General features: G+C 43.0%; 55 protein-coding genes (1 of these 55 running past the window's edge). 53 read left to right on the top strand and 2 right to left on the bottom strand.

The window, feature by feature from the left end:
- The 11 genes from der to BUA83_RS05095 all read left to right on the top strand — a co-directional run.
- Positions 1-190: the 3' end of a ribosome biogenesis GTPase Der gene (gene der / locus BUA83_RS05145; protein WP_072935145.1), read on the top strand. Its footprint begins 1,142 nt before the window's first position; 190 of the gene's 1,332 nt are visible here — the last part of the coding sequence; its start codon lies off the left edge, out of view; the stop codon is at positions 188-190.
- Position 191: 1 nt separating this feature from the next.
- Positions 192-788 (top strand): glycerol-3-phosphate 1-O-acyltransferase PlsY, encoded by a 597-nt coding sequence (gene plsY / locus BUA83_RS05140; protein ID WP_407695185.1) that lies wholly within the window; start codon positions 192-194, stop codon positions 786-788.
- 255 nt (positions 789-1,043) lie between these two features.
- Positions 1,044-1,490 carry an ACT domain-containing protein gene (locus BUA83_RS05135; protein WP_200795989.1) on the top strand — a complete coding sequence of 149 codons (447 nt, stop codon included), beginning with the start codon at positions 1,044-1,046 and terminating at the stop codon, positions 1,488-1,490.
- Positions 1,491-1,495: 5 nt separating this feature from the next.
- Entirely contained in the window at positions 1,496-2,794 is a 1,299-nt protein-coding gene (locus tag BUA83_RS05130; RefSeq protein ID WP_072935142.1) for a homoserine dehydrogenase, read from the top strand.
- Complete coding sequence (gene thrB / locus BUA83_RS05125; RefSeq protein WP_072935141.1) at positions 2,794-3,720, top strand: homoserine kinase; 927 nt, start codon at positions 2,794-2,796, stop codon at positions 3,718-3,720. Before BUA83_RS05130 ends, thrB begins: the two co-directional genes overlap by 1 nt.
- 187 nt (positions 3,721-3,907) lie before the next feature.
- Positions 3,908-5,236: an ATP-binding protein gene (locus BUA83_RS05120; RefSeq protein WP_072935140.1), complete on the top strand. Its 1,329-nt coding sequence runs from the start codon at positions 3,908-3,910 to the stop codon at positions 5,234-5,236.
- Between the two features lie 365 nt (positions 5,237-5,601).
- Entirely contained in the window at positions 5,602-8,262 is a 2,661-nt protein-coding gene (locus BUA83_RS05115; RefSeq protein ID WP_072935139.1) for a type I restriction-modification system subunit M, read from the top strand.
- A gap of 44 nt (positions 8,263-8,306) precedes the next feature.
- Complete coding sequence (locus BUA83_RS05110; RefSeq protein ID WP_144340505.1) at positions 8,307-9,710, top strand: restriction endonuclease subunit S; 1,404 nt, start codon at positions 8,307-8,309, stop codon at positions 9,708-9,710.
- Between the two features lie 172 nt (positions 9,711-9,882).
- On the top strand, positions 9,883-10,395 hold the full coding sequence (locus BUA83_RS05105) for a gamma carbonic anhydrase family protein (RefSeq protein ID WP_072935137.1): 513 nt from the start codon (positions 9,883-9,885) through the stop codon (positions 10,393-10,395).
- Between the two features lie 35 nt (positions 10,396-10,430).
- Positions 10,431-10,847: a nucleoside-diphosphate kinase gene (ndk, locus tag BUA83_RS05100; protein ID WP_072935136.1), complete on the top strand. Its 417-nt coding sequence runs from the start codon at positions 10,431-10,433 to the stop codon at positions 10,845-10,847.
- A gap of 11 nt (positions 10,848-10,858) precedes the next feature.
- Positions 10,859-11,362 carry a cob(I)yrinic acid a,c-diamide adenosyltransferase gene (locus BUA83_RS05095; protein ID WP_072935135.1) on the top strand — a complete coding sequence of 168 codons (504 nt, stop codon included), beginning with the start codon at positions 10,859-10,861 and terminating at the stop codon, positions 11,360-11,362.
- 63 nt (positions 11,363-11,425) lie between these two features.
- On the opposite strand, the gene BUA83_RS05090 is transcribed toward BUA83_RS05095, so the two are convergent.
- Both BUA83_RS05090 and BUA83_RS05085 read right to left on the bottom strand, forming a co-directional pair.
- Positions 11,426-12,718: an aspartate aminotransferase family protein gene (locus BUA83_RS05090; RefSeq protein WP_072935134.1), complete on the bottom strand. Its 1,293-nt coding sequence runs from the start codon at positions 12,716-12,718 to the stop codon at positions 11,426-11,428.
- Positions 12,719-12,738: 20 nt separating this feature from the next.
- On the bottom strand, positions 12,739-14,670 hold the full coding sequence (locus BUA83_RS05085; RefSeq protein WP_072935133.1) for a peptidase U32 family protein: 1,932 nt from the start codon (positions 14,668-14,670) through the stop codon (positions 12,739-12,741).
- Between the two features lie 205 nt (positions 14,671-14,875).
- Here BUA83_RS05085 and BUA83_RS05080 point away from each other — a divergent pair, with 205 nt between their 5' ends.
- The 42 genes from BUA83_RS05080 to tnpA form a co-directional block, all read left to right on the top strand.
- Entirely contained in the window at positions 14,876-15,187 is a 312-nt protein-coding gene (locus BUA83_RS05080) for a YerC/YecD family TrpR-related protein (RefSeq protein ID WP_072935132.1), read from the top strand.
- A gap of 7 nt (positions 15,188-15,194) precedes the next feature.
- Positions 15,195-16,382, top strand: coding sequence for an ATP phosphoribosyltransferase regulatory subunit (gene hisZ / locus BUA83_RS05075; protein ID WP_407695184.1), 1,188 nt, complete (start codon positions 15,195-15,197; stop codon positions 16,380-16,382).
- Positions 16,382-16,891: an HD domain-containing protein gene (locus tag BUA83_RS05070; protein ID WP_072935131.1), complete on the top strand. Its 510-nt coding sequence runs from the start codon at positions 16,382-16,384 to the stop codon at positions 16,889-16,891. The genes hisZ and BUA83_RS05070 overlap by 1 nt, the downstream gene beginning before the upstream one ends.
- Positions 16,892-16,997: 106 nt before the next feature.
- Complete coding sequence (gene hisG / locus BUA83_RS05065; protein ID WP_072935130.1) at positions 16,998-17,669, top strand: ATP phosphoribosyltransferase; 672 nt, start codon at positions 16,998-17,000, stop codon at positions 17,667-17,669.
- Positions 17,666-19,006 carry a histidinol dehydrogenase gene (gene hisD / locus BUA83_RS05060; protein WP_072935129.1) on the top strand — a complete coding sequence of 447 codons (1,341 nt, stop codon included), beginning with the start codon at positions 17,666-17,668 and terminating at the stop codon, positions 19,004-19,006. Before hisG ends, hisD begins: the two co-directional genes overlap by 4 nt.
- Before the next feature lie 3 nt (positions 19,007-19,009).
- Complete coding sequence (gene hisC / locus BUA83_RS05055) at positions 19,010-20,074, top strand: histidinol-phosphate transaminase (RefSeq protein WP_072935128.1); 1,065 nt, start codon at positions 19,010-19,012, stop codon at positions 20,072-20,074.
- Between the two features lie 5 nt (positions 20,075-20,079).
- Positions 20,080-20,664, top strand: coding sequence for an imidazoleglycerol-phosphate dehydratase HisB (gene hisB, locus BUA83_RS05050; protein WP_072935127.1), 585 nt, complete (start codon positions 20,080-20,082; stop codon positions 20,662-20,664).
- A gap of 21 nt (positions 20,665-20,685) precedes the next feature.
- Complete coding sequence (hisH, locus tag BUA83_RS05045; protein ID WP_072935126.1) at positions 20,686-21,294, top strand: imidazole glycerol phosphate synthase subunit HisH; 609 nt, start codon at positions 20,686-20,688, stop codon at positions 21,292-21,294.
- Between the two features lie 13 nt (positions 21,295-21,307).
- Positions 21,308-22,036 carry a 1-(5-phosphoribosyl)-5-[(5-phosphoribosylamino)methylideneamino]imidazole-4-carboxamide isomerase gene (hisA, locus tag BUA83_RS05040; protein WP_072935125.1) on the top strand — a complete coding sequence of 243 codons (729 nt, stop codon included), beginning with the start codon at positions 21,308-21,310 and terminating at the stop codon, positions 22,034-22,036.
- Positions 22,036-22,794 carry an imidazole glycerol phosphate synthase subunit HisF gene (gene hisF / locus BUA83_RS05035; RefSeq protein ID WP_072935124.1) on the top strand — a complete coding sequence of 253 codons (759 nt, stop codon included), beginning with the start codon at positions 22,036-22,038 and terminating at the stop codon, positions 22,792-22,794. The genes hisA and hisF overlap by 1 nt, the downstream gene beginning before the upstream one ends.
- A complete protein-coding gene (gene hisIE, locus BUA83_RS05030; protein WP_072935123.1) occupies positions 22,788-23,489 on the top strand; it encodes a bifunctional phosphoribosyl-AMP cyclohydrolase/phosphoribosyl-ATP diphosphatase HisIE in 702 nt (233 codons plus the stop codon). The genes hisF and hisIE overlap by 7 nt, the downstream gene beginning before the upstream one ends.
- A gap of 14 nt (positions 23,490-23,503) precedes the next feature.
- Positions 23,504-24,235, top strand: coding sequence for a SagB/ThcOx family dehydrogenase (locus tag BUA83_RS05025; RefSeq protein WP_072935122.1), 732 nt, complete (start codon positions 23,504-23,506; stop codon positions 24,233-24,235).
- A gap of 151 nt (positions 24,236-24,386) precedes the next feature.
- Positions 24,387-25,703 carry an amidohydrolase gene (locus BUA83_RS05020; protein ID WP_094756480.1) on the top strand — a complete coding sequence of 439 codons (1,317 nt, stop codon included), beginning with the start codon at positions 24,387-24,389 and terminating at the stop codon, positions 25,701-25,703.
- A gap of 86 nt (positions 25,704-25,789) precedes the next feature.
- A complete protein-coding gene (locus BUA83_RS05015) occupies positions 25,790-26,617 on the top strand; it encodes an undecaprenyl-diphosphate phosphatase (protein ID WP_072935400.1) in 828 nt (275 codons plus the stop codon).
- A gap of 105 nt (positions 26,618-26,722) precedes the next feature.
- The gene (gene pth, locus BUA83_RS05010) at positions 26,723-27,310 is read left to right on the top strand and encodes an aminoacyl-tRNA hydrolase (protein WP_072935121.1); all 588 of its coding nucleotides are present in this window, start codon (positions 26,723-26,725) and stop codon (positions 27,308-27,310) included.
- Positions 27,303-28,583: a radical SAM family protein gene (locus tag BUA83_RS05005; RefSeq protein ID WP_094756479.1), complete on the top strand. Its 1,281-nt coding sequence runs from the start codon at positions 27,303-27,305 to the stop codon at positions 28,581-28,583. The genes pth and BUA83_RS05005 overlap by 8 nt, the downstream gene beginning before the upstream one ends.
- Before the next feature lie 96 nt (positions 28,584-28,679).
- The gene (locus tag BUA83_RS05000) at positions 28,680-29,465 is read left to right on the top strand and encodes a CheR family methyltransferase (RefSeq protein ID WP_072935399.1); all 786 of its coding nucleotides are present in this window, start codon (positions 28,680-28,682) and stop codon (positions 29,463-29,465) included.
- A 256-nt stretch (positions 29,466-29,721) separates the two neighbouring features.
- Positions 29,722-30,474, top strand: coding sequence for a phenylacetate--CoA ligase family protein (locus BUA83_RS04995; protein ID WP_159430478.1), 753 nt, complete (start codon positions 29,722-29,724; stop codon positions 30,472-30,474).
- Between the two features lie 156 nt (positions 30,475-30,630).
- On the top strand, positions 30,631-32,283 hold the full coding sequence (ilvD, locus tag BUA83_RS04990; protein ID WP_072935398.1) for a dihydroxy-acid dehydratase: 1,653 nt from the start codon (positions 30,631-30,633) through the stop codon (positions 32,281-32,283).
- A 198-nt stretch (positions 32,284-32,481) separates the two neighbouring features.
- Positions 32,482-32,961 carry a tRNA (uridine(34)/cytosine(34)/5-carboxymethylaminomethyluridine(34)-2'-O)-methyltransferase TrmL gene (gene trmL / locus BUA83_RS04985; protein WP_072935118.1) on the top strand — a complete coding sequence of 160 codons (480 nt, stop codon included), beginning with the start codon at positions 32,482-32,484 and terminating at the stop codon, positions 32,959-32,961.
- A 15-nt stretch (positions 32,962-32,976) separates the two neighbouring features.
- Entirely contained in the window at positions 32,977-33,897 is a 921-nt protein-coding gene (murB, locus tag BUA83_RS04980) for a UDP-N-acetylmuramate dehydrogenase (protein WP_072935117.1), read from the top strand.
- 32 nt (positions 33,898-33,929) lie between these two features.
- A complete protein-coding gene (locus tag BUA83_RS04975) occupies positions 33,930-35,543 on the top strand; it encodes an MBL fold metallo-hydrolase RNA specificity domain-containing protein (protein WP_072935116.1) in 1,614 nt (537 codons plus the stop codon).
- A 241-nt stretch (positions 35,544-35,784) separates the two neighbouring features.
- Positions 35,785-36,714 (top strand): aspartate carbamoyltransferase catalytic subunit, encoded by a 930-nt coding sequence (locus tag BUA83_RS04970; protein WP_072935397.1) that lies wholly within the window; start codon positions 35,785-35,787, stop codon positions 36,712-36,714.
- Positions 36,711-38,000, top strand: coding sequence for a dihydroorotase (locus BUA83_RS04965; protein ID WP_072935115.1), 1,290 nt, complete (start codon positions 36,711-36,713; stop codon positions 37,998-38,000). Before BUA83_RS04970 ends, BUA83_RS04965 begins: the two co-directional genes overlap by 4 nt.
- Before the next feature lie 15 nt (positions 38,001-38,015).
- Positions 38,016-39,080 carry a glutamine-hydrolyzing carbamoyl-phosphate synthase small subunit gene (carA, locus tag BUA83_RS04960; RefSeq protein ID WP_072935114.1) on the top strand — a complete coding sequence of 355 codons (1,065 nt, stop codon included), beginning with the start codon at positions 38,016-38,018 and terminating at the stop codon, positions 39,078-39,080.
- Positions 39,081-39,083: 3 nt separating this feature from the next.
- Complete coding sequence (gene carB / locus BUA83_RS04955) at positions 39,084-42,311, top strand: carbamoyl-phosphate synthase large subunit (RefSeq protein WP_072935113.1); 3,228 nt, start codon at positions 39,084-39,086, stop codon at positions 42,309-42,311.
- Positions 42,298-43,059 carry a dihydroorotate dehydrogenase electron transfer subunit gene (locus tag BUA83_RS04950; RefSeq protein WP_094756478.1) on the top strand — a complete coding sequence of 254 codons (762 nt, stop codon included), beginning with the start codon at positions 42,298-42,300 and terminating at the stop codon, positions 43,057-43,059. Before carB ends, BUA83_RS04950 begins: the two co-directional genes overlap by 14 nt.
- Positions 43,056-43,976 carry a dihydroorotate dehydrogenase gene (locus BUA83_RS04945; protein WP_072935111.1) on the top strand — a complete coding sequence of 307 codons (921 nt, stop codon included), beginning with the start codon at positions 43,056-43,058 and terminating at the stop codon, positions 43,974-43,976. Before BUA83_RS04950 ends, BUA83_RS04945 begins: the two co-directional genes overlap by 4 nt.
- Before the next feature lie 11 nt (positions 43,977-43,987).
- Positions 43,988-44,707: an orotidine-5'-phosphate decarboxylase gene (gene pyrF, locus BUA83_RS04940; RefSeq protein ID WP_072935110.1), complete on the top strand. Its 720-nt coding sequence runs from the start codon at positions 43,988-43,990 to the stop codon at positions 44,705-44,707.
- Positions 44,707-45,282, top strand: a complete 576-nt coding sequence (pyrE, locus tag BUA83_RS04935) for an orotate phosphoribosyltransferase (RefSeq protein ID WP_072935396.1) — start codon at positions 44,707-44,709, stop codon at positions 45,280-45,282. The genes pyrF and pyrE overlap by 1 nt, the downstream gene beginning before the upstream one ends.
- A gap of 148 nt (positions 45,283-45,430) precedes the next feature.
- Positions 45,431-46,420: a helix-turn-helix transcriptional regulator gene (locus BUA83_RS04930; RefSeq protein WP_072935109.1), complete on the top strand. Its 990-nt coding sequence runs from the start codon at positions 45,431-45,433 to the stop codon at positions 46,418-46,420.
- Between the two features lie 4 nt (positions 46,421-46,424).
- Positions 46,425-47,117 (top strand): hypothetical protein, encoded by a 693-nt coding sequence (locus BUA83_RS04925; RefSeq protein WP_072935108.1) that lies wholly within the window; start codon positions 46,425-46,427, stop codon positions 47,115-47,117.
- A 29-nt stretch (positions 47,118-47,146) separates the two neighbouring features.
- Positions 47,147-48,415: an AAA family ATPase gene (locus tag BUA83_RS04920; protein ID WP_072935107.1), complete on the top strand. Its 1,269-nt coding sequence runs from the start codon at positions 47,147-47,149 to the stop codon at positions 48,413-48,415.
- 17 nt (positions 48,416-48,432) lie between these two features.
- Positions 48,433-48,984 carry an HD domain-containing protein gene (locus BUA83_RS04915; protein WP_072935106.1) on the top strand — a complete coding sequence of 184 codons (552 nt, stop codon included), beginning with the start codon at positions 48,433-48,435 and terminating at the stop codon, positions 48,982-48,984.
- 32 nt (positions 48,985-49,016) lie between these two features.
- Positions 49,017-49,253 carry a hypothetical protein gene (locus tag BUA83_RS04910; protein ID WP_072935105.1) on the top strand — a complete coding sequence of 79 codons (237 nt, stop codon included), beginning with the start codon at positions 49,017-49,019 and terminating at the stop codon, positions 49,251-49,253.
- 35 nt (positions 49,254-49,288) lie between these two features.
- Positions 49,289-50,224: an FtsZ/tubulin family protein gene (locus BUA83_RS04905; RefSeq protein ID WP_072935104.1), complete on the top strand. Its 936-nt coding sequence runs from the start codon at positions 49,289-49,291 to the stop codon at positions 50,222-50,224.
- A gap of 12 nt (positions 50,225-50,236) precedes the next feature.
- Positions 50,237-52,927, top strand: coding sequence for a PolC-type DNA polymerase III (locus tag BUA83_RS04900; RefSeq protein WP_072935103.1), 2,691 nt, complete (start codon positions 50,237-50,239; stop codon positions 52,925-52,927).
- 42 nt (positions 52,928-52,969) lie between these two features.
- Complete coding sequence (locus BUA83_RS04895; protein ID WP_072935102.1) at positions 52,970-54,172, top strand: PDDEXK-like family protein; 1,203 nt, start codon at positions 52,970-52,972, stop codon at positions 54,170-54,172.
- Positions 54,173-54,351: 179 nt separating this feature from the next.
- Positions 54,352-55,035: a hypothetical protein gene (locus BUA83_RS04890; protein WP_072935101.1), complete on the top strand. Its 684-nt coding sequence runs from the start codon at positions 54,352-54,354 to the stop codon at positions 55,033-55,035.
- 4 nt (positions 55,036-55,039) lie between these two features.
- Positions 55,040-56,053, top strand: a complete 1,014-nt coding sequence (locus tag BUA83_RS04885) for a nucleoid-associated protein (RefSeq protein WP_072935100.1) — start codon at positions 55,040-55,042, stop codon at positions 56,051-56,053.
- Positions 56,054-56,089: 36 nt separating this feature from the next.
- Positions 56,090-57,325: a methionine gamma-lyase family protein gene (locus tag BUA83_RS04880; RefSeq protein ID WP_072935099.1), complete on the top strand. Its 1,236-nt coding sequence runs from the start codon at positions 56,090-56,092 to the stop codon at positions 57,323-57,325.
- A gap of 177 nt (positions 57,326-57,502) precedes the next feature.
- Positions 57,503-57,671: IS200/IS605 family transposase (gene tnpA / locus BUA83_RS04875; RefSeq protein WP_144340504.1), on the top strand; the 169-nt coding region annotated here is incomplete at its 3' end.

The following is a 57,671-nucleotide window of genomic DNA, read 5'->3' as shown; positions in this document are numbered from 1 at the left end:
GTTGAAGGTTCTGTTCATGACACAGGCCGGAATAAAACCGCCTAAGTTCATCATTTTCGTAAATGATCCTGAATTGATGCATTTTTCGTATCTGCGTTTCCTTGAGAACAAGATACGTGAAACCTTTGGCTTCGAAGGCGCGCCTTTGAAGCTTATCGTTCGTGGACGAAAAGAGGAGGATGATGATTGACATGTCAGCAATCCTTGGATGCCTTTTGAGCTATCTTATCGGCTCCATTCCGACAGGGCTTATTCTTGGCAAGCTGCTGTGGGGAGTCGATCTTCGTGAACATGGAAGTCATAACATAGGTGCAACAAACGCATGGCGCACATTGGGAAAAGGCCCGGGAATTATAATTTTCCTGCTTGATTTCCTTAAGGGCGTTATCGGTGTAGCTTTGGGAATGTATTTTGCAGGTACTCCGCTAATGATGGTACTGGGTGGAATCATGGCCATCGTCGGACATTCCTGGTCAATATTGCTGAAGTTCAAAGGCGGCAAGGGTGTCGCCACAGGGCTTGGCGTAATCGTTATGCTCATGCCGTCCACGGCACTCATGGTATTCTTGATCTGGTTTGTTATTGTACTGATTACAAAATACGTTTCGCTGGGGTCTATAGTGGCTGCAGCCTGCGTTCCGCTTTTCGCATGGTTATTTAACCAGCCGTGTGAATATATCGTCTTCAGTGTTTTGGCAGCAGTATTTGTCATATATCGTCATAAGACCAATATAGGACGTCTGCTTAACGGTACAGAAAGTAAAATCAAAGCCGGACACAGAACGTAAACACAAACATCCTGATGTATCAAGGAAAATCGTCCTTTTAGAAATTCTAAAAGGACGATTTTTTTACAAGTTAACACTCTTTCCGCCACCAGTGGATTAAGTTTATATGTAAAGGAAAAGTGTCCAAAGCAGAAAGATATTTTACAAAAAATATATCATTTTTCAACAAAGTGTGGTATTATTGTTTATGTGTTCGCGAAAAGTATTAGCGGATATTCAATATTTGTTACATAACAAAGTATGGAGGCGTTTACTTTGAAAGATGAAAAAAGCGGATTTTTTTTAGTAAGAGAAGAGATTTTACCGGAAGCAATCAAGAAAACAATCCGTGTAAAAGAAATGCTTAAACGCGGAGATGCACGTACCATCAACGAAGCTGTTGAAAAAATGGACCTGAGCCGCAGTGCATACTACAAATATAAGGATTATGTTTTCCCGTTTTATGAAGCAAGCAGAAATAAAATCGTAACATTGACGTTCCTTCTGGAACATAAAAGAGGAGTGCTTTCCAGCGTTCTCAACACGATTTCCGGTGACTCGGGAAGCGTATTGACAATCAATCAGGGAATTCCTCTTCAGGGCGTAGCAAATGCGACGATTTCCATTGAGACAGTCAACCTTTCTGTTGATTTGGAAGCACTTCTCGACAAGCTGCGTATGGTAGACGGCGTAAAACGATTGGAAGTTCTTGGTCAGGAATAAATATTATGGGCAAAACTATCAAGATTGGATTATTGGGCTCCGGAACAGTTGGAAGCGGCGTTGTAGAAGTACTGAAAAAAAACGTCGATGAGATTTCACAAAAATCTGGAACCGAAATCGAAATAAAGAAAATCCTGGTCAGAGACCTGAAAAAGAAAAGGCCTCACCTCGAAGGCATGGAGTTGACCGATGATATCAATGATATCCTTAAAGATGAGGATATAGATATCATTGTTGAGCTTATGGGTGGACTTCATCCCGCGCGTGAGTACATGCTTCGGGCAATGAAAGCAGGGAAGCATGTCGTCACAGCCAATAAAGATGTTGTTGCGCAATTTGGCAAGGATATGTTCGGCGCGGCAAAAGAAAACCGCGTGGAGTTCCTTTTTGAAGCCAGCGTGGGCGGCGGTATTCCTATCATTACTCCGCTCAAGGAAAGTCTTACCGCCAACCGCATTACCGAAGTAATGGGTATTGTAAACGGCACGACGAACTACATGCTGACACAGATGACCAATTGCGGCAATGACTACGAAACCGCGCTTCGTGAAGCACAGGAGCTTGGCTATGCAGAAGCAAACCCTGCTGCTGATGTTGAGGGCTATGACGCTGCCCGCAAGGTTGCGATTCTTGCATCACTCGCATTCAATACGCGTGTGACATTGGATGATGTCTCTGTGGAAGGAATTACACATATCACTCCGCAGGATATTGAGTATGCCAAAGAGCTCGGATACGTCATAAAGCTTCTGGCTATCGCAAATGACTCCGAAAAGGGTGTCGATGTCAGAGTGCATCCGGCTTTCCTGAAAAAAGCCCATCCTCTTGCATCGGTAAATGATGTGTTTAACGCTATCTTTATAAAAGGAAATGCCATCGGGGAAGCAATGTTTTACGGTCAGGGAGCGGGCTCGCTTCCGACAGCTTCCGCTGTTGTGGCAGACATCATTACCGTAGCCAGAGAGATTGTAAAAGGAATCTACGCTGCGGTTGACTGCTCGGCATTTCAGGTCAAACCCTTCTGTCCGTTGGAAGAAACGGAATCCTCATATTACATCAGGCTGCTTGTTGCAGACCAGCCGGGTGTTCTGGGAACAATCGCAACAGTATTCGGCGACCAGGGAGTCAGTCTGAAATCCGTTATACAGACACAGCGTGTAAAAGACCAGGCCGAAATTGTTGTGGTTACACATCATGTCTATCATAAACAACTGCTCAAAGCAGAGCAGGTACTCTTAAATCTGCCCGTTGTCACTACGATTTCTAACGTCATCCGGGTCGAAACCAAGAAAGGTGAAGTGTAATGGAACGTTCGATAACGATTCGTGTTCCGGGCACAAGCGCAAACTGCGGCCCCGGCTTTGACACGCTGGGGGTAGCGTGTACAATCTATAATGATATTACACTTTCGCTTTTGCATGAGCCTGACCTGTCAATTGAACTTGAGGGCGAGGGTGCCGAAAATATTCCCTGTGACAGCCGTAATATGGTATGGCGTTCCATACAGACACTTTTGACTCGGGCACACAAAGATAAAGAATATCAGGGCGCGAGGATTCACATGGTCAACAGAGTCCCACTTTCACGGGGACTGGGAAGCAGTGCTTCTGCCATTGTTTCGGGCATAAAGGCAGCGAACGTTCTGATTGACAATTATTTCAGCAGAGCAGAGCTTTTGCAGATTGCAACGGATATAGAAGGACATCCCGACAATGTAGCTCCTGCGATATACGGTGGATTTACCGTAAGTATTGTAGAAAACCACAAGGCGGAAAGCTTTTCCTTTGTACCGCGGATTCCGCTTCAGATGGTTGTAGCAGTTCCGGATTTTTTCTTGTCCACAAAGGCGGCAAGAAAAGTACTGCCAGAAAAGGTTCCGATGCAGGATGCAATCTTTAACATCGGAAGGTCATCAATGCTCGTGGCTGCGCTTATCAAGGGAAATATCCGTTTCCTGCGGCACGCATTTGAAGATGCGCTTCACCAGCCCTACAGAGAGTCACTGATTCCGGGGATGGCAGACGTAATAAAAGCAGCAAAGAGAGAGGGCGCGCTGGGAGCATGCATCAGCGGCGCAGGCCCATGCATAATAGCATATACAGTTGAGCATCCACACGAAGTCGCTTCTGCTATGGAGCAGGCCTTTGCAAAGAATAGTGTCAAAGCAAAGGCTCTGATTCTCGATGTTGACCGCAGAGGGGCCCACATACTGAAGCAGGATGAAATCTGAAATTCATAACTAGAGTTTTCCGGTCCGTATTAACGTACGGACTTTTTTTATGTCCAAATTTAACGATTTTGCGGGAAAATGGCAAAATAAAATTGACGATTTTGCAGAAAAACCGCGAAATAAAATTGACGATTTTGCAGGAAATAGCTAAAATAAAATTAACGATTTTGAGGTTGGAGGTGTTTGAATGTTTAAGCGCAAGATATACAATCAGCTGTTACATTGGAAAAATTCATCAAATGGAAAGACAGCTGTACTTGTTGAGGGGCCGCGTCGTGTTGGGAAATCTACGTTGGTGAAAGAATTTGCAAAGAACGAATACGAAACATATATTTTTCTTGATTTCTATAGAGCGTCTCCTGAAACAAAGGAATTATTTGATGACCTGTCAGATTTAAATTACATTTTTCTCCAGCTGCAGTTGACATACAATACCAGTCTGAAAGAACGCAAATCGTGTATCGTATTTGATGAAGTTCAGTTATGCCCTAAAGCACGGCAGGCAATAAAAGCACTTGTCGCAGATGGACGGTATGATTATATAGAGACAGGTTCGCTTATATCTATACGTAAGAATGTTAAAGATATTCTGATACCAAGTGAAGAAAGAAAACTTCACATGTATCCCATGGATTATGAAGAATTTCGCTGGGCATTAGAAGATAATGTATCTGTGCCTATTTTAAAGCAACTCTATGATGCAAAAAAACAGATTGGACAGGCTGCAAACCGTAAGCTGTTAAGAGACTTTCGGCTATATATGCTTGTCGGTGGAATGCCGCAGGCAGTTGAAAAATACATAATAACAAATGATTTGAGTGAAGTCGATCTCGTAAAACGAGACATATTGACATTATATGAAGATGATTTTCGGAAGATTGATTCGAGCGGAAAGCTCTCTATTTTATTTGATGCCATTCCCTCACAGCTAATGTCGAATGCTTCACGCTATAAGGTATCAAGCGTTTTGGAAGGAAGCAGGGGCAAAGATATTATTGAACAAATAGCAGAGCTGAAGGATTCAGGGACTGTGTTAGTATCATATCACGTAAACAATCCGGAAGCAGGACTGGCGCAAAACAAAGACTTATCAAGATTCAAGCTCTTTGTTGCGGATACAGGCTTGTTTGTTACACTAGCATTTAAAGATAAGAGCTTTACGGAAAACGATATATATTCAAAGCTGCTTAATGGAAAGCTGCATGCTAATCTTGGCTATATCTACGAAAATATAGTTGCACAAACATTGGCAGCAAATGGACATGAACTCTACTACCATACCTTTCTTAATGAAAAATCAAGGCATAACTATGAGATTGATTTTTTGATTTCATCAAAAAACAAAGTATGTCCTATAGAAGTGAAAAGCTCAGGGTATAAGAGCCATTCGTCACTAGATGCATTCACCGAAAAATATTCCTCAAGAATAGACCATGGAATTTTGATTTATACAAAAGATTACATGAGGGATGGTACATTGGAATACATTCCTGTGCAAATGGCGCAGTTTATATAGCTAGAGAGGTTTTACACTAGAAAAGAGAATAACTCGAATGAAAAGCCGTAATCCAGAGCAAAGGATTACGGCTTTTTGCTTTTATAGGCAAAAAATTATTCTGACGTTGTATTTTGGTTTCTTCACGGCATGTATATATACGAATAGATGAAATAGAAAAAGCATCTTTTGTCTGCTGAAATTTTGGCAGGTAAGAGATGCTTTTTTAGTGGGATAAATTTTTTGAAAAGTATACGTTTCTAAATGAAATTTTGAATCTCTTGAATCTTCAACGGTTTCAAGGGTTCATTTAGAAATTATTATAGCATAATCCCACGTTTCTAAACGTATACGTTTTCGAAATTTAGAAACTAGGGGAGAATAAGATGATATCTATTAAGGATATTCTGAAGAAAGATGAATATGAACATATTTCGCAGTTTACGAAGGAAGATAAAAAGTGGATCAATGATCGTATAAAAATTAGGAAGGATGGAGAGCCTGGCATTGAGTGCATTAAACGTGGTAAAAATAACGACGGAGATTATTTTAAACTTACGCCAGAAGAGATTATTCGTCAGTATTATACTTATATTTTAACAACTAATTATGGGTATAAGATAGACCAGATATCTTTTGAAGAACCAGTTATTTTTGCGGGCAAACAAACAATCAATGATAAAAGGATTGATATTGCCGTATTTGATGAAAATCATAAGCACATTAGGATGATTATTGAAGTTAAACGCCCTGGGATAGACGATTATAAAAAAAGCTGGGATGGTGAGTCAACGACTCCTTTTCAACAGATGCAAACATATTGTAATCAAAAACATCCGTGTGTTGGTGTTCTTGTAAATGGAAATAAAGCGCCCGAGTTTTATGATTCTCCAGACTATGAAACACAAATAGTGTTAGATAAATTTCCACGCTCAGATGAGGATATTGATGCGTGGAAGGAGAATCGGCGATTTACATTAAAACAACTTATTCAATGTGATAGGCTTAAAACAGAAACATTAAAAGATATTATTCTTAGTGTTGAACAGAGATTTGGAGCAAATGATTCTAGTGATAAGGCGTTTGAAGAGATATTTAAGTTGATTTTTATAAAATTGTACGATGAAGTGTTATCAAGTCAGGATGCAGATGAAATAGCAATCGTAACAACAAAATATAAAATTCCATTTAAGGATATTGATGATTCTGGATTTAGGGTAATGCAATTTAGAGTTAAGGAAACAGAGTCTCTTGATGATATTTATCGCAATATGAGTGATTTGTTTTCTGAAGCAAAGAATAAATGGCCCGGTGTATTTGCTCCAGAAGATGTTCTTGATATGCATGCCGAAACAATTAAATCATGTGTAAAAGAGCTACAGAATGTTAAGTTGTTTAATTCTAACCTTGAAGTTGTTGATGATGCATTTGAACATTTAGTAAATAAAAATCAAAAGAGTGATATGGGACAATTTTTTACGCCTAGATATGTTATAGATATGTGCGTAAAGATGTTAAATCCTAAGCCTAAAGAAAAAATGATTGATACTGCTGCAGGAAGCTGTGGGTTTCCTATGCACACAATATTTCATGTTTGGAAGCAAATTAATCCACAAGCGATCAATTTGTTTACCACTAGAGCCAGAAAGCCGGAGGAATTAGCTTATGTCCAAAACAACGTATTTGGTATAGATTATAGTGAAAAATCAGTAAGAGTAGGGCGTATGTTGAACATCATAGCAGGTGATGGACATACAAATGTTATTTATCTTAATACACTTGATTTCTATAACTGGAAGAAGAATTTCCTTGATGATGATAAGTGGCAGAGTAAATATCACGAAGGCTTTGTAAAGTTGGCGCAGTTAAGCGCTGATCCGATTGCAAATTCAGATAGAAAGAAGTACAAGGCATTTAACTTTGATATTTTGATGGCAAATCCACCTTTTGCTGGAGCATTAGATAATACTGAGCAGATTTCTCAGTATGATTTAGGACATAAAGGAGGGATTTGTTCCGCGAAATTGCAGAATGCAGTTGATAGAGACATTCTGTTTATTGAGCGAAATCTTAATTTCCTTAAACCGGGTGGAAGAATGGCTGTTGTTTTACCCCAAGGAACATTCAATAATTCTTCAGCTCAATATATTCGTGAGTATATTTTAAAGCAGTGTAGGCTTCTAGCGGTTGTTGGTTTGCATGGTAATACATTTAAAAACGGTAAGTCCGGAACTGGAACAAAAACCAGTGTACTATTTGTCCAAAAATGGACAGATGAAAATTGTGGGTTTCCTAATATTTGTCCCAAACCGGAATTGAATCAAAAAGGAGAGTTGGATTATTCTGTTTTTTTTGCGACTATGCAAGAGCCTAGTAAAGATAGTTCAGGAGATAAAATATATGTTACTGAAACCTACGTGAATTGGAACACATATAAGTATATTACAGAACGCCATTATTTTCGAAAATCGGATAAACAGGAGGTTACTGAGGCTGAATATAATGCAGGAAAAGCATCAGAATATATTATTAAGGACGTTTCAATTACAGAAGTAGAAGAGCATAAGAATAGTAGTGGAAGTACAGATTTTATTAAGGATTTATTTATTGAAGAATATGGAGAACTTGATACACATAAGAAATGGATATTGAAGAATGCGACCTTTGTGTTAAAAAATAAAAAGAAAGATGCAGAATGCTATGAGGAATCTTTAAATATTGAGGATTACTTACAGTTATCGGAGTTTGATAAAAAGCATTACAAAGAAGTTGCTACTATTGGAGAAAATACTAAAGGCGTTATTTCGCAGGCAGAGTACGAGGCATTAGATAAATCTGTACAAAAATTCTATCTTGTTGCAGAAGAGGTTTTTGAAAGGACGGAACGTGTAAAAGATACTCATGGACACATATTTGTGAAGCATGATTTATTTAATCACGATCCGGATTTAGCTAATCCAAATCCTAATAATATATATAGTCAAGATGGTATTGCAGAAGCATTTATAGAGTTTGCTAAACGAGAAGGTTTAAGTTTTTTTCAATAAGCCCATCCACTGAGCCTTTCGACGAAGCAAAGTTTAAGGCATTGATGGATGGGCATGAGTGCAGCGAAGTATTACTTAGCGAAATATTAAGAATAAAAAGGATGGATGCTGAATATTATTCCAAAGAGTATGTTTATGAAACTGAACAGTTATTAAAGAGAAAGCATTTCAATATTGGTAAGTATTATAAGGTTACAGATGGTGAACATGGGTCAGTTGATTACTTAGATTGTGGTGTTAAGTACTTAACTGCAGAAAACATTAGAAAAGGATATATTGATCTTTCAAAGATTAGATATGTTAGTGAGGATGTTGACAAGAAGAATGCCCGTGCAAGAGTACAGGAAGGAGATATTCTCATATCAATTAAAGGCACCTTGGGGCAAATTGCTGTGGCAACAGCAGATTTGGCGCCTTGTAATATGAATCGTGATGTGGCGATAATAAAACCTTTATACTCTACGACTAATTCAAATTATTTCATGGCGTTATTCATGATGGGAAAGTATGGAGCACTACAATCTCAAAGAGGTGGCTCGGGTGGAGTTCAACAGATGATTACTCTTGGACGATTGAGAGAATTTATCATCCCGGAGTTTAGTGAAATTTTTTATGATAAGCTGAAAAAAGCGTATGAACAGTTTTTGAAGTTAATGAATCATTCTAAAGAAAGCTTTGAGGAGGCAGAAGAATATCTGTTAGACAAGTTGGAAGTCAAAATAGATAAACTTTCTACTAATTCAATTGCAATCAAATCACTAGGTGAAAGTTTCAGTAGTGTTGGAAGGATAGATGCTGAATATTACCAGCAAAAGAATTATGATATGATTGGACAGATTAGGTCAATTGGTACTATTGGAAACCTTTGCAACATTTACGATAAAACATTTACCCCGGTTGCTGGAGAGCGTTATCAATATATAGAGTTGGCTAATATCGGAAAAGTTGGTGATATTGATGATGTAGAAGAAGTTAAAGGTGAAGACCTGCCTGCCAGAGCGAGACGTCTCGTTAAAAAAGGATATGTGATAGTTTCGTCTGTTGAGGGTTCACTTGAAAGTTGTGCGTTAGTTACAGAAAAATATGACAATGCATTATGTTCAACAGGTTTTTACGTGATAGATTCGGATAATTACAATAGTGAAACATTATTAGTTTTGCTAAAATCCAAGCCAATACAGATGTTGTTGAAGAGGGGATGCTCGGGGACTATTCTTACTAATATTACAAAAGATGAATTTATGAAAATTCCGTTGCCTAAAATTACAAATGAAACTCAAGATGAACTAAAAAAGATAGTTAGAAACGCCTACGATTTGAGAAAAAAGAGCAGAGATTTATTGAACTATTCAAAGAGGGCTGTAGAGATGGCGATTGAAGAAAATGAGGTAACTGCAACAAAATGGCTTGAAAAAAGAATTAGTACAATTTGCAGAGTAGGTTTTTAAAGTCTATTAAAAGGATTATTCTCGATAAGAGAATAATCCTTTTTTTCGAAGAGATTGGTTCTAGGATAACCGTTTGTCATGTATATAAGCAACGAAGTCGGGATTTTTTCGTATGGAAAAATTTGAATAAATGCGTTAAAATAAAAGAGTATGGCGGATAGGAGGAGAGTGCATGGGACAGATTATTCCTTATAAAGATAAAAATCCTGTAATTGCGCCTGATGTTTTCGTCGCTGACGGAGCAAGGATTATTGGTGATGTCACTTTGGGTGAGGGTTCCAATGTCTGGTTCAACACGGTTGTCAGAGGAGACATACAGAAGGTAGTAGTAGGGAAGTTTACTAATATTCAGGATAACTGTACTGTTCATGTCATGGCCAGTGAGCCGACTATTATCGGTGATTATGTTACCATAGGGCATAATGCTATAATCCATTGCTCCAAGGTTGGAAACAACTGCCTTATCGGTATGGGAGCGGTGCTTCTCGGTCATGCTGTAATAGAGGATAACTGCGTTATTGGCGCGGGTACGATTATTACACAGGGAAAAGTCATTCCTGCCAACAGTCTTGTCTACGGAAATCCTGCGCGTATCGTCCGTGATTTGCGCGATGATGAAATCGAGGCTATAAAGCAGTCTGCCGTAGACTACAATGATATTGCCAGTCACTATTTACAAAAGTAAATAGTAATACATAACAAAAGGAGAAATGATTTAACATGGAAAAAACATTAGTATTGGTAAAGCCGGATGCTTTTAAGGCTCATCACACAGGTGACATTGTAAAGCGTTATGAGGATGAGGGACTTCAGCTTCTCGCTATGCGCATGATGAAGATGACGAAGGAAGTTGCTGCAAAGCATTATGAAGAGCATATCGGCCGTCCGTACTATGGTGAGCTTGAGACTTTCATGACTTCCGGACCTATCGTTGCTATGGTTCTGGCAGGCGAAGGCGCTATTGCAAAGGTTCGTGAAATCAACGGCAAGACTGACCCTGCAGAGGCTGCAGAGGGCACAATCCGCAAGCTTTATGCTGCAAGCAAAGGCGAGAATGCAGTTCATGCATCCGACAGCCCGGAGAGCGCAGCTCGCGAAATTCATATTTTCTTCAACGAAACTGAAATTTTTGACTGAGGTGATCGAAGATGGGCGTTTATACGAAAACAGGCGATAAAGGGCAGACCAGTCTTTTTACAGGAGAACGTGTAGATAAGGATTCCCTTCGGGTTGAAACGTATGGTACCATCGACGAAATGAACTCAGCTTTGGGTATGGCCCGGGCTTTTTGCGAGAATGAAGACGTAAAAACCCGCATATACCTTTTACAGAAAAATGTTTCTCTTTTCATGGCTGATTTAGCAAGCCTCGGAAGTGAGCCGTATATCAAGGAATTTAACATCCAGGAGCTTGAGAGTGAGATTGACGAGATCGAGGGGATTGTCGGTCCGTTGGCATGCTTCCTTGTCCCGGGTGATTCCAAAGGCGGAGCAATGCTTGATTTGGCGCGTACTATCGCACGCCGTGCAGAGCGTCAGATTCTGCGCCTCTCCAAACAGGAGGAAGTGCATGATACAGACAGACTGTATATAAACCGTCTTTCCGATTATTGCTTCATGCTCATGCGTCTTGAGGAGCATAAGGAAGAGTGATTAGAGTAAACAAATGAGAAATCCCCGGCCGATTGGTCGGGGATTTTTTGCTGCGTTTTTCCGTTAAAGTTTTTTGTTAGTCAGAACATCATCAAGGTTGTTCAGTACATCATTTATATTTTCTTCCGTTATTACAAGTGGAGGCTGGAACGCCATAACGTTTCTTGAGATTCCGTTTTTGCCAATGATAAAGCCGCGGTTCTTCATTTCTTCCAGAACTTCATCCAGCTCATTAAAGGCAGGAGATTTATCCGCATGGACAAATTCTGCGCCGTTCATCAGTCCGAGACCGCGAATGTCTCCGATGATAGGGTGCTTTTTAGCCAGTTCAGCCAATCCTTCACGGAGCTGTACGCCTCTGTCGTACGCGTTCTGCAGAAGATTGTGCTCTTCGATGTACGAAAGTACAGCAAGTCCTGCTGCTGAGGATACCGGGTTGCCGCCCAATGTGGACGCTCCGGGGCGGGTATATGTATCCGCAATTTTTGCGGAGGCAATGAATGCGCTGATAGGCGCGCCGTTGCCCAGTGCTTTTGCCATTGTCATGATGTCGGGTTCTACGTCAAAGTTTTCAATGGCAAACATTTTCCCTGTGCGTGCAAAGCCTGTCTGAACTTCATCAATTATAAGAAGCGTGTTGTATTTTTCCAGTATTTCTTTTACACGCTTGAAATATCCCTTTGGAGGAACCACGATTCCTGCATTACCCTGAATTGATTCTGCGATAAAAGCAGCAGGATTACCGGAGGTTGCTGTTTTGATGATGTCCTCAATCTGATTTGCGCATTCAAGGTCGCATTCAGGATATTTTTTCCCGAGAGGGCATCGGTAGCAGTAGGGGTTTGGTGCAAAGCTGATTCCACCGCATGGATTGGGGTCAGTGCGCCACATTCCGATGCCTGTAACACTCATACCCAGTTTTGTGCGGCCGTGAAGTCCGTTGCGAAGCGCGATAAATTCACTGCTTTTGGTATAGATTGTGGCGAGCAGCAACGCACCTTCATTTGCTTCCGAGCCTGTGGAGCAGAAGAAGGATTTCTGCAGCTTGCCCGGTGTAACCTCTGCCAGCTTTTCGGCAAGGTTTACGAAGTTTTCCGTCAGATAGATGTTGCAGACGTGCTGCAGGCTCTGTACCTGTTCAACGACCTTTTGTGTGATTTCAGGGTTGCAGTGTCCGCAGTTTATAACAGATACACCTGCAAAGCAGTCCAGGTATTTTTTTCCTTCGGTGTCAAAAAGGTATTGCATGGAACCTTTGACAAATTCCGGAGGATCCTGAAAAAAATGTGCCAGACACGGCATGATGTATTTCTTTTTCTTTTCAAGAATAGCTTTTGGTCCGATATAAGATTTCATGCAGTATGTCATCTCCTGATTTATTTTGATTCAGCAAAGCGGTATGCTCCGATTCCGAAGGGACGTTTGTTTTCCTTTTCGAGATTGTCTATAACGCTCAGGTCAAGCTCAACTGCTCTGTTATCCAGCTTATTAAGAGCTTCCTTATACAATGCGGTTGTTTTCTTTACAAGCTCCGGCTCCATGTCCTGTGCCTCAATCCGGAAATTAGATACTGCAGCATGAAGCTGCGGCAGATACGGATACAGACAGAGGTCGTTGGTGAACAAGATATGCGTTCTTCCGTACTGGTCTCTGCGCAGGGAGTGAATTGCTCCTGTTTCGTCCTTCAACGCGTACCGGTGTTTATCCGATTCTTCGCTGAAGGAATCCTGCGGATTGGACAGCGACGGGAAATCATGGTCGCAAATCATTGACTCGTATGCACCGTGGACTATAACCTCCAATGGAGCATCTGCTTTCTTAGCCATATCCGTCAGCTGATGAAGCGAAAGCTCGTAGGAAACGGTGGAAAGGGATACACGGTGCCGCTTGAAGAATTCTGCCGCTGTATGGTTAAAGAGGTTAAGCGAGAAATCTGTCTGAAGCGGAAGCGAGGTGATTTTTTCAGCAAGATACATGCTTCCGGGATTGCCAAGCAGAATTCCGTCCGGCTTTAATGCTTCAACTGCTTCAAGCTGAAGCTCCAGCTCCTGTACCTCACGCATGGTTGTAGTGCGCGGGGTATCCAAAATGAAACGGACATTGTGCTTATGCGCGTAGTCGATTGCATCCTTCAATGCTGAAAGAGTCCATGGCTTGGCAGGCGCATATACTTCTCCGCCTGCATAAACTGCGTCAGCGCCGCCATCAATAGCGGCTTTTAAGCCTTCCATGTCCCGGACACGTACAGCGAGAGAGGATTTCTTTTCAACAGACGCTGCTGCTTCCTGAGTAGTTTTTTCATCACCGTATTTAGCTTCGGGAATAGCCTTGCTGAAAAAGCGCGGTTCGCGTGTTCCGTCAAATCCGATTGCGTTTTTGTCAGGGTGCCCCATGGCAAAGCATGTGGAAAAATCACGGGCACGGTTGTTGTAGAGGGCCTTCCAGTCGTCTTCGTTAATCTGATATCCGGTCGGGTCAGCGATATATGCGTCGATTGCACGGCGGTAAATGCTGACAATCTCGTGAACGAAAGGAGCAGGGCGCATACGTCCCTCAATCTTGAAGGAAGCGACTCCTGCCTGAATCAGATCCGGAAGGTTGCGGTACATGCACATGTCCTTTAATGCCAGCTTATACGGTCCGTCAGACGTATCCGGGGCTTTTTCCAGCGTGTCCTCATAGAGAAGCTCATACGGCCATCTGCAGGGTTTCAGGCATCGGCCGCGGTTTCCGCTCTGTCCGAAGAGTACACCGGAGTGGATGCACTGGCCGCTCTCGGAAATGCACATATCGCCGTGAACGAAGTATTCGACCTCGATGCCTGTGCGTTCACGAAGAATGGAAAGCTCAGTAAGAGACATTTCTCGGCTGGCAACAACACGTGTGATTCCATACTGCTGCAGAAGCTTTACAGCGTGCTCGTTATGTGTGTTCATCATAATAGATGCATGGAGAGGAATCTTGATTCCGAGGCGTTTTACAAGCTCGATAACGGCAAAATCCTGTACAAGAATAGCATCAGGCTTAATCGTATCAAGGTATTGCAGGAACTTTTCCAAATCAGGAAGCTCTTCTTCGCTGATGAGGTTGTTTATGGTGATATAAAGGCGTACGCCATGCTCGTGCGTATATTTAATAGCTTCTTTGAGTTCTTCATCACTGAAATTCATATCCTGACGGTGCAGGCGCATATTAAAATGCTTGCCGCCGAGGTATACGGCATCGGCTCCTGCGTCTACAGCAGCTTTAAGAACTTCAAAGTTTCCTGCCGGTGCCAGAAGCTCGACAGATTCGCGTGTCAAAGTCATAAGTATTTTTCTCCTTTATTGAATTCTTTCATTATTATAACTCATTCATTACGGTTTTGCCAAAGGCAATCCTGCTAATTAGGCATTCTGTAAATTTTTATTATCCTTTTACTTGTTTCTATACTAAAGTGTGCTATAATTATTTTATATTATTTTCACGGAGTAAAGGAATAAAGAGAAAAAATATTATTGTGGTGGTGTTAGTATGATAAATCCAAAAATCAAAGATGAACTTACCGACCAGCTTTGTGATGCTTTGCTGGTCCTGAAGACACAGGAGGAATGCTACGAGTTCCTGGAGGATATATGTACTATAGGCGAGCTGAAGGCATTGGCACAGCGTCTTGAGGTTGCGCGTATGCTTTCTGTGGGTAATACCTATGATGCTATTGTTGAACGTACAGGAGCAAGCACGGCTACAATCAGCCGCGTGAAGAAGTGCCTTAATTACGGTGCCGATGGCTACAATGTTATATTGCAGCGTTTCAAGGAAAAGGAAAGCAGGAAGGTGGAATAAATATATTATGAAACCGATGTTGAAGAATTCACTCAAGATTCCGTATGGAACGCGGGATTTTTTGCCTTTGGAAGCAGCATGCAAACGCTCTATAGAATCAAGCCTCATGAATCTGTTTACGAAATGGGGCTATGATGAGATTGTTACGCCATCTATAGAGTATCTTGATACTCTCACCATAGGAAACGGTCAGGCTATAGAGCCTCACATGTTCAAGTTTTTTGACCGCCAAAACAGAACTCTGGCGCTGCGTCATGAAATGACTACGCCTATTGCACGTGTGGTAGCAAGCCGTATGAGAGACGCGGTACGTCCGCTTAAATTTTCATATGTAAGCAATGTTTTTCGCTATGAGCAGGCACAGGCAGGCAGACAGTGTGAGTTTTATCAGGCCGGCGTCGAATTCATGGGACCCAGTACGGCAGAGGCTGATGCTGAAATAATCGCTTTGGCGATACAGGGACTCAAACAATGCGGTCTTGAAAATTTTACCGTGTGCATAGGACAGATTGAGTTCATTAACGGTCTTATGAGTGAGTTCAATTTTTCGGACGAGACACAGATAAACATACGGGAAGCACTGGAAAAAAGAAATTTGGTAAAACTGCATGAAATAATCGAACAGACGCAGCTTCCTGAGCGCAGCAAGAAAATCCTTTCATCACTTCCACTCCTGCACGGCGACAAGGAAATATTGAAGAAGGCATGGGATATTGCGTGCAATGAGCAGAGCAGAAGGGCATTGGACAATCTGTCTGCTATATATCAGCTTTTGGAGTCCTACGGAGTTGCCGAGTTCGTCAAGTTTGATTTGGGCGTAATACGTGATTTTGATTACTATACGGGAATGGTATTTGAAATTTATACTCCGGAGATGGGATTCCCTCTCTGCGGAGGCGGAAGATACGACCGAATGCTTTCGGATTTCGGCGCCGCGTGCCCGTCAACAGGCTTTGCGCTGGGGATTGAACGTATCATGCTGGCTGTCGAACGTGAGGGAGCGTCTTCGGAGACACTGAAAAAAGACTGCTTTGTTGCGTATACACCTGGCAAGATAAAGACTGCAATCGAATCAGCTCAGAGGAAAAGGAACGAGGGGCTGGTCGTTGAACTTGCCCCATATGCTATGACAAAGGAAGAAGCGGAAGCATATCAAAAAGAGAAAAAGTATGCTTCGCTTCTGTATGTTGAATAATGGCAGGGCGGTTATATCAGTTTTACCGTGCAGTTACCGCGTCGCTGACAGAAGCGGACAGGCAGTATGTAGAAATGTATCTGCCGGCTGAGGCACAAAAGCTGTTTTGGAACATGTCAACAGCCGATCAGTATCATGCGCTCCATGTTGCGTATACTGCGCTTGAAATTGCCAAGTCAGAGGAATGCGATTCCGATTTGCTGCGGCGGTCAGCCCTGCTGCACGATGTAGGACGTGTCAACGGAAGCATGAACGTATGGGAAAAGTCGATTGCTGTTATCATTGCAGGTTGTTTTCCTGATTTTGCACGTAGGCAGGCAGGGAAAAACAACGGCTGGCTGTCAGGACTGTTTCATGTTTACTTCTTCCATCCTCAAATTGGAGAAAAAATGCTGAGGGAAATTGGCATGGATAAAGAAGCGGATATGATTTCCCGCCATCATGACCGGAATTTATCGGAGCGCAGTATCGAGCTCAAAATTCTTCAGCTTGCCGATTCTAAAAATTGATTATTTTAAATAAAAACGCTTAAATGGATTGACAATGTTACAATCACATGTTAGCATATCATCATATTAGTACTTTAATATAGTAAAGACATTAATGGAGGACATAATGCAGAGTAGTGAAAATGAGTATTTAACAATTGCACTTCCCAAAGGAAAGCTTTTTCCACTGGCTGTTGATTTGTTCAGGGAAGCCGGTATTTCTGCCGATGGCCTTACTGATTCATCCCGAAAGCTTGTTATCACCAATGAAGCTCAGAAGGTAAAATTTATCATATCAAAAACTGCAGATGTTCCGACTTATGTCGAATATGGTGCAGCGGATATAGGAATCATCGGCAAGGATGTGCTTGTGGAATCAGGGCAGGATGTTTATGAGCTTTTGGATCTGGGCTTTGGTAAATGTCATTTAATGATGGCCGTGCCGAAGGATAAAAAGCGTGATAAGCTGACTGATTACACACATACGAGAGTTGCGACAAAATTCCCGCATATTGCTGAAAAATTTTTTAATGAGCACGGTATGCAGATGGAATACATAAAGCTTAACGGGTCAATTGAGCTTGGACCTATAGTGGGGCTTTCCGAGAGTATCGTTGATATTGTCGAGACAGGAACCACATTGAAGGAAAATAATCTCGAAGAGATTGTCCATATTATGGATGCTTCTGCGAGACTTGTTGCAAACCGTGTAAGCTTCCGTTTGAAGTTTGACCGTATATACAGCTTGACTGAAAAAATGAAACAGATTCTAACTGAAAGGGCTGAAGGGAATAAATGAAAATCTTAAACGTAAAGGAACTCGGTGTTGAGAAGGTAGAAAAGTATTTGGAGAAGGCTCCTTTTGACCAGGTGGAGCTTAATCCCAAAATCCGTGAAGGAAACATAAAGCTGTTCGGACGTGATATGACGGCTGCCGAAATTGTAGACATGATTGTTTCGGATGTGCGCCGCGACGGTGACAAGGCTGTTATGAAATATACTAAGCTCATTGACCGTGCAGAGTTCACACCGGATCAGTTTTTGGTAAGCGAAGATGAGTTCGCTGCGGCAGAAGCACAGGCAGACCCGAAGGTCATTGAATCCTTGAAGAAATCCATCGAAAATGTACGCAGATACCACGAGGAGCAGAAACCGACCTCCTGGATGACATACAGGGAGAAAGGCTCTCTTCTTGGTCAGTCGGTTATTCCTCTTGACCGTGTAGGAATCTATGTTCCGGGAGGCACGGCTGCATATCCGTCCTCTGTTGTAATGAATGCGGTTCCGGCTGCTGTGGCAGGAGTTAAGGAAATCATTATGATGTGCCCGCCGCGTGACGGTAAAATCAATCCATATGTTCTTTTGGCAGCAAAATACATTGGTGTAAAAAAGATTTATAAAATCGGCGGAGCACAGGCTATAGCTGCTGTTGCGTTCGGTACTGAAACAATCCCCCGTGTTGATAAAATTACAGGCCCGGGAAACATCTTCGTTACTCTTGCCAAAAAGGCTGTCTACGGACATGTTGATATTGATATGCTGGCAGGTCCAAGCGAGATTCTTATCGTAGCTGATGAAAAGGCGGACCCTGTCTATACGGCTGCAGATATGCTCAGCCAGGCAGAGCATGACCCGCTGGCATCAAGCATAGTAATAACCAACAGCGCTGAGCTCGCAGAAAAGGTTGCGGCTGAGGTAGAAAAGCAGCTTGCGCAGCTTCCGCGAAAGGAGATTGCCGGCGCGTCTATCGAAAGGAACGGAATGATTATCATAGCCGAGGATATGATGCAGGCTATGGATTTTGCAAATCTGTCCGCACCTGAGCATTTGGAGCTTCTCACGGAAAATCCGTTCGAGCTTCTTCCGTATGTACGCCATGCAGGCGCTGTTTTCCTTGGTGCATATTCGCCGGAGCCGCTGGGTGATTATTTTGCAGGCCCTGACCATATTCTTCCTACAGGTGGAACAGCAAGGTATTATTCAGTACTCAACGTAGAAACATTTATGAAACGTACAAGCTTTATTTCCTATACACAGCCGGCACTTAGTGATGTGTCCGAGGACATTATCCGCCTTGCCGAGACGGAGGGGCTTCAGGCACATGCCAATGCTATCCGCCTGAGAAGGGAGAAGTAAGGTATGCTTGATTACCGAAAGGATATAGACAACCTCCCGGTCTACGATGTTGTCGAACGTGACTGGAATATCAAAGTAAACGCCAATGAATCAGGATGGAATCTGCCTCCTTTGGTTGAAGAGCGTGTCTTGAGCAGCTTGTCACGGATTGCTTTTAACCGTTATCCAAACACGGAGCCGGAGGATTTGTCCGAAATAATTGCAAAGCGTTTCGGGCTGCAGAAGGAAAATGTATGGCTGGGAAACGGCTCCAGCGAGATAATAGACAAGATTTTTTACGCTTTTGGCGGTGAAGGTCACAAAATTGTATATATGCAGCCGTCCTTTTCAATGTACCCGATATGCGTAAAATCCGCGGATGCAGAGGGCATTGCAGTTCCGCTGGATGACGATTATAAATTTAACGCGGAAAAATTTATTGAGGCAGTTAAAAGCCAAAAGGCATCTTTGGCAGTTGTATGCAATCCCAATAACCCGACTGGCGGTTTGATTCCTGTTGAGGATATTGAAAAAATCGCCAAGGAAATTGACTGCGCGTTTTTGGTTGATGAAGCGTACGTTGAATTTGCAGGTAAAAAGGCAAGCGCGGTTTCCCTTATGTCCAAATATCCGCATTTGATGGTAGCGCGTACTTTTTCAAAAGCATTTGGCCTGGCAGCAATAAGAGTGGGCTATCTTTTGGCAGATAAGGACATAATTTCAACAGTAGGCAAGGTTTTTAAGCCATACTATTTGAATGTACTTTCTACGGTTGTTGCTTCTGTTGTCATGCAGATGTATGATGAATTTGATCCCCGTATTGAAATGGTAATCAGTGAGCGTGACCGTATGTATGAGGAATTCCTGTCACTTCCGGGCGTCAAAGTATATCCTTCCGATACGAACTTCCTGCTTTTGCGGTACGATAAGGCGAAGGAGCTAAATGAACGTCTGTTGAACTACGGAATAGGTGTAAGAAGCTTTGGAAACGCTCCGATGCTGGATAACTGCCTGCGTATTTCAATCGGAACCCCTGAAGAAAATAATGCTGTTATGAAAGCAATTCGTAATTTTGCAGAAGGGCGGTAGCTACAATGCGTAAAGCTGAAATCAGCCGCAAAACGTTTGAAACATCCGTAAAGATTCATCTGAATATAGATGGAAGCGGAAAAAGCTCCATAAACAGCGGAATCGGATTTTTTGACCACATGCTGACATTGTTCGCAAGGCACGGGTCATTCGATATTGATGTTTCATGCAACGGCGACCTGAATGTTGACGGACATCATTCTGTTGAAGATATCGGAATCACTTTGGGTGATGCATTTTGTAAGGCTCTTGGAAAGAAGGAGAGCATTACACGATACGGTTCGTTCTATGTGCCTATGGATGAAGCTCTTGCATTCGCGGCAGTTGATATCAGCGGACGTCCGTTTATAGTATATGATTCAGGTGCTGTTGCACCGATGATTGGCGAATATGATACCGAGCTTACCGAGGAATTTTTACGTGCCTTTGCATTTCATGCAGGCATAACTCTTCATGCAAAGGTTCTTTACGGGACAAATTCCCATCATAAAATAGAGGCGGTTTTCAAGGCGCTGGGACATGCAATGAAAATTGCCTGCCAAGAGGACAAAACAATCAAGGGTGTTTTATCTACTAAAGGAACTCTTTAATATGAAAGGTGTCACAATCCTATGATAGCGATTTTGGATTATGGTGTCGGAAATCTTTTTAGTGTGGAAAAGGCGTTTCATTCATTGGGAGCGGATGCTGTCGTTACATCTGATCCGTCCGTAGTCATGAAAGCTGATAAGCTCGTTTTGCCGGGAGTTGGAGCATTCGGTGACTGTATGAAAAATTTTGAAGCCAGCGGCCTCAAGGAAGCGCTTAAAGAACGCATAGAAGCAGGAACGCCTATGCTGGGAATATGCGTTGGTCTTCAGATTTTATTCGAAAGCAGTGAGGAATCTCCGGGGGTTCCGGGACTTGGCATTTTAAAGGGTAAAGTGTGCAAAATCCGGGATACAGGACTAAAAATTCCGCACATGGGCTGGAATTCATTAAGTATTGTAGATAATCATGACAATGGGCTGTTCAAAGGTTTATCCGGGCAGCCTTATGTCTATTTTGTACACAGTTTTCATGCTGTACCGGATAAAAGTGATATAATTACATCTGTAACCGAATACGGTGAGAAGCTTACCGCGTCGGTTGCGTATAAAAATATTATGGCTGCACAGTTTCATCCTGAAAAATCAGGTGATGTTGGGTTGCAAATCTTAAAAAATTTTCTTGATTATTGAAAGGATGACTGGAATGGATATCTTTCCGGCAATTGATTTGCACGAAGGTAAATGTGTCCGCCTGTTCAAGGGCGATTTTAGTCAGAGTACAACCTTTTCGGATACTCCTGAAGCAGTTGCAAAGGAATTTGAGTCCTGTGGAGCACATTATCTGCACTTGGTTGATTTGGACGGTGCTTTATCGGGACATTCCGTTCATGCGGATATAATCCGCCGTATTACAGGGAACACTTCGTTAAAGGTAGAACTTGGCGGTGGAATACGCAGCATGGATAATATAGAAACGGCTTTGAATATTGGGCTGTTTCGTGTAATCCTCGGTTCGGCTGCCGTAAGCAACCCTCAGTTGGTAAAAGAGGCATGCAGAGAGTTTGGTTCCGACAGGATTGTCGTGGGGATTGATGCACGAAACGGGATGGTAGCCACCAACGGCTGGGGGACAGAAAGTACGGTCTCTGCTGTTGACCTTTCAAAGCAGATGGCAGACTTTGGAGTAAAGACTATTATTTATACTGATATTTCAAAGGACGGAACGCTGAACGGAATAAATATTGATGAGACTGTTGCGATTGCAAAGGCATCAGGTGTCTCTGTGGTAGCTTCCGGCGGTGTTTCTTCCATGAAGGATGTGTATGCTGTCAAGGAGCATGAGAAGGACGGCGTTACAGGACTGATTATCGGCAAGGCAATTTATACGCAAAAAATTGATTTGAAGGAAGCTCTTGAGGAGGCACGTGCGTAATGCTGACAAAACGCATAATTCCATGTCTTGATGTAAAAAACGGACGTGTCGTTAAAGGTACAAATTTCGTCGGTCTGCGCGATGCGGGAGACCCGGTGGAGCTGGCATCACGTTACGATACTGAGCGTGCTGACGAGCTTGTATTTCTCGATATCACCGCTTCAAACGAAAACCGTAATACTATGGCTGATGTCGCGGCTTCGTGCGCATCACAGGTCTTTATCCCGTTTACTGTAGGTGGCGGGATTCGTTCTGTTGAGGATATGCGGACAATGCTCAAGGCCGGCGCGGATAAAACCTCGTTGAACAGTGCTGCTGTTCATAATCCCGAACTCCTTAAAATGGGCGCCGAAAAGTTCGGGCGTCAGTGCGTTGTTTTGGCAGTTGATGCCAGAAAATGCGGTGAAGATAAATGGGAAGTTTATATCAATGGCGGACGCACACCTACAGGAATTGACTGCATATCCTGGGTGAAAAAAGCCGTTGCACTGGGCGCAGGAGAAATTCTGCTTACCAGCATGGATGCCGACGGCACCAAGAACGGATATGATATTCCTTTGACCCGTGCTGTCTCGGAGGCAGTAAACGTGCCTGTAATCGCATCAGGCGGCGCGGGCAGATTGGAGCATTTTTACGATGTTCTTACGGAGGGCAAGGCAGATGCAGTCCTTGCCGCTTCTGTTTTTCATTATGGAGAATTTACTGTACGTCAGGTAAAAGAATATCTTAAATCACGTGGAGTGGAGGTAAGATTATGATTGACATTTCAATGGTTAAATTTGATGATAACGGTCTTGTACCGGCAATTATTCAGGAAGAAAACGGCCAGGTTCTCATGCTGGCGTATATGAATAAGGAGTCACTCGAAAAGACCTTGGAAACAGGCTATACGTGGTTTTACAGCCGCAGCAGGAAAAAGCTGTGGAATAAGGGCGAGACTTCTGGAAATACCCAGAAGGTACTGGAAATATCTTACGACTGCGACGGTGATACGCTGCTTGTAAAGGTTCATCAGACCGGTGTGGCATGTCATACTGGTTCATATACATGCTTCAGCGGAAGAAAGCTCGTAGGCAGCGAAAACAGTATTGCCCTTGTGGAGGAAGAGAAGAAACAGCCTCTTGCAACTGTTATAAACGAACTCTACAAGGTAATCCAGGACCGTCAGCTTCACCCGATAGAAGGCTCGTATACGAACTATCTTTTTGACAAGGGACAGGATAAAATCCTGAAAAAAGTCGGTGAAGAGGCTGCTGAGGTTATTATCGCTTCAAAAAATATGAAAAAAGACGAAATAACTTACGAGATGGGAGATTTGTGGTATCATTGTTTAGTGCTGCTGGCATTTCATAACATTTCTCCCGAAACTATTTTCAGGGAGCTTATGAATCGTCGGCAGGGCGGAAGCTACCACAAATTTGAAGGAAAAACAGGTATCAGACCTGAAATGTAATTCGGGGGTTATTTATGACTGAATCAGATTTTACTAAATTTTTTCTGCTTGAGACATCGCTTGAGAATATCGAGCCTCATATCAATGAGCCAAAGCCTGCTGTCGAAAAGCAGCCTGCAGCTGACGCAAAGATAATTCCGCTGCCTGAGCCGGGACTTCTTCCTGACGTTCCTGTCAATTTTCTTGAACTGGCTGAGCTCAGAGCGTCTGTGCGCCAGTATAACGAAGCTTCGATTTCGCTGCAGCAGCTGTCTTTTTTACTCTGGTGTACTCAGGGAATAAAAATGGTTCTTCCGGAGGGCATTACTATTCGTAATGTTCCTTCTGCGGGCGCGTCACATGCATTTGAAACATATCTTTTGATACAGCGTGTTGATGGCCTTGAGCCGGGGTTATACCGATTCCTTGCCGTTGACCACGCTTTGGAGGCTATTAAGCTTGGCAATAACATCATTGATGAGGTATATCCTTTCTTTACATCGAAAAAAATGGTTCAGACAAGTGCTGTGACATTTTTATGGGCTGCTGATTACAAAAGGATGGCGTACAAGTACAGCATGCGTGCTATGCGCTATCTTTACCTTGATGCGGGACACGTGTGCCAGAACCTTTATCTGGCGTCATACGTTCAAAAGCTCGGTGCGTGTGCAATCGGCTCATTTTATGATGATGCGTTAAATTCATATTTAGGCTTTGATGGAGAAAATGATTTCGTTGTGTATGGTGCGTCCGTGGGTAAGGCGTAACGCAGTCCCATGTATACACGAATACATTAGCGTGTTTCATTGATTATCTGTCTGTATGTTCTATACTAAGTCGTGTAGTAGCAAGGGCGCTGCAGTAAATTTGAGTAAATTTACCAGCGTCCATTTTATTAGATAAATCGGGGGTAAAGACATGGAAATCTTGAATGAAATAATCGCAAAAGTTGACGCAATGAAGGATGATTTGATAAAACAGCGCAGGGATATTCACCGCCACCCCGAAACAGGCTGGACTGAGTTCCGTACTGCTTCTTTGGTTGCGGAAAAGCTTTCTTCCTATGGATACGAGGTTCTCGTAGGAGAGAAGGCAGTCAAGAAAGATGCTATGATGGGGCTGCCGTCAGATGAAGCTCTTCGCAACGCTCAGAAGCGTGCAGTCAGCGAAGGAGCAAATCCTGATTTGGTAGAAAAAATGACCGGAGGCCTTACAGGCGTTGTCGGTATTTTTCATTTTGCAAAGCCGGGCCCTGTAGTCGCATTGCGCTGCGATATGGACTGCAATGATGTAACTGAAACAAGTGACGAGAAGCATTTTCCGAACCAGCAGGGCTTTTCCTCCACACACGAAAAAGAAATGCATGCCTGCGGTCATGACGGACATACTACAGTAGGTCTTGCCGTTGCCAAAATTCTTTCTGAAATGAAGGATGAATTGGCAGGAACCTTTAAGATTATTTTCCAGCCTGCGGAGGAAGGAGTACGCGGCGCACATGCCATGGCTGAAAACGGCGTTGTGGATGACGTTGATTATCTTCTGGGTGCGCACTTCGGATTCAAAATGAAGCATACAGGCGACATTGCCTGTGATGTTACAGGCTTCCTGGCTACAACGAAGTTCGATGCAGCATTTACGGGAAAACCGGCACACGCAGGAGCAGCACCGGAGGAAGGCAGAAATGCTCTTCTTGCAGCAGCATGCGCAGCGCTTAATCTTCATGCGATACCGCGTCATTCTGCAGGTGTTTCCCGAATCAATGTAGGAAAACTTATAGCAGGAAGCGGAAGAAACGTCGTAGGAGATAAAGCACTCATTCAGCTTGAAACACGCGGTTCTACTACTGAAATCAACAAGTTCATGGAAGACGAGGCAGCAAGAATTTTGAACGCTGCCGCTGCGATGTACGGCGTAGATGTTGAAATAAAGAAGGTTGGCGGTGCGGCCGGCGGAAGCAATTCGCCTGAGCTGGCAGCATTTTTGAAGGATAAAGCAAAAGAAATCGGCATTTTCAAGAATATTGTTGGCGAATGTGATTTTGGTGCCAGCGAAGATTTTTCCTATTTCATGGAGAAGGTACAGAGCCACGGCGGTCAGGCTGCTTACATGATGGTGGGTGCAGAGCTTGCTGCAGGACATCACGATTCGCATTTCAATTTTGATGAAACGGCATTGGCACATTCTGCCAAGATGATGTGCTACTCCTTATCCCAGCTTTTGACTTCAAAAAAATAATTTCAGTGACACTCTCTGGATTTGTGGTATAATAATTCATTGTTGATTTAAGGCAAACCAGGAGGGATATTGTGGAGTTAAATTTTATTGAGCTTTTGAAGACCATTGTCTTGGGCGTAGTTGAAGGTCTGACAGAATGGCTCCCGGTCAGCAGCACAGGCCACATGATTTTGGTGGATGAATTTATAAAACTGAATGTTTCCAAAGCATTTATGGATATGTTCCTTGTTGTTATACAGCTTGGAGCTATTCTGGCTGTTGTTGTTTTGAATTTTGAACGTTTGAATCCGTTTTCTTCATTCAAGAGCAAGGAAGAAAAAAAGCAGACCTTTCAGCTTTGGTATAAGGTTATTGCAGCATGTATGCCTGCTGCGGTTATAGGACTTGCTTTTAACAAATTCATGGAAGAGCATTTCATGACTGCTCAGGTTGTTGCTTTTACTTTGATTTTCTACGGAATAATGTTTATTTTGGTGGAAAATTATAATAAGCGCCGCCAGCCGCGGGTAACAAAGCTTGAGAAACTGGACTATAAAACAGCATTAATCATAGGATTTTTTCAGGTTTTGTCCCTTGTTCCGGGTACTTCACGCTCCGGTGCAACAATAATCGGCGGTATCTTATTTGGTGCTTCAAGATATGTTGCAACGGAATTTACCTTCTTCCTGGCAATACCGGTTATGTTCGGAGCAAGTCTCCTTAAAATTGTAAAATTCGGCTGGGATTATACAGGCACGGAGCTTGTTATTCTTGCCGTTGGAATGGTTACTGCCTTTGTGGTTTCTGTTCTGTCCATCAAATTCCTGCTTCAGTATATCAAGAAAAATGACTTCAAAGCTTTTGGATGGTATAGAATAGCGCTTGGAATTCTTGTCCTGGCCTATTTCTTCCTTGTTGGCGATCCGGTTCATTAAGTATAGGATAATTTGGAGACCTGAGCGTATATCATTAGCTTAGGTCTTCTTTTTGGCTGTATTAAAGTATGGTAGAATAATGGTAAGTAAAATGGAGGGATAGTTTTGAAACTCATTGCCGGATTAGGTAATCCCGGAAACGAATACGCTTTGACAAAACATAATGTCGGCTTCATGCTTGTAGACGAGCTTGCTAAAAAGTTTAATGCAGCCTCGTGGAAAACTCAGGAAAACGCGCTGGTAGCGTCAGTATATATCGGTTCGGAAAAGGTTCTGCTGGTAAAACCCCAGACGTTTATGAATGAAAGCGGAAGAGCGGTAGGTCCGTTGCTTTCATGGTACAAGCTTACTCCCGAAGATTTGATTGTCGCCCACGATGACATGGATATTCCGGCAGGAACTATCCGAATAAGAAAAAAGGGAAGCTCAGGCGGTCATAACGGAATGAAATCAGTTCTTGCGCATGTAAAGGATGAAAATTTTCCCCGGGTCCGTATCGGAATCGGACGTCCGGGTGAACATTCAACCGTTATACATCATGTTTTAAGTCCGTTCAATACGGAAGATGCAGCCGCAGTCAAAGAAGCTATAGATAAGCTTGTTCCCGCTGTTGAATGTATTGTAAAAGAAGGCGCGGATATAGCCATGAATCGTTTTAACCCACGCAAAGTGAAGAAAAGTAAGGATGAATGATATGTCAGATAAACGCAAAAAGAAATCAGAGATAACAGCTCTTTTTGCTGCTTCCGACGGAGAAATATATGATGCTCCGGGAGTAGAAGCATTGGCAAGAATTGATGACAGAATCATCGAGCTCGAGCCTGAGGATTTGATTCCTCTTCCGGAAACAGCTGATTTAATGTTTCTTCCTGACAGAAAGGCAATCGGAAGAAATGCGGACGGGGAAATAGTAGAACTGGACGGAGTTGCGGTATCTGCGATTTTGCCTGCAGGCTACACAAGACTGTTTATGCCGGCATTCAAGAAGGAAAAAAACGCAGGAATGCTTCCTCTTTATGGATATACTGCAGTAGTCCTTTATAAAGACGAGCTTTACGCTGCTGCTGTCTACACAGATGAGAATCATAAATGGGATCCGGCAGGGTACAACACAGGTTCATTGAAAAAGCTGGTAAAACAGGTGAAGAAGGATTTACCTGATAACAGGCTTGTAGAACATTTGGCAAATTGTTCGCTGGAGTGGCACTGTCTCACTGCCCAGAACATTTTTTATCATCGCTGGGAAGCCGGAATACCTACTTCGCCCTCTTGCAACGCTAACTGTTTGGGCTGCATTTCACTTCAGCCTGCAGAGTGCTGTCCTTCGCCGCAGGAAAGAATATCTTTCCGCCCAACGGTAGAGGAGGTTGCTTCTCTCGGAACCTATCATCTCCAGACCGCTCCTGAAGCGATAATCAGCTTTGGTCAGGGCTGTGAAGGAGAGCCTTCACTTGCAGCAGATACGATAGCCGAAGCAATCAAACAGATTCGCAAAAAAACATCTAACGGTCAGATAAATATCAATTCCAATGCAGGCTATACGGAAGGAATCAAAAAAATCGTTGATGCCGGACTGGACAGCATGCGTGTCAGCATTATCAGTGCAAACGACGAAAGCTATTCCGCATATTACAGATGCAGCTACACATTGGATAATGTAAAGGCGTCAATAAAATACGCGCTGGAGCACGGGGTATATATTTCGCTTAACATGCTGTATTTCCCAGGATTTAATGACAGAGAGGAAGAAGCGGCAGCCTGGGTTGATTTCCTCAGGGAATATCCTATTCAGATGATACAGGTACGAAATCTGAATATTGATCCGGATGTTTTTGCTTCGGTCATGCCGAAAGCAAAGGGTGAGCTTTTGGGAACCAAGGCATTTATCAACATGCTGGCCGACTCCCGTCCTGATTTAGTTATAGGAAATTTCAGTCATTATCAGGGAAACAATCATAAAGTTTAAATTTAAAAGAGGATTTTTGCTTTTCGAGTGGAATATATATAGAATAAGGATTATATTATTTTGTTGATAGTGGAGAGGAGTGTCCAAGTTATGGCTATGGATGAGCAGGATTGGAAAACCTTTAAACAAAAACTTAAAAGCAGGACCGAGATTGATCTTGATTTGTATAAAGAACCACAGATGAAGCGCAGAATCGGAAATCTTGTTTCCAGAAGTGAGTTCGACTCCTTCTCAGGATATTTTGATCATGTTGCAAAAAATAAGGATGATTTTGCAGAGTTTATTGAGTACCTGACAATAAACGTTTCAGAATTTTTCCGTACCCCTGACAAATTTTCCAAACTGGAAACGGATGTAATTCCTGATTTGATGAAACGCTCGCCTAAGCTGAATATTTGGAGTGCGGGCTGCTCTATTGGTGCGGAGCCTTATTCTTTGGCGATGATATTGAAGGAAATGACTCCAAATACAAGGCATCGTATTCTGGCAAGTGACCTTGATATTGAAATATTGGCCAAGGCTAAACGCGGAGTATATCAGGATAATGAAATCAAGAGCATGACTCCTGAAAGAATTGCGAAGTACTTTGATAAGACTGCAGATGGAAAGTATGCTGTCAAAAATGAAATTAAACAGTGCATTGAATTCAAACGTCACAATCTCCTCAAGGATCCGTTTGAAAAGGGATTTGACCTGATTCTGTGCCGTAATGTAGTCATATATTTTACGGAAGCTGCAAAGGATGAGCTCTATGCACATTTCTTTGAGGCACTGAAGCCGGGCGGTATCCTTTTTGTCGGCGCAACTGAGGCTATATTGAATTTCCGCAGACTTGGTTATACGAGCTATCAGCCGTTCTTCTATCAGCGGCCATTAGAGTGATACGTCATTTTCTTTATACATCAGGCGGTGCAACACTATGTTAGCAAATCGTGAAATGGAACAAATAAATAGTGAAGCCCTGAAAGCACTGCAGTTTGAACGCTTACATAAAACACTCGAATGGGCATATTCAAAGAGCAGTTTTTATCGGAATAAGTTCGATGAATCGGAATGTGATCCCAAGCAGTTTGAGTCTTTAACAGATATTGAGAAATTCCCTTTTACGCTGAGTAAGGAATTGCAGCAGGTTTCAGCTATGGATTTGCTCACACTTCCGCTCAGTGGAGTTGCCCGAATCAGTTTATGGGAGCATCCGCAGCCCACGGTGCACATGTACACGATAAACGATATAGCAGCAAATGTTGAAATGACTTCACGTGTCCTTACCGCGGCAGGTATTTCAAGAGCATCTATTGTCGGACTTCTTGGCGATATGGCTGACAGCGGTTTGTTTGATGCACAGCAGGCGCTTGAAGCAATCGGTGCTGCTGCTGTACCGTTGAGTACCGACTATGAACGCACACTTAAGCTGCTGGAAGCAGCTCATGTTGATACTATCATTGGTTCTGCGAGACGCATTCTTCGTCTTGTCATTCAGCTGCAGGCAAGCGGACTGGAAATTTCAAATTTTCCGCTGCATAAAATACTGTGCCTGAATGAAACACTGCAGAATCCCTTAAAGATGCACTTGGAAAAAAGAACAGGAACAGAGGTTTATGATTTGTTCTCTTCCGCGGAGTTTGGATGTATCGGTATGTTTTTCCAATGCGAGGGACATGTCGGTCAGCATATACAGCAGGATTATTTTTATCCGGAAATAGTTGCTTTTGGCGGAAACGAAGTAATCCATGAATTTAACTGTATGGGGGAGCTTGTTCTCACAACGCTGACGGCAGAAGCAATGCCATTGATAAGGTACAGAACCGGTCAGGCAGTTATGATAACAGATGAGCCATGTACCTGTGGGCGTACATTTATCCGCATAATTACGCCAATGAGCAGTTTTTGAGTGTACAGTGAGCACGAACACAAATAATTAAATTTGCATACAGCCTTCTCGATTTGAGACAGGCTGTATTTTTTATTGAAGAAAATACAAATGAGTTGTATAATAAGACACAAAATTTATCAATTTGATAAAAATTTGGAGTAGGGTGGAATGAGCATGCGCAGTGATGTAGTAAAAAAAGGGCCAACAAGATGTGCCCATCGTTCTCTTTTTTATGCTTTGGGATTTGGACCGGAGGACATAAAAAAGCCTCTTATCGGTATTTGTAACTCTTTCAACGAAGTTATTCCAGGGCATGTACATTTGCGTACTATTGCTGATGCGGCAAAGCTTGGTGTTGCTGCAGCCGGCGGTACACCGATGGAATTTCCTGCAATTGGTGTATGCGACGGAATTGCAATGGGCCACACAGGAATGAAATTTTCTCTTGCAAGCCGCGAGCTGATTGCTGATTCAATCGAGGCTGTGGCTACGGCATCAGGCTTTGACGGTCTGGTACTGATTCCAAACTGCGATAAGGTAGTGCCGGGTATGCTTATGGCAGCTGCACGCCTTAATATTCCTTCTGTTGTTGTCAGCGGCGGTGCGATGCTGGCAGGCCGTTATAAAGGAAAAGATGTCAGCGTAAGTCAGGCGTTTGAAGCTGCGGGCAAGTTTGCGTCAGGAGAGATATCCGAGGCAGAGATGGCAGAAATTGAAGAGAGTGTCTGCCCGGGATGCGGTTCCTGCGCGGGACTTTTCACGGCAAACACAATGAACTGTCTCACTGAAGTACTCGGTATGGGGCTTCCGGGCAACGGAACAATTCCTGCTGCATATACAGGCGCAAGACAGCGCCTTGCACGCCGCGCAGGTGAAGTTGTAATGAATCTCGTAAAGAATGACATTAAACCTCGTGATATTCTCACAAAGGAAGCATTTGAAAACGCTATTACCGTTGATATGGGTATAGGCGGCTCGTCCAATACGGTTCTTCATCTGACTGCTATCGCTCATGAAGCAGGTATTGAAATTCCTGCGCCGCTTTTTGATGAAATCAGCCGCAAGACTCCGTACATCACAAAGCTCAGCCCGGGCGGTACGTATCATATTCAGGATCTCAATGAAGCCGGCGGCATCCCGGCTGTTATGAAGGAGCTTTCAAAAAAAGGTTTGATTCATCTGGATGCTCTGACTGTAACAGGAAAAGTCGAAGACAGAATTAAAAACGCCGAGATTACCCGTCCTGATGTAATTCACAGCGTTGAGAACCCGTATCGGAATGAGGGCGGTATTGCAATACTGAAGGGTAATTTGTGTCCTGATTATGCGGTTGTAAAGGCTTCCGCGGTCAAAGAGGATATGCTCACATACAAGGGTACTGCGAAATGCTATGACTCCGAAGAAGATGCAATCAACGCTATAATGGGCGGTCAGATTCACGATGGTGACGTTGTTGTCATCCGCTATGAGGGACCTAAGGGCGGCCCGGGAATGCAGGAGATGCTTAACCCGACTGCAGCAATCACGGGCATGGGACTGAAGGTCGGCCTGATAACAGACGGACGCTTCAGCGGAGCAAGTCAGGGAGCATGTATCGGACATATTTCTCCTGAAGCCATGGCCGGCGGCCCGATAGGTCTTATAAAAGACGGAGATATTATTTCCATTGATATTCCAAACCGCAAACTTGAGCTTGAAGTAAGCGATGAGGAACTGGAAAAACGCCGCAAAGAGTGGAAACAGCCGGAACCGAAGATTAAAACCGGTTATCTTGCACGCTATGCAAGACTGACAACATCTGCAAGCACAGGTGCAGTCCTCAAGTAAAAATTTATTTGAAAGCAGCTCTTGGCTTTATGCCATAGGGCTGCTTTTTTGTTGTTACGGTTTTGCCTGTGGCAAACTTTGATTAAAGGCATTATATCGCAAGCGATGAAACGCTGATAGAGGAGGTTTTGCCTGTGGCAAAACTTGAACAATGGCGTTATAATTAAATCGAAATAATAGGATGAATGGAGAATAAATTTGCATATCGTACTGATTGAACCGGAAATTCCCGGAAATACAGGCAACATTGCAAGATTGTGTGCCGCAACAGGCTTCACGCTTCATCTTGTAAAGCCTCTGGGATTTTCTGTCGAGGATAAATACTTGAAACGTGCGGGATTGGATTACTGGAATCTTGTATCAATCGAGTATCATGATAATTTCCAGGCTGTTTTGGACAAGTATCCGAACAATAATTTTTACTTTTTTTCGTCAAAAGCTCCACAAAGCCACTGTGATGTTTCGTACACAGAGGATGATTTTCTTGTTTTCGGAAAGGAAACTGCAGGTATTCCCGAGACGATTTTGAGTGAGCATTGGGATACCTGTGTGCGGATTCCTATGAGGGAGGAAGCACGATGCCTAAATCTTTCCAATGCTGTTGCCGTTGCCTCCTATGAAGCACTGCGGCAGTTGGATTTCTACAGCTTGAAAATAGTTGGACAAGAAGCAATATGATAACGGGTGATATTTTTGTTTGATAAATCTTTAGTACTTCAGAAATTAAACGAGGTTTTAAATAGTAAACAAATTTTAGTTGATGAACCAATGAGTAAACATTCGACATTTAAAATCGGGGGAAACGCTGATTTTTTTGTGATGCCTTCATCTATTGAAGAAGTGCAGTCGATTTTCAAAATCTCCGGGGAATGTGATGTTCCAGTTACGGTTCTGGGCAATGGTTCCAATATACTTGTTTCTGATAACGGTATCGCCGGAATTGTCTGCTCCTTCGGAAGTCCTTTTTCATATATCAAACCACAGGATGACAAGGTGCTTGTAGGGGCAGGAACTATTCTTGGCGCGGTTTCCAAGTGGGCCGGTGAAAATTCACTTACCGGTATGGAATTTGCCGTCGGAATCCCAGGCAGTGTCGGCGGTGCTGTTTTTATGAATGCCGGTGCCTACGATGGTGAGATGAAGAATGTTGTTACAGGTGTAACTGCCGTTTCCTTTGATGGCAAGATTTTTCATTATGATGCAAATCAACTTGGTTTTGCATACCGTCACAGCATTTTTCAGGACAACAATCAGATAATCTGTGAAATTGAGCTGTCTTTGGAAAAAGGGAATCAGGAAGAGATTTCTTCCAAAATGAAGGATTTTACTCAGCGCCGTATTCAGAAGCAGCCCCTTGAATTCCCAAGTGCAGGGAGTACATTCAAGCGCCCTGAAGGATATTTTGCGGGAACATTGATTGAACAGACGGGACTTAAAGGGTTCCGCATCGGCGGTGCAGAGGTTTCTCCCAAGCACGCGGGCTTTGTCGTCAATACGGACCATGCTACTGCCGCAGACGTTCTTGAACTGATACACGAGGTACAGCGGCGTGTCAACGAAAAGCACCATGTCATGCTGCAGCCTGAGGTAAGGATGATAGGAAAATTCAATTAAATCTTTCCATAAAAAAGAGGGAGTGATTCATCATGCGTCTAAGTTTTTTGGGAGCTGCTCACACTGTTACCGGGTCCTGCTATCTTCTCGAAACAAATGACCATAAGATTCTGATTGACTGTGGAATGTTCCAGGGGTCTAAAAGAATCAGATCACAGAATTATGATGAATTTAATTTTATTCCGGCAGAAATTGACTGTGTGCTGCTCACTCATGCGCATGTAGACCACTGCGGTCTGATTCCGAGGCTTTATCATGAAGGCTTCAAGGGTAATATTTACGCAACCAAAGCTACGTGCGATCTTGCAGGAATAATGCTCCCGGACTCCGCACATATCCAACAGTCGGATACGGAAATGTTAAACAGAAAGGGACAGCGCAGCGGTGAACAGCCGATAAAGCCTTTGTATACTCTGGATGATGCTGCTGCCTGCCTGAAGCATTTTTCACCTGTTCCATATAATGATCAGTTTAATATTTTCGATACGGTTCAGGCTGCTTTTTATGATGCAGGACATATAATGGGTTCTGCTATTATTGAACTAAACATAACCGAAGAAGGTAAAACCTCTAAATTAGTTTTTTCAGGTGACCTTGGACAGCCGGATCAACCCATAATCAAAGATCCGACGTTAGTTAAAGGTGCTGATTTTCTTCTTGTTGAATCTACTTATGGTGATCGTATTCATCAGGTTTACGACAAGGAAGAGGCTTTGGCAGAAATCATCAACGATACAATGGATCGCGGCGGAAATGTAATTATACCTGCGTTTGCGGTAGGCCGTACTCAGACCCTGTTGTATTATCTTTATAAGCTTTGGAAATCGGGACGTATAGATGATGTTCCGGTAATTCTTGACAGTCCTCTTGCTATTTCTGCTACGCGTATTTTCCTTGAAAATTATCGGGAATTTGATGAAGAAGCAATTGAACTTCTTAAAACAGAAGGCAAGGTTCCTCAAATGCCTCATCTTCGTATATGCGAAACTGCAGCAGAATCACGGGCTTTGAACAGCTCTGAAAGTTCTGCTATTATCCTTTCAGCCAGCGGAATGGCAGATGCAGGCCGTATACTTCATCATTTGAAGCATAATCTGTGGAGACCTGAGTCAACTATTCTTTTTGCCGGCTATCAGGCTGATGGAAGCCTTGGGCGGAGACTCGTTGATGGAATTAAACGAGTCAGGGTATTGGGCGAAGAAATCGCTGTACAGGCTCAGATAAAAATGCTCGATGGTTTCTCTGCTCATGCTGACAGCCAGCAGATTATCGACTGGATAGGTCATATTACTGAACCTAAACCTGCAAAAATATTTGTTGTTCACGGCGAGCCAACCGCACAGGAAGATTTGAAGGCTCAAATACATAAGGAATTTGGCATTGAGGTCTATATTCCTTTCCGCGGAGATGTAGCAAAAATATCCGGCCGTACAAGTACGATAGAGCTTTCCAACATGCCTAAGGTTTCTGTTGAGATGGAGATGGAAGATGTTCTCCGCGGCTTTGATTCCGAATACCGTCAGATCAGACGCAGTGTACTTCAGTTTGCTATCCGCCGTCCTGAAATGATGGATTCCATAATCCGTACATTTGATAAAGGATGGAAGTATATGAAAAAACTGCTCACTCCGTACAGTGGAATGTAAGTGTTTATTGTATACATCATAGATAAACAAGGTTTTACATTGACGCTCTATGGTTTGTGTGCTAACATGGTTAAAGATAATTTGCCTTTTGAAATTAGTCCTGTGAGGCTGATAAGAGGAGCTTGCCTTTTATAGGTGTACTATATGGTTAATTATAGCTTTCTTATGCCTTCGCATGAGAAAGCTTTTTTTATGAAAAAATGTTAAGGAGCTGATTCGGTTGGAAAAAAACGCAATATCAATGCGTGGAAAACATGTTCTGGGCTTGGAATATTTCAGCCCGGAAGAAATTCAACTAGTTTTGTCGACCGCAAAAGAGATGAAAACAATCATTCATCGTGACATCAAGAAGGTACCGACATTACGTGGAAAGTCTATTGTAACAGTATTCTATGAACCGAGCACTCGAACAAGAACTTCATTTGAGACAGCAGGTAAGTACCTTGGAGCAGATGTCGTTAATATAACGGCAGGAACCAGCAGTATCGTAAAAGGCGAAAGCCTTCGCGACACACTGCTTACAGTAGAGGCAATGGGCTTCGATGCTATTGTTATGCGCCACAAGCAGGAGGGTGCTGCTGAATATGCCACAAAGGTTGTCAATCACCCGGTAATCATAAATGCAGGAGATGGCGCTCATGCTCATCCGTCACAGGGACTTCTGAACCTGTTCACACTCCTTGAGCATAAAGGTCACCTGGAGGGACTGAAGGTCGCTGTACTTGGCGATATTCTTCATAGCCGTGTAGCCCGTTCGGATATCTGGGGTATGCGCAAAATGGGAATAGAACTGCATTTTGCAGGCCCGAAAACCCTTCTGCCGCGCTTCCTGTCGGAAGAGCCGGGAATTGTTATCCATGACCGAATCGAAGATGCGATTAAAGACGCGGATGCTATAGAGGTATTGAGAATTCAGCTTGAACGTCAGAAAGCAGGATTGTTCCCGTCGAACCGTGAATATGCACGAATCTTTGGTATAAACAATGAGCGCCTTGCTCTTGCAAAGGATGATGTTCTTATCCTGCACCCCGGTCCGATGAATAAAGGTCTTGAGATTTCACCGTATGTCGCATACGGTAACCATTCCGCCATCCAGGAACAGGTACAGAACGGTGTTGCTGTTCGTATGGCACTTTTGACTTTAGTCTTGACAGGAGGCAAACAGGCATGAAGCAGATTATTAAAGGCGGGCGTGTGATTGACCCTGCGAATCATTTTGATGAAATTGCCGATGTTTTAATTGAAGACGGGAAAATCGCAAAAATTGCCAAGTCGATTAAAGATAAAGACGCTGATGAAATAGATGCAATCGGAAAAATCGTCACTCCGGGACTCATTGATATGCATGTTCATTTCCGTGAACCCGGTCAGGAAGCAAAAGAAGATTTCAGAACCGGTGGAAATGCGGCAGCTGCCGGCGGCTTTACAACAGTAGCTTCTATGCCGAACACAAAGCCTGTTGTTGATAACGCAGCATTAATCAGAAGCCTGCAGGAACGCGCAAATCAGGTGAGCAAGGTTCATATCGAATTAATCGGAGCATTGACAAAAGGACAGGAGGGCAAGGAACTGGCTGAGGTCGGGGATATGGCTTTATCCGGCGCAGTTGCCTTTTCTGATGATGGCCATTATGTCAAAAGCGCAAAAATGCTTCTCAATGGCTTGGATTACCTGAGAGCTTTTGATAAAGTCATCATCAATCATGATGAAGAGTCAAGTCTTGTCGAGGAAGGCATGATGAACGAAGGTCATAGAAGTGCAATGCTCGGAGTAAAGGGCCGCCCGACGGTCGCAGAGGATATTGCTGTTGCCAGAGACATTATGCTTGCTGAATATGCAGATGCACGTGTACATGTTGCTCATATCAGCTCCGCAAACGCTGTAGACATCGTTCGTCAGGCAAAGAAGCGCGGAGTAAAGGTAACAGCCGAGGTCACGCCGCACCATCTGACAATGACAGATGAATGCGTGGATTTGCGCGACAGTGATACAAAGGTAAATCCGCCGCTCCGCAGCCAGAAGGACGTTGATGCAATGTGCGCGGGTCTCAAGGACGGTACTATTGATATGATTGCAACAGATCATTCACCTCATGCTGAGGAAGAAAAGGATCAGGAATACGGCCTTGCACCAAGCGGATTCCCTGGACTTGAAACTGCAGTAGGCGTTTTGATTACTGACCTTGTAAAAACAGGAAAAATCGAAATGCCGCTGTTAATCGAAAAAATGACCGCAGCACCTGCCCGCATCTTTAATCTCAAAGGCGGCAGCCTGAGCGTAGGAGCACCGGCAGATGTAACGGTCATTGATCCGGATTTGGAGTGGACGGTGGACGAATCCGAATTTTATACGATAGGAACGCATTCTCCGTTTGCCGGACGCGAGCTTGTCGGACGTGCTGTCCTGACAATGGTTGACGGAAAAATTGTAATGCGTGACGGCAAGGTAATAGATTGATTGGAGGCGCTGCGGTTGAACGGAAAACTTATATTAGAAGACGGAACAGTTTTTAATGGTAAGCTTCTTAACAACATGAAGGCAACCGGCGAAGTTGTATTTAATACAGGAATGACAGGGTATCAGGAAATTTTGACCGATCCTTCATATTGCAGACAGATTGTAACATTAACATATCCTCTTATCGGAAACTACGGTATAGCAGATATTTTTATGCAGTCACGGAAATCCTTCGTTAATGGTTTTATCATCGGGGAGTTATGTGACAATGGAAGCAACTGGCACCTTGAAACGGAGATCAGTGACTTCCTCACCAGGCAGGGAATCCCGTGCCTGTATGATGTAGATACAAGAGCTGTTACAAAGCATATCCGTGCAGCAGGTACAATGAAGGGAATCATCGTTCCGGAGGATGCCGCAAAAACAGAAATTGACGAGCTGTTTGCTGTACCTATCAAAAAGGAAGTAGTAAGCGAAGCAACAACACCGAATGTATATAAAATGGAAAATGACGGTCCTCATGTTGTAGTCATGGACTTCGGAATCAAACAGAATATCCTCGATTCGCTGCATCAGTGGGGCTGTAATCTGACTATTGTTCCTTCGAATACAACAGCTGAGGAAATAATGAACCTGAATCCGGATGGAATCTTCCTGTCCAATGGTCCGGGAGACCCCAAGGATATACCTGATGTAATTGAAAATGTTAAAAAATTGATTGGCAAAAAGCCAATGTTCGGAATCTGCCTTGGTCATCAGATTTTGGGATTGGCACTGGGAGCAAACACATACAAATTAAAATTCGGACATCGCGGCTCCAATCAGCCTGTCAAAAACCTTGAAACCGGACGTGTATATATAACCTCCCAAAATCATGGCTACGCTGTTGATGAGGCCTCACTGGAAGGTCTTCCGTTAAAGGTTACACATCGCTCAATAAATGATGGTACAGTTGAGGGAATGCGTCATACAAAGCTTCCTATTTTCTCTGTACAGTTCCATCCGGAAGCATCTCCGGGACCAACGGACAACACATATTTATTTGATCAATTTGTATCCATGCTGCCAAAGGAGGAATAAATTTTGCCGAAAAAAGCATACTTAAAAAAGGTTATGGTTATCGGTTCAGGACCGATTATCATTGGTCAGGCAGCTGAATTTGACTATGCAGGCTCACAGGCTTGCCGTGCATTGAAAGAAGAAGGTCTTGAAGTTGTTCTGGTAAACAGCAATCCGGCAACAATAATGACTGATACTCATATAGCTGACCGTGTATATATTGAACCGCTTACCGTTGATTTTCTTGAGGAAATCATAAGCAAAGAACGTCCGGACGGCCTTTTGGCAACGCTTGGCGGACAGGCAGGATTAAATCTGGCCGTAAAATTAGCGGAAAAGGGTGTTCTTGAAAAATACGGAGTAGAGCTTCTTGGCACACCGTTGGAAGCCATTGAAAAAGCTGAAGACCGTGAGCTTTTCAAGGAGACAATGAAAAAGCTCGGTGAGCCTATCCCGGAAAGCACGATTGTTGAGGATGTTGAGTCCGCAGTCAGCTTTGCAAATGAAATCGGATACCCGATTATCGTCCGTCCTGCATATACTATGGGCGGAACCGGCGGCGGTATTGCCGATAACGAAGAAGAACTGATTGAGATTGTTATCAAAGGTCTCAAATACAGTATGATCGGGCAGGTACTTATCGAGCGCAGCGTCGCAGGCTGGAAAGAAATTGAGTACGAGGTCATGCGCGACGGCAACGATAACTGCATCACAGTCTGCAACATGGAAAATGTTGACCCTGTCGGTGTTCATACGGGTGACAGCGTGGTTGTTGCTCCATCTCAGACATTGTCAGACCATGAGTATCAGATGCTTAGAAGTGCCAGCCTTCGCATTATCCGCGAGCTTGGTATTGAGGGCGGATGTAATGCCCAGTACGCATTGGACCCGAACAGCAACCAGTATTACGTCATTGAGGTCAATCCGCGTGTCAGCCGTTCCTCAGCTCTGGCTTCCAAGGCTACAGGCTACCCGATTGCAAAGGTTTCGGCAAAGATTGCTATCGGATACACCCTGGATGAAATTACGAACGCCGTAACACAGAAAACCAAGGCATGCTTCGAGCCGTCGCTGGACTACTGTGTTGTCAAGTTCCCACGCTGGCCCTTCGATAAATTTGTCTACGCTGACCATACACTGGGCACTCAGATGAAAGCTACAGGCGAGGTTATGTCTATCGACCGCAACTTCGAAGGAGCACTTCTGAAAGCAGTCCGCTCGCTTGAAATCGGCGTAAACCGTCTGCATATGGATGTAATGGACGGCTGGGACAATGAAAAGGTTCGGAAAAACCTGTATAAAATAAATGACCAGAGACTTTTTGTAATAGCAGAGGCATTCAGACGCGAAATTGCAGATATTGATGAAATACATGCCATTACAAAGATAGATAAATGGTTCCTGCAGAAAATAAAAAATATAACAGATATCGAAATACAGATAGGTAAAGACGGAATTACGCCTTCGCTCATGCGAGCAGCAAAAGATGTTGGTCTTGCAGACCAGTCAATTGCTGAAATCTGCGGTAAAACAATGGATGAAATCCGCACACTGCGTAAATCCATGAACATCATTCCCTGCTACAAAATGGTTGATACGTGCGCAGCCGAGTTCGAAGCTGCAACGCCGTATTACTACTCAACCTATAAGGGGACAGAAAATGAAGTTACCGCCTCCAAGAAACGTAAGGTAATAGTTTTAGGCTCCGGCCCAATCCGTATCGGACAGGGTGTCGAGTTCGACTATTGCTCGGTTCACTCCGTCTGGGCACTCAGGGAAATGGGAATTGAAGCTATCATCATCAATAACAACCCTGAAACAGTAAGTACAGACTTCGATATCTCCGACCGTCTTTACTTCGAGCCGCTGACTCCGGAAGATGTTCTCAACATCATTGACCAGGAGGAGCCGGAGGGTGTTATTGTACAGTTTGGCGGACAGACTGCAATCAACCTCGCATCTTCCCTGCAGAAGGCAGGCATAAAGATTTTCGGTACATCTGTCGACGGAATTGACCGCGCAGAGGACCGTGAGCGCTTCGATGAAGTACTCAACCAGACACAGATTCCCCGTCCGCGTGGAATCAGCGTCACGACTGTAGAAGAAGCATTCAAGGGCGCTGCGGATATCGGATATCCGTGCATGGTTCGTCCTTCCTATGTTCTCGGCGGACGTGCCATGGAAATCGTATATAACGAAGACGAGCTTCGTGACTACATGAGCCGTGCAGTCAAAGTAACCCCTGACCATCCTGTACTGGTAGACAGATATATGGAGGGTACAGAGGTCGAGGTCGACGGAATCTCCGACGGAATAGATGTTGTAATCCCCGGTATCATGGAGCACGTCGAAAGAGCAGGCGTACACTCCGGTGACAGTATCGCCGTATACCCGCCGCAGACACTTTCCGCGAAGGTTATTTATACAATCATTGATTACACGAAACGACTGGCATTGAACCTTCACGTTAAAGGTCTGCTCAACATCCAGTATGTTGTTGTAAACGATGAAGTCTATGTAATCGAGGTTAATCCGCGTTCCAGCCGTACAGTACCGTTCCTGAGCAAAATCACGGACGTAAAAATGGTGAATGTTGCTACACGGGTAGCTATGGGCGAAACCCTCAAGAGCATGGGCTTCAAATCCGGACTTGTTCAGCCGCGTCCGTATGTAGCAGTCAAAGCGCCTGTATTCTCCTTCGCAAAAATGCAGGATGTAGATATCTCCCTCGGGCCTGAAATGAAATCCACAGGCGAGGTCATGGGTATAGATTATCACTATGCCCGTGCGCTTTACAAAGCGATTACAGGTGCCGGAATGAATGTCCCGACAGAAGGAAAAATCCTCTTCACTGTCGCGGATAAAGACAAGGCTGAAATGAAGCAGCTTGCAAAAGCATACTCTGAGATTGGCTTCCAGCTAATTGCAACAGAGGGAACAGCAAAGGCAATACACTCCCTCGGAATAGATGCCGATGTCGTAGGAAAAGTTCATGAGAGAAGCACCGATATCATACAGCTTATCAAAAACGGACAGATTGGCATGGTAATCAACACGCTGACTCAGGGCAAGCACTCGGCAAAAGACGGATTCAAGATTCGCCGCGCAACAGTTGAGCATGGTATCGCCTGCCTCACATCCCTGGATACAGCTTGGGAGGTACTGCGTGTCCTGTCCTTTATGAAAGAGCGTCGTCTTGTATATGCGCTGGCATTGCAGGATTATGTCGGTGGTGGTGATGGCCTTGCCTAAGATTGCAGTTGATGCTTCTGTAATAATAAACGAGCAGGTCAGCGAAGATGTATTCCGTCTTGAGCTGCTCTGCCCTGAAATAGCCGCATATTCTAAACCCGGGATGTTCGTACAGGTACGAGTCGACAAGGGGATGCTGCTTCTTCGCCGTCCCTTTGGTATTGCCGATGTAAAGGATAAATCCATTACTGTTTTTTACCGTGTACTGGGGGAAGGCACAAAAGCCCTCACCTCGGTAAAATCCGGTGACTTACTGAACGTGCTCGGCCCTTTGGGAAACGGCTTCAAAACTGATGCAAAACGCCCGCTGCTGGTAGGCGGTGGAATGGGACTTGCGCCGTTATTGTATCTTGCCCGCTTTTATCAGGGAAAAGCAGATATTCTGATGGGGGGCAGAAATAAACAGGAGATTTTCTGGGAAGAATATTTCCGTCCCTATGCGAACAATATCTTCATCACAACGGATGACGGCTCTGTCGGCACAAAAGGCTTTACCACAAGCCTTTTGCCGCAGCTTTTGACAGATACAAAATACGATCTTGTTGCAGTATGCGGCCCCGGAATCATGATGCAGCTGATTTCTGACATTGCTGCGAAATATGATGTTCCATGCCAGGTTTCACTGGAAAAGAGAATGGCATGCGGTCTGGGTGCCTGCCTGTCATGCGCAGTAGACACAAAGGACGGACAGCGTAAAAAAGTCTGCAAAGACGGCCCTGTTTTCTGGGCGGAGGAGGTTCAGATATGAATGAATCCTCAAGACTGAAAACAACACTTCTCGGAATTCCTATGAAAAGTCCGGTGATGACAAGCTCAGGTACCTTTGGATTTGGCGAAGAGTTTGCAGATTTTCTTAATCTGGATGAGCTTGGCGGAGTATTTGTCAAAGGTACAACGTTATTACCCCGAAGAGGAAATGACGGAGTACGAATCGCAGAGACTCCTGCAGGAATGTTAAACTGCATCGGTCTTGAAAATCCGGGAGTAGACGTTTTCTTAAATGAAACGCTGCCCCGTATCGCGAAGTACAACATGAACATTTTCGTCAATATATCCGGCGGCTCAGCCGAAGAATATGGAATTCTGGCAGAAAAGCTTGATGTTGACGGAGTAGCAGGTATTGAATTAAACGTTTCCTGTCCCAACGTAAAGGATGGAGGCATTATCTTCGGTACAGACCCGAAGGCTGCAGCAAGCGTTGTACGGGAAGCGAAGAAACATACCTCAAAGCCTGTTATACTGAAGCTGTCGCCTAATGTCACCGACATAACCGAAATCGCCAAAGCATGCGAAGATGCTGGAGCAGACGCGCTTTCACTGATCAACACGCTCATGGGCATGGCTATTGATATCAAGACGTGGAAGCCGGTCCTTGGAAACATCACAGGCGGACTTTCGGGTCCGTGTGTAAAACCCGTTGCGCTTCGTCTTGTATGGCAGACTGCGCAGGCAGTCAACATCCCGATTATAGGGCAGGGCGGAATATCCACAGCAGCAGATGCTATTGAATTCTTCCTTGCAGGTGCTTCTGCAGTATCTGTAGGTACTGCAAATTTCGTTGACCCGTACGCGACAACAAAAATAATACAGGGCCTGGACGATTATCTTGAAAAAAATAATCTCTCCAATATCTCTGAGCTTGTCGGAAAACTGAAAATGGATTAAGGAGGTGCAGGATGGCTGACAACCGTTTAATCGTCGCTTTGGACGTACATACCCTTGATGACGTAAAAAAACTGGTGGAAGAGCTTGGTGATGCCGTTTCCTATTACAAAATAGGAATGGAGCTTTATTACAGCGCAGGCCCCGGAGTAATCGATTACCTGAAGGAAAAGAATAAAAACATATTCCTGGACTTGAAGCTCCACGATATTCCGAACACGGTTTCAGAAGGACTGTGTTCCCTGATGAAGCACGGCGTATCCATATTTAACGTCCATGCCTCCGGCGGATATACGATGATGAAAACTGCTGCCGACAAAATCCGGCAGGAGGCTGAAAAGCTGAACATCGAGCCGCCGAAGCTGATTGCTGTCACAGTTTTGACAAGCATGAATGAGCAGGACTGGAAGGACATGGGGAATACTGACCTTATATCCGACAGAGTTGTAAGGCTCGCGAAGCTGGCTAAAAAAGCCGGAATGGACGGAGTTGTAGCATCTCCTCAGGAGGCTACCATGATACGTCAGGCTTGCGGGGATGATTTCCTTATCGTTACCCCCGGAGTACGTCCGGCAGGCTCGGATATCAACGACCAGAGCCGTATAGCGACTCCTGCCGCTGCGCTGCAGAACGGAGCAACACACCTCGTAATCGGCAGGCCGATTCGTGCTGCTGAAAACCCAAGACAGGCGGCGCTCAAAATACTGGAAGAAATGGAGAATGCTGTAAAATGATGACAGAAGAACAGATTAAGGACATATTCGTAAAGACCAACGCTGTTATGGAAGGACACTTCTTGCTGACGTCCGGACTTCACAGCCCGATGTATGTTGAAAAATTCAATGTCCTTCAGCACCCTGAATATACTGAAATCCTTTGCAAAGAACTGGCAGAACGTTTCAAGGATGAGAAAATAGATACAGTTGTCGGACCTATGACGGGCGGCATCCTGCTCGCACATGAGACAGGAAAAGCTCTTGGAACCCGTGCTATTTTCACGGAGCGTGAAAATGGACACATGACATTCCGCAGAGGCTTCCATCTTGAAAAGGGTGAACGTGTCCTGATTGTTGAGGATATCGTTACAACGGGCGGCTCTGTAAAGGAAGTAATCGACGTAGTAAAAGCTGAGGGCGGCATCCCTGTAGCTGTCGGAATGCTCGTAGACCGCAGCGGCGGCAAAGTCAGCTTCGGCGACGTACCGCATAAAGCATTGCTGAACCTGACCGTCGAAACATACCAGCCCGACCATTGCCCGCTTTGCGAGAAAGATGTGCCTATGACAAAGCGCGGAAGAACAGGAAAATAATTGAAACATAATGAAAAATCCCAATCGGAAAATACTCCGGTTGGGATTTTTTAGTGCGCATTTTAACGATAGTATACTCTTATGGGTAAATTTTTTCACATTGGTTGTCGTATACTATGTATAGAAAAGAGATGGAGGTGGTTAAGAAATGTATGCAGGAGGCAGTAAAAAACTTTTACCCATGCTGATATTAGAAATATTAAAGGAGCATACAGATGAACAACACCGTTTAACTCAACAGGAAATTATCAATAACCTATGGACTCAATACGGTGTGAAATGTGACCGCCGCTCCGTTCATAACAATCTTGAAGCACTTAAGGATATGGGCTATGACATTTTCACCTCGCGAAAATGTTACTTGTCCGAAAGAGACTTTGACGATGCAGAGCTGCGAATGCTGATTGACAGTGTTCTATTCTCAAAAATTCTCTCTCAAGCGCAGTCGAAACGTTTAATTGAGAAGTTAATAGGATTAGGGAACAAATATTTTAAAGATACGGTTCCTCATGTATCAAATCTTCCTGCTTTATTTCACTCTGATAATAAACAGGTCATGCTTACGCTGAATGACCTGAATAAAGCCATTAAAGCTAAGAAAAAAGTCAGCTTTATCTACAACTCATACGGTACAGATTTTAAGCTGCATCCTAAACGCAAAGAACCCTACATTGTTAATCCATATCAGATGGTAGCAAATAACGGAAGATATTATCTGATTGGTAACTACGACAAGTACGATAATATATCGCATTATCGCATTGACCGCATTACTTCCGTCGAAATACTGCCCGACACGGTAAAGCCTAAGAGTGATGTCAAAGATTTTACAACAGACTGGACTTTACCCAAGCACATGGCAGAGCATATTTATATGTTCGGCGGTGAGAGTGTAACCGTGAAAATCAGAGCAGAAAAATATTTGATGGATGAACTGATTGATTGGTTTGGTAAAGATTTTCGCATAACAGAAGAAGACGATGAGTTTATTACGGTGATACTGAAATGCAACGTACAGGCGATGAAATATTGGGCTCTTCAATATGGTGATTCAGTGGAAATTCTTGAACCGGATACTCTGAGAAATCAGATAGTTGACGATATTCGAACTATGTTAAAAAAATATTTAAAGGAGTGATATTATGTATCCCGGTGAGTGGAAAGGAAATAATGTCCCAGAAACAAATAGAATATTGATATTGGGTGAATCTCATTATGACGAGAACAATGATGGTGATGTAGGTAAGGTTAGTTCTTATACAACAGCGGAAGTCGTTGAAAGTTATTTGTCCCATCGAGAACTTTCTGAAGGATTCGAGAATTGGCATCGCTTTTTTGATCGAATTGCAGAGTCATTCGGATATACACATGAAAGAAGTAAGGAATTCTATGGAAAGGTCTTCTTTGGTAACTATGTTCCAGTGCTATGCGGAAAAGGGGATACAAATAAATCAGGATATTTTATGAATTTTAACAGAACTGAGTATAATAATGAGCTGTTTTCTTTTGTGAATCAAAATCGGATTTCTGTAATCGTTTGTTTTACAAAGGCTACATTTTGGAATCTTCCGGCAGCGTCTAATAAAGATCAGGATACTTATGATGAAATAAAACTTCCTTCGATCGGAGGAAGAATGAATAAAATCAATGTATACGAATATGCCTCAGGGGTGAAGCATGGTTCGTGTGATATCGCTTTAGAAGCTCCTCTTAAAGTGTATGGTATACGTCATCCATCAGCAAAAGGTGGCTATAACTCAAAACAAGTATATGAAGTGCTGTCGCGTGAAGCTTGTTTACAAGGTATTTGTCTTAATGTGAACTCCAGAGGATAAGATGGGCTGACCTAGTTTGGAGGTTTGTTATGAATGCTTTTGACAAAATTATAGGCTATGATGACATAAAAGCAGAGCTGGCCTGCTTCGCAGATGTAATCAAAAATCAGGAAAAATATCTGAAGCTTGGAGTAACATTGCCAAGAGGGCTGCTGTTATCGGGAAATCCAGGGCTTGGAAAAACTCTCATGGCCAATTGCTTTATCACTGAGGCAGGATGTAAAGCTTTTACGGTACGCAAGGAAAAACCTAATGGTGATTTTGTAAATTACATAAAAGAAACCTTTGATAAAGCAAAGAAAGAAACACCATCTATCGTGTTTCTGGACGATATGGATAAATTTGCAAATGAAGATGCATCACACAGAAATGCTGAAGAATATGTAGCAGTACAGTCTTGTATTGATGAATGCAAAGGACATGATGTTTTTGTTCTGGCTACCGTAAATGATAAATTTTGCCTTCCTGATTCACTGATTAGAGCAGGACGATTTGACAAAATGATTTCAATAGATGTTCCAAATGAAAAATATTCTGAGCACATTATAAAGCACTTCCTCAGACGTAAACAAATCATGGATGACGTAGATGTAAATGAATTAGTCCGTCTCATGGAAGGACAATCATGTGCCAAACTGGAAACGGTAATAAATGAAGCAGGAATTTATGCCGGATTTGATGGTCGGGAAAGAATAACACATGGCGATATTATCAAAGCAATCATGCGTATGCTGTTTGACTCACCTGAGTGCATAAATCCCAGTGATGACGCTGATACGAGAAAAATAGCTGTGCATGAAGCCGGCCATGCCGTTGTCGCAGAGGTGTTAAATCCGGGGAGTGTAACTTTGACTTCTGTCTGCAGACACACCGGATGTACTGAAGGTATTACGAAATTATACACACCAAAAGGTTATTTCCTCTCAAAGAAGCTGCAGGAAAATAACATTCTTTCAGGACTTGGCGGAAAAGCTGCTATTGAAATTTTATATGGTGTAGCAGATGTTGGATGTAATTCAGACATGGGCAAAGTGTTTAATTTGGTGTCAGAGTTCGTAGATCCAGATTGTACGTTAGGGTTCGATATGTTCGAAGGACGTAATTCTTCACAGTATTTACTAGAGCGAAAGGACAGAATGATTGCTTCTGAGGTTGCAAGATATTACCGAAGTGCACGACAAATTCTTATTGAGAACAGAGAGTTTCTGGATGCGATGATAGAAGCTCTGGTTGAACATAAAACTGTAACATTCCGTGAGATACAGAATATAAGAGAACGACATCTAAAATGTGCCTAAGAATGAGGAGTGAGAGTATGACTGATTTAACAGAACGCTATGAATTATTGAAAGGAAAAGTTGAAAAGCGTTGGGCAGAATTTGTTGAGCTTATGCGGTTCATAGAGACAGAAACTGAATATCTTACAGCTCCGGCCTCAACGAAATTTCATCTTTGTAAAGAAGGTGGTCTTTTAGAGCATAGTGTAAATGTAGCGGAAAATATGCTTAAAATCAAAGCAGCTCTAGCGCCTGACATCAGTGACGAAAGCTGCGTTATTGTCGCACTGCTGCATGATTTAGGCAAGGCCGGTATGCCAAAGAATCCGTTGTATATCAAGAATCCACCGGACAGTAAATGGAAACAGCCATACTACTGGAACAATGACCTCGTCTATTTGAGTGTTCCAATTCGCAGCTTGTATCTGATTGCACCGCGTTTTCCGTTGACGGAAGAGGAAGCGCAGGCTATCGTTTACCATGATGGGCAGTATGTGGAAGATAATCGAAGTGTTGCAATGCACGAGGAACGACTGACTCTGCTTCTGCAATATGCGGATACTTGGAGCTGCATGGTAGTAGAAAAATAAATCGTTATTTGAAGTTCATAGGAGAAATTTTAATGACCAATAAAGACAATAGGAGCAAACGATTGCTGATGCGTATCCGTGCATTTAATTTCGGCGGGCGTATATTGCATCTAATCGCCAAGGATAAATGGACGTTCCCATATATCATAAAGAAAATGAGAACGAAAGTGGTTCCAACTTTTTATGTCGAGTTCGACGAGTCGGATTGGAAGCACTTTTATGATAAGTTTGTTGAGTCTCCAAAGCGTAGAGATATAAAAGCTGCATGATCAATAAGAATTAAAGGGTTGAAAGGAGCACCATCATGATAGAACTCCCTGATGAAATGCTGGATTCTACGACAATAATTGGTATAGGCGATTTAGGTGTGCAGGTTCTGTCACGACTTCGCGAAAAGCAGCGTAAAGATTTGAAACTATGTGCAGTCGTGTCGGACAAGTTGCAAATATCGGGACATGAGAGTGAATTCACGATAGTCTGCGAAGGTGCTATTGATACATCAGGACAGCAGTTCGAGCTTCATAATACGATACAAAACAGCATTATGTTGGTTATCGTCGCTGATGTAACAGATGCCTTTTCCGCTCAAATGGTGTCTTCAATAGCCGAATCAGAGCGAAACTATGAACCATTCTCTCGTTACTACCGCAAATCATGGCAACATCATTTCGAACATGATAATGAAATTTTGTCTGTCGCATTGCTAAAAAGCGCAAACGGAATAAACACTCAGAATGATTATATTTTTAATACAAGAGCAATTTACCTGCCAAAAGACATATTGCGTCAACAATGTGAGCTTCAGCCTGAAATTTTCGAAACAGAACTTGATTTCATGGCTGAAACAGCAACACAAATTCTGAATCTATATCTTTCGGAAAAGTTAGTTGGACTTGATATGGCAGACATACGAAATTCTTTTTCAAATCCAGGGAAAATGACGCCGTGCATAGGACAGGGTAATACTACGGAAGAAACTGTTAATTCGTTGCTATCGTCAGCAACGAAAATATGCTTAAATTTAAGCCAATGTCATTTAGTAATTTACAGTATGTCCGGTGCCCGCCAAAAGTTATCAATCTTTGATGTTAATGAGGGACTGAATTTAATCCTCAAAAAAATAGAATCTCAGAATATGCTTTTTGCAGCACATGTTGATGACTCTTTGGATGATAGTAGGCTGATAATCTTTGCGTTGTTTTGTGAAAGAAAAATAATTAAAAAGCTATATGATGATTAAAGGAGAATCAACATGAGCGATAATGTTTGTGCTCAATCGCGAAATGACAACGCGAAAGTCAAACGCGTGGAGCTTAGCGTACATACAAAAATGGGGCCGATGGATTCTGTTGTCCCGGTAAGGGAATTGATTCGAACGGCATCACACTGGGGCTGGGACGCAATTGCCATTACAGACCACGGCAGCGTACAAGCTTTTCCCGATGCAATGTATGCCGCCGAATACAATCCCTTTGACATTAAAGTGATTTATGGTATGGAAGGGGCTCTGACAGAGGACCACTATCAGCACCTCTGTGCGAACCATATCACGATTTTGGCGAAAAACATGGATGGGCTGCATAATTTGTATCGTCTTGTTTCCTTATCGCACTTGTTTTTTGGTCGTTGTATTGTGAGTCAGTCAGATTTGTACTCTAACCGTTATGCTCCAAGAATCCCAAGAAGTATATTGAAAGAACATCGTGAAGGATTGCTTCTGGGTTCGTCCGGAGCTGAAGGGGAACTAATTCGCGCTATCGCTTCCTGTCATTACGAAGATGAAGAATTGATTACGGTTGCGCGTTTCTATGATTATCTTGAAATTCAGCCGATTGGAAATTACGCGCACTTGCTACGTAGCAATGAATTTCCACATATCAATACGGAGGAAGATTTACGTGACATCAATCGAAAGGTGGCGGCATTGGCGAAAAAGCTAGACAAACTGCTGGTCGCAACTGGAGATGTCCATTTTCTACACCCGGAGGATGCTATTTGTCTTGAAGTTCTGACTGCTCACAATGACTCGGATGAAACTATTCCGCAACCGTCCCTTTTCCTCCACACCACGGAAGAGATGTTGAAGGCGTTTGAATATCTTGGAGAAGAAGCAGCTTATGAGGCAGTCGTGACGAATTCTCGCCGTATCGCAGACATGATAGAACGAATTAAACCTATTCCCTATGATTTGTTTGATTCGATACTTCCTAATGCCGACGAGGAAATCAAAACAATGGCATATAAGCGGGCGCATGAGTTGTATGGGGAAAATCTTCCTGAAATTGTACAAAATCGACTTGACCAAGAATTGACTCCCATACTCAAACATGGGTTTTCAAGCCTGTATTTGATTGCGCATAAGCTCGTAAAAAAATCGAATGATGATGGCTATTCCGTTTTTGTGCGAGGTTCAGTCGGGGCTTCTTTTGTTGCAACTATAGCAGGCATTACAGAAGTAAATCCTCTTGCTCCGCATTGGCATTGTACAAAATGTCATTATAGTGAATTTATAACCGATGGCACATATAACTCTGGATTTGATTTGCCTGAAAAAAACTGTCCCAATTGCGGAGAGCCTCTTATAAAGGATGGACACGATATCCCCTTCGCCGCTTTTCTTGGGTATGACGGTGATAAAGTACCCGATATTGATATCAATTACTCGGACGAGGAACGTCCAGAGCTTTGCAAATACATAGAGCGGCTTTTCGGGAAAGACAAGGTGTATGCTGCCGGTACTATAGAGACACTAAGCGAACCGGAGATGCGGCGTTATATTCAAAAGTACTTTGATAAGAAAGGGGAAACACCGTCCGAAAACTTTATCCAATATATCGTGAATAGATGTGTTGGAGTGAAAAAGACGACAGGGGTGCATTCGGCAGGGATTTATATTGTACCGCAGGAAATCGATGTTAATTGGGTTACTCCAGTGCAGCATCCCGAAGATCGACTCGAGTTCTCCGATGTCGTAACAACTCATTTTGACTATCATTCCATTAGCCACTGCCTTGTGAAATTCGACATTATACCCCATAAAGTTCCGACATGTCTTAAACTGTTGGAGGAATATACCCATCGCAATCATAGGACGATTCCGTTTAATGATCCAGAGACGCTTTCAATATTCCGATCTACAGAAGCGCTTGGCGTTTCGCCAGAGGAATTAGGAACAAAGATAGGAACATTTGGTATACCGAACTTCTACTCGCTGAATACGAGACAAATATTGGACGAGACAAAACCGACTTATTTCAGCGACATTGTCAAGATTTCAGGTTTCTGTCACGGGACGGAAATATGGGAGAACAATATGCAGGACGCACTTCGCGATGGCATCTGCACGATGCACGATGCAATTTCTGTACGCGACGACATAATGATGTATTTAATACATAAAGGAATTGAGCCTTCGATAGCGTTTAAAGCAATGGAGAGTACGCGTAAGGGTAAAGGACTCAAACCAGACGTTGTAGAACAGCTTAAAACAAGTGGCGTGCCGGAATGGTACATTGAAGCGTGTCAAAAAGTTAAATACCTTTTTCCGCGTGCCCACGCAACGTCTTATGTTATGATGGCTTACCGCATCGCTTATTACAAAGTACATTATCCGGCGGCATTTTATGCAGCGTATTTCTCCGTCTATGACGAGGCGTTTGACGCTGATGTTATTACGGTGGGGAAAGAAGCCGTAAAAAAGCGTATTTCTGAATTGAGTGCCAAATACCCTGATCTTGAAGAGGATTCACGCAAGCTTAGTTGGGAAAGGTACGAAGAGTTGAAGCCTGTTTTAGCAAAATTTTTCGCGTTGCAAGTTGCGTTGGAAATGCTTTTGCGTGGATTCACAATAGAACCTATAAATCCAAATCACTCTGACACAGAGCAATTCATCATCTTCGACAAATATATGAAACCGTTGTTTGCAGTACATGGTAAATCATAAATATGGTCACAGAATTAGAATCGAGTGGAGGTAGCTATAAAAATGTTATTAGAAAAAGTAAAACAGATTCTACGCGAATCTGACAGTCAGAGAAAAGCAAGTGGTGAAAATTTTAATATTTTTTTCGCCGCCAATATTTGGCGGAAAGAAACAACTATATGCCGGGTATTAAAAGAAATTATAGATGTGAGAGGAAGCAATCCTGTCGCGAATATTTGCCTAAAATTGTTTTGTGGTGAAGTATTGCAGATAGATGTTGATAAGGAGGCTGTTGAAAAAGCTGTTATTGTCAGAGAAAAGCAGATTAAGAATAATCGCAGAATAGATTTATTCCTAAACATCGATAATAAAGCTATACCTATTGAAGTTAAAATTTATGCTGAAGATCAAGCTGAGCAGTGTGCGGATTATTATGAATACGCTGTTAACTCACCATTATATTACTTAACTTTGGATTGTCATGAACCAAGTCCTGAAAGCAAGAGAGCATTAACCGACGAGCAAATAATTTGCATTTCGTTCAGAGATCATATCCTTTTTTGGCTTGACAAGTGCCTAGATAATTCAGATGTCAAAAGAATTATTTCTGTGTCAACCATATTAAAACAACTTCGTGCAGTGATTGTGTATATGACATCTCAGGAAGGGGATAAAGATATTATGGATATTTCAAATGAAATATGTTTATCGCGTGAAAATTATCGAGCAGCCAAGGCAATAGAAATCTCTTTGATAACTGTACGCATCCAAATGATGAAGAAGGTATTTGGGGAACTATCGAAACACATGGAGGCACTGCGAGGTAAAGGGCTTAATTGCGAACAAATATTGACGTATGAAACAAAAAAATTAGTTGAACCATATTATGAACAGAGAAAAAATACATTGCCTTGTATCGACTACGTTTTCGAAGAAGGAAAATATACTTTTCGTTTTGAGATTTGGGATAATTTTTATTTTGGGATATGTAAGTGGAACGATGAGGCAAAATGGAATGCAGAGATAACGGCTGATGAACAATCCCTTTTTAAGAAGGGGAAATATTGGCAGGACAATAATGATGGCAGCAGTCAGTCTTGGTACTGGTGGAAATATTGTTTCAACAAAGAACGGCAGTGTAATTTCCGAAGCTGTGATGGAGAATATGAAAAACTTTTTGACGAAAATGGGTTTAAAGAAAAAATGGAAGAACTCTTTTCTGTTGTTGATGAATGTTTAGCAAAAATCGGATTGATTAACCCGTAATCAATTATTTTATATACCTACAACAGGATTCAGTTTGTGCCAAAATTGCACAAACTGCCTGTAATGGCAAAATGTACCAAACGAAAGCCTAACCAGTCTATAAGAAAGTTTGTCACAGACAAACTTTCTTAGTATAATATCAATGTTGCAAATTAACGTGAAGCAGGGCAGGTGAAAGCATGAAGGATGGAACTCAGGAACGCATAGACAAGGAAATAGCGGACTGGGAGTACATGAAAAATCTGCCTAAGACTTTGCAGGGCTACTATTACCGGGACGACCACGAGGTTATAGACGATATCTATAATCTTTTTAGTTACGTCAACGATGAAACTCATTGCAGCATAACTGTTTTTTACCACGAAGCAACATTTGAATACAAGCTAAGCCAAAAAATCGGAATGATTGAGTTTTGCAGTATAGAGTGTATAGCTGAAAAATTAGATGAATTTGAGCTGCTCTTGCGTGAGCATATGGAAGATATCATGTACGGTATGAATCATTTTGATCCAAAAACAGTCAGCCTGCTTGTAAAGCAAACCGGTATTACTGAGTGGGATTACAAAGATATTCTTCCTCAAGAATTTGAAGGCTTCTCTTTATATATTCATCCGGACCAGCCCATCAGGATAACAAACGGTTCATACATCGTCTGTGATTATGAAAATTTTGAGCTGAACAGTGATTTGGTTGTTTACTACAATATGTTCAGGGATGAATTTTATGTGGATTCACGTGCAAATGATGCTCCGGTAATCAATTATGAATTTGACTCGTATTCTTTGGCAGAGCTTCAGGAAAATATCCAAAAGTATTTAAGACCAACATTGAGCGCTATACGTGAGAGCGCAGAAAAGAAGTGAATGTATGATAAATATTCAAAATGCGGTTTTGCATTTGTTTGATATAGCTTCAAATACTCTGCTTGTGTCAGAAAGTCCTTTGGAGCTCTCTGATTCGGCAATTCAGTTTTTGACTTCGCACATTGAGAAGCACATTACAAAGCAGACGGCGAAGCAGGGGACGTTTCACACCGACAGTGAATTTCTTGATTTGCTTGGAAAGTATAATTCAAATGAGCTGGATTTTCTTTCCTTGTCTAAGGAGATTGCACAGAAATGGTCAGATTTGTTAAAGCAGACTGCCGAACAGCCGGCATCTGATTTTTTTATTTGTGAGTTCTCAACAAATGAAGTACCGTTTTGGGCTATTTTCAGAACTACTAATAAATTTCAGTTCACTCATCAGGTTTTATATGATGAGTCCGGTAAATTGCAGACATCTATAGTCAGAAACAATGATTTTCTGCCTCAGCCGAATCAAAGTATTGATGAGTTTGCTTTTATCAATCTGCAGACTATGGCAATCACTATTTCAGCTAAGAAGTTTTCACTGGACGGAAATACAATTCAGCTCTTTTCAGAGGCGCTGCTTGAGTGTACATCCGCTCCGTCTCCTAAGGAAACTATTCACACGCTGGAAAAAACAGCGGAGAAGGTTGCTGAATCCTTTAACCGCAATGCAATTCATGCTACCAATGCTGTAAAAACGGCAATAGCTGAGGAATTGGAAACAAAGGACACTTTGAACCCTGTAGATACTGCCGCTGCAGTTTTTCCAGATCAGCCGGCTTTGCAGCAGGCATTTCAGGAGGAGCTTCGTAAAAAAGGCTTCCAGGATGACCAGAATATCAAGGTTGAAAAAGAGCCTATAATGAAAAAACTGGTGAATCATAAGCTGAAAACAGATACAGGAATTGAATTATCCATCCCTGTAGAGTATTTTGACAGCACGGATTTTCTGGAGTTTCAAAAAATGGAAAACGGCACTATGAATATAACCTTGAAAAATATTTCAAATATAATCAACCGCTTGAATTAAATCGTATACCCAAGCAAGAAAGGACGACCCATATTTATGTTTTCTCCCAAACTTGATGAAATCAAGAAGGATGTGTTGAAAAAAACAAGCTCTTTGTTCGAACAGATAGATACAGTTTCTGAAATCAACACGAAAAAAGTACTGGATGCCATGCGAAAGCTGAAGGTATCCGATGCACATTTTAATACTACCTCAGGTTATGCTTATGACGATATCGGACGCCAGAAGCTGGATGAGTTGTTTGCTGAGGTTTTCGGTGCAGAACGTGCGCTCGTCCGCACTCATTTTGTTTCCGGAACACATGCACTGGCAACTGTGCTTTTTGGCATACTGCGTCCGGGGGACCAGTTGGTTTCTATCACAGGCAAGCCGTATGATACAATGCAGACAGTTATCGGTTATGATAATCCGTCACCGGGTTCGTTGAAGGAATTCGGAATTCTTTATGATGAGGTTCCTATTGTAGATAATAAGGTGGCATACGACCTGATTCCTGAAAAGGTAACGGCAAAGACAAAGATGGTTTTGATTCAGCGTTCACGCGGCTACAGTATGCGAAGACCGCTGAGCCTTGATGATATCAGCAAAATCTGTTCCATAGTTAAGGGAATTAATCCTGAGTGTGTATGCTTTGTAGATAACTGCTATGGTGAATTTATAGATATAAAAGAGCCTGTACAGGTTGGTGCCGACATCATGGCAGGTTCGCTTATTAAGAATCCGGGCGGCGGAATCGCACCTACCGGCGGATATATAGTCGGAAAGGATAAGCTTGTTGAGCTTGCCTCCTACCGCCTCACCTCTCCGGGAATGGGGGATGAACTGGGGGCCTCCCTTGCGAACAACCGTTTAATCTTCCAGGGACTGTTCCTTGCACCGCATGTTGTTGCACAGGCAGTGAAGGGCGCAATCTTTGCTGCAGGTGTATTTGAGGCTCTGGGCTTTAATACGTCTCCGAAATCCACAGAGGCACGAGGGGACATTATTCAGGCAATAGAGCTTGGAAATGCCAAAAATCTTATCGCATTTTGCCGCGGTCTGCAGTTCAATTCTCCGGTAGATTCCTTTGCGGCTCCTGAGCCTTGGGATATGCCGGGATATGCTGATCAGGTTATCATGGCCGCAGGAACATTTGTTCAGGGCGCGTCAATCGAGTTAAGCGCGGACGGACCAATGCGTGAACCGTACGCCGTATATCTCCAGGGCGGTCTGACATTTGAGCATGCTGTTATAGGTATTCTTGGCGCAGCCAACGAAGTTATTAAAGAATAAAAAAATTGCCGCGTGTGTTATTTTCACATGCGGCAGTTTTTATTGGTAGCCGAATAGGCGATATTAAACCACCAGCTATGCTGGTGGTAAGTAAAAATTTCTTTTAGTAAAAAACCTCCTATGCTACAATCTGCGTGGTCTGGCAACCGCGGAGAAAAAGTATAGGAGGTTTTGTCGATGAACGACGTGAAAAGTTTATCACATAGCAAATGGCGTTGCAAATATCATATTGTTTTTGCACCAAAGTATCGTAGACAGGCAATTTATCGCCAGTTAAAACAAGATGTAGGAAAAATCTTGAGAGATTTGTGTGAACGCAAAAAGGTTAAAATTATTGAGGCAGAAT

It is taken from the genome of Schwartzia succinivorans DSM 10502 (assembly GCF_900129225.1).
In the GTDB taxonomy this organism is placed as follows: domain Bacteria; phylum Bacillota; class Negativicutes; order Selenomonadales; family Selenomonadaceae; genus Schwartzia; species Schwartzia succinivorans.
Note: the sequence above shows the minus strand (reverse complement) of the source record. Positions and strands in the feature narration are given on the sequence as shown.

Excerpts from the sequence above, each read along its gene's own strand:
- plsY (WP_407695185.1), top strand. The coding sequence starts at position 192 with ATGTCAGCAATCCTTGGATGCCTTTTGAGCTATCTTATCGGCTCCATT.
- BUA83_RS05130 (WP_072935142.1), top strand. The coding sequence starts at position 1,496 with ATGGGCAAAACTATCAAGATTGGATTATTGGGCTCCGGAACAGTTGGA.
- thrB (WP_072935141.1), top strand. The coding sequence starts at position 2,794 with ATGGAACGTTCGATAACGATTCGTGTTCCGGGCACAAGCGCAAACTGC.
- BUA83_RS05120 (WP_072935140.1), top strand. The coding sequence starts at position 3,908 with ATGTTTAAGCGCAAGATATACAATCAGCTGTTACATTGGAAAAATTCA.
- BUA83_RS05115 (WP_072935139.1), top strand. The coding sequence starts at position 5,602 with ATGATATCTATTAAGGATATTCTGAAGAAAGATGAATATGAACATATT.
- BUA83_RS05110 (WP_144340505.1), top strand. The coding sequence starts at position 8,307 with ATGGATGGGCATGAGTGCAGCGAAGTATTACTTAGCGAAATATTAAGA.
- BUA83_RS05105 (WP_072935137.1), top strand. The coding sequence starts at position 9,883 with ATGGGACAGATTATTCCTTATAAAGATAAAAATCCTGTAATTGCGCCT.
- ndk (WP_072935136.1), top strand. The coding sequence starts at position 10,431 with ATGGAAAAAACATTAGTATTGGTAAAGCCGGATGCTTTTAAGGCTCAT.
- BUA83_RS05095 (WP_072935135.1), top strand. The coding sequence starts at position 10,859 with ATGGGCGTTTATACGAAAACAGGCGATAAAGGGCAGACCAGTCTTTTT.
- BUA83_RS05090 (WP_072935134.1), bottom strand. The coding sequence starts at position 12,718 with ATGAAATCTTATATCGGACCAAAAGCTATTCTTGAAAAGAAAAAGAAA.
- BUA83_RS05085 (WP_072935133.1), bottom strand. The coding sequence starts at position 14,670 with ATGACTTTGACACGCGAATCTGTCGAGCTTCTGGCACCGGCAGGAAAC.
- BUA83_RS05080 (WP_072935132.1), top strand. The coding sequence starts at position 14,876 with ATGATAAATCCAAAAATCAAAGATGAACTTACCGACCAGCTTTGTGAT.
- hisZ (WP_407695184.1), top strand. The coding sequence starts at position 15,195 with ATGAAACCGATGTTGAAGAATTCACTCAAGATTCCGTATGGAACGCGG.
- BUA83_RS05070 (WP_072935131.1), top strand. The coding sequence starts at position 16,382 with ATGGCAGGGCGGTTATATCAGTTTTACCGTGCAGTTACCGCGTCGCTG.
- hisG (WP_072935130.1), top strand. The coding sequence starts at position 16,998 with ATGCAGAGTAGTGAAAATGAGTATTTAACAATTGCACTTCCCAAAGGA.
- hisD (WP_072935129.1), top strand. The coding sequence starts at position 17,666 with ATGAAAATCTTAAACGTAAAGGAACTCGGTGTTGAGAAGGTAGAAAAG.
- hisC (WP_072935128.1), top strand. The coding sequence starts at position 19,010 with ATGCTTGATTACCGAAAGGATATAGACAACCTCCCGGTCTACGATGTT.
- hisB (WP_072935127.1), top strand. The coding sequence starts at position 20,080 with ATGCGTAAAGCTGAAATCAGCCGCAAAACGTTTGAAACATCCGTAAAG.
- hisH (WP_072935126.1), top strand. The coding sequence starts at position 20,686 with ATGATAGCGATTTTGGATTATGGTGTCGGAAATCTTTTTAGTGTGGAA.
- hisA (WP_072935125.1), top strand. The coding sequence starts at position 21,308 with ATGGATATCTTTCCGGCAATTGATTTGCACGAAGGTAAATGTGTCCGC.
- hisF (WP_072935124.1), top strand. The coding sequence starts at position 22,036 with ATGCTGACAAAACGCATAATTCCATGTCTTGATGTAAAAAACGGACGT.
- BUA83_RS05025 (WP_072935122.1), top strand. The coding sequence starts at position 23,504 with ATGACTGAATCAGATTTTACTAAATTTTTTCTGCTTGAGACATCGCTT.
- BUA83_RS05020 (WP_094756480.1), top strand. The coding sequence starts at position 24,387 with ATGGAAATCTTGAATGAAATAATCGCAAAAGTTGACGCAATGAAGGAT.
- BUA83_RS05005 (WP_094756479.1), top strand. The coding sequence starts at position 27,303 with ATGAATGATATGTCAGATAAACGCAAAAAGAAATCAGAGATAACAGCT.
- BUA83_RS05000 (WP_072935399.1), top strand. The coding sequence starts at position 28,680 with ATGGATGAGCAGGATTGGAAAACCTTTAAACAAAAACTTAAAAGCAGG.
- BUA83_RS04995 (WP_159430478.1), top strand. The coding sequence starts at position 29,722 with ATGGATTTGCTCACACTTCCGCTCAGTGGAGTTGCCCGAATCAGTTTA.
- ilvD (WP_072935398.1), top strand. The coding sequence starts at position 30,631 with ATGCGCAGTGATGTAGTAAAAAAAGGGCCAACAAGATGTGCCCATCGT.
- BUA83_RS04975 (WP_072935116.1), top strand. The coding sequence starts at position 33,930 with ATGCGTCTAAGTTTTTTGGGAGCTGCTCACACTGTTACCGGGTCCTGC.
- BUA83_RS04970 (WP_072935397.1), top strand. The coding sequence starts at position 35,785 with ATGCGTGGAAAACATGTTCTGGGCTTGGAATATTTCAGCCCGGAAGAA.
- BUA83_RS04965 (WP_072935115.1), top strand. The coding sequence starts at position 36,711 with ATGAAGCAGATTATTAAAGGCGGGCGTGTGATTGACCCTGCGAATCAT.
- BUA83_RS04950 (WP_094756478.1), top strand. The coding sequence starts at position 42,298 with ATGGCCTTGCCTAAGATTGCAGTTGATGCTTCTGTAATAATAAACGAG.
- BUA83_RS04945 (WP_072935111.1), top strand. The coding sequence starts at position 43,056 with ATGAATGAATCCTCAAGACTGAAAACAACACTTCTCGGAATTCCTATG.
- pyrF (WP_072935110.1), top strand. The coding sequence starts at position 43,988 with ATGGCTGACAACCGTTTAATCGTCGCTTTGGACGTACATACCCTTGAT.
- pyrE (WP_072935396.1), top strand. The coding sequence starts at position 44,707 with ATGACAGAAGAACAGATTAAGGACATATTCGTAAAGACCAACGCTGTT.
- BUA83_RS04930 (WP_072935109.1), top strand. The coding sequence starts at position 45,431 with ATGTATGCAGGAGGCAGTAAAAAACTTTTACCCATGCTGATATTAGAA.
- BUA83_RS04925 (WP_072935108.1), top strand. The coding sequence starts at position 46,425 with ATGTATCCCGGTGAGTGGAAAGGAAATAATGTCCCAGAAACAAATAGA.
- BUA83_RS04920 (WP_072935107.1), top strand. The coding sequence starts at position 47,147 with ATGAATGCTTTTGACAAAATTATAGGCTATGATGACATAAAAGCAGAG.
- BUA83_RS04915 (WP_072935106.1), top strand. The coding sequence starts at position 48,433 with ATGACTGATTTAACAGAACGCTATGAATTATTGAAAGGAAAAGTTGAA.
- BUA83_RS04910 (WP_072935105.1), top strand. The coding sequence starts at position 49,017 with ATGACCAATAAAGACAATAGGAGCAAACGATTGCTGATGCGTATCCGT.
- BUA83_RS04905 (WP_072935104.1), top strand. The coding sequence starts at position 49,289 with ATGATAGAACTCCCTGATGAAATGCTGGATTCTACGACAATAATTGGT.
- BUA83_RS04900 (WP_072935103.1), top strand. The coding sequence starts at position 50,237 with ATGAGCGATAATGTTTGTGCTCAATCGCGAAATGACAACGCGAAAGTC.
- BUA83_RS04895 (WP_072935102.1), top strand. The coding sequence starts at position 52,970 with ATGTTATTAGAAAAAGTAAAACAGATTCTACGCGAATCTGACAGTCAG.
- BUA83_RS04890 (WP_072935101.1), top strand. The coding sequence starts at position 54,352 with ATGAAGGATGGAACTCAGGAACGCATAGACAAGGAAATAGCGGACTGG.
- BUA83_RS04885 (WP_072935100.1), top strand. The coding sequence starts at position 55,040 with ATGATAAATATTCAAAATGCGGTTTTGCATTTGTTTGATATAGCTTCA.
- BUA83_RS04880 (WP_072935099.1), top strand. The coding sequence starts at position 56,090 with ATGTTTTCTCCCAAACTTGATGAAATCAAGAAGGATGTGTTGAAAAAA.